Here is a 49,079-nt window from a genome sequence, read left to right on the forward strand (position 1 = left end):
TTTCACAACACGAGCTGACGACAGCCATGCAGCACCTGTCTCAGAGTTCCCGAAGGCACTAAGCTATCTCTAGCGAATTCTCTGGATGTCAAGAGTAGGTAAGGTTCTTCGCGTTGCATCGAATTAAACCACATGCTCCACCGCTTGTGCGGGCCCCCGTCAATTCATTTGAGTTTTAACCTTGCGGCCGTACTCCCCAGGCGGTCTACTTAATGCGTTAGCTTGGGAGCCCAGTGCTCAAGGCACCAAACTCCGAGTAGACATCGTTTACGGCGTGGACTACCAGGGTATCTAATCCTGTTTGCTCCCCACGCTTTCGTACATGAGCGTCAGTCTTTGTCCAGGGGGCCGCCTTCGCCACCGGTATTCCTTCAGATCTCTACGCATTTCACCGCTACACCTGAAATTCTACCCCCCTCTACAAGACTCTAGTTCACCAGTTCCAAATGCAATTCCCAGGTTGAGCCCGGGGATTTCACATCTGGCTTAATGAACCGCCTGCGTACGCTTTACGCCCAGTAATTCCGATTAACGCTTGGACCCCTCGTATTACCGCGGCTGCTGGCACGAAGTTAGCCGGTCCTTCTTCTGTAGGTAACGTCACAGCAGTTGTTTATTAAACAACTGCCTTTCCTCCCTACTGAAAGTGCTTTACAACCCTAGGGCCTTCTTCACACACGCGGCATGGCTGCATCAGGGTTTCCCCCATTGTGCAATATTCCCCACTGCTGCCTCCCGTAGGAGTCTGGGCCGTGTCTCAGTCCCAGTGTGGCTGATCATCCTCTCAGAACAGCTAGGGATCGTCGCCTTGGTAAGCCATTACCTTACCAACTAGCTAATCCCACCTAGGTTCATCCAATCGCGAAAGGCCCGAAGGTCCCCTCCTTTCCCCCGTAGGGCGTATGCGGTATTAGCAGTCGTTTCCAACTGTTATCCCCCTCGACTGGGCAGATCCCTAGGCATTACTCACCCGTCCGCCGCTCGTCAGCATTGATAGCAAGCTATCAATCTGTTACCGCTCGACTTGCATGTGTTAGGCCTGCCGCCAGCGTTCAATCTGAGCCATGATCAAACTCTTCAATTAAAGTTTTTTGAAACATTCGAAAATGCTTCGGCTCAATGAATTCTGATTACATTATGCAGACTCGGAAGAATCTACATCCTGTTTGTTACATATTGCTATGAACACTCATCGTTACATTGATAATAATTTTGATTGCCACCTAAGTGACAATTTCGATTAACTCAACACCTGTGAGTGTCCACACAGATTTACTTGTTTGATTGTTAAAGAGCGTTGACCGTGTTGGTCAGGGATGCGTATTCTACGCTTTCCCTCGTTGGCGTCAAGTGTTTTTTCAAACTTCTTTTTGCCGTTGATTTGAGGTAGTTAAAACCGCTTCAAATCAAGCTGACTCAGTATTGGCTAGTGCCTGTTGCCGTGTCAGTGGATGCGCATTATAGGCAAATACTGAAACACCGCAAGGGCTTTTTGAAAGAAAATGACACAAATATGAATAACAGCCGCTTTTTCAAACGAAACGCATAAAAAAGGGACTAAGTAGTCCCTTTTTCTAGCTATATCGTTATTTACTCACCAAAGAATCTCGATTCTTGTTTGATTATAACATCCTTACCTTCGATGGTTGCGGCAACCACTAAGTTGATTTTAGTGACTGTTCGTTCTAGTTGACCAGGATCAACGGCAATACTAATTGGTAAGGTCAGTACTTCACCCGCTTTAATTGCTACTTGATTCGGTCCATTCCATTCATATGACTCTAAACCGTCCATTGAAAGTTGATATTCTTGTGCTAGCTCGGTTTTATTAAGCAGCTTCAAGGTATATGTATTTTCAACTAAACCATCATTAGTTATCCGGTAAAGTGCATTTCTGTCTCGAATAACATCCATACGTAATGGAGCAATAGTGGCGCTGGCATAAATGAAAACCAAGATCATTACAGTTAAGGCTACGCCGTAACCAATAAGTTTTGGTCTTACAATGGTCTCTTTGATATCTTCTAGTTTATTTTCGGTGGTATAACTAATTAAGCCTTTGTCATAGCCCATACGTTCCATTGTTGTGTCGCAAGCATCGATACAAGCACCACAGTTTATACATTCATATTGAAGGCCATTACGAATATCGATACCTGTTGGACAAACCTGAACACATAAGTCACAGTCGATACAGTCGCCTAAGCCCATTTCTTTAGGGTCAGCTTTACGAGATCTTGGCCCTCTTTTTTCACCGCGCTTAGTGTCATAACCCACTATATATGTGTTTTTATCAAACATCGCTGCTTGAAAACGAGCATACGGGCACATGTGAATACACATAATTTCACGCATCCAGCCTGCATTACCGTATGTGGCAAAGGTGAAAAAGACCACCCAGAAATAAATACTTAAATCAGCATTCAAAGTGAACACATCAATATAGACTTCACGACTTGGAACGAAATAGGATACAAATGTCATTGCTGTTAATAAGGAAATGAGGATCCAAGAGGTATGTTTAGCGGTCTTGCGCCATAACTTATTAAAACTCCATGGCATTTGATCTAGTTTGATTCGTTTATTACGTGCTCCTTCAAATTTTTCTTCGAACCAAATAAAAATAAACGTCCAAACGGTTTGCGGGCATGTGTAGCCACACCACACCCTACCAAGATAAGTCGTAACAAAGAACAAGCCAAATGCCGCAATAGTAAATAGCGCTGCCAACAAGGTTAAATCTTGTGGCCAAATAGTCAGCCCAAAGATATGAAACTTCTGCTCAGCTAAATTAAACCAAACAGCCTGTCTGTCACCCCAAGGTAGCCAAGGTAATATTAAAAAGAATGACATTGTTGCCCAACCAATACGCCTTCTTACTGTAGTCCATAAACCTGTTACGGCGCGCACATAAATACTATTACTTGGATTAAATCTGTCAGCCTTGCTGGCGTCAGGTTGATGAATCTTAATCCGTTTTTGTTTGGCGTAATCTTTAGGTGTAGATTCTTGGGTCATCTTAATGCCTTACTACTTATAAAAGGGGCAAAATAAGTGGCAGTTACCGAAAAACGTTATCGATTTTAAATAAAAAACGCTACCAACTGCTACACACTCGTGTATAGAGTGTTAATTGAGTATATTATACTCGTATAATTCATGGTTATTCACTTTAATTGGACTAAAAGATGAGAGGTTGGATCCTTATTGCACTGATTGGCGGTGTTATTTACTACTTTGCGACTGAAACAGATAAATTAGATGAACCAATTGCTGAAATTCAATCAGTACTAAATAGTGCTGATGAAAAGGTGACGTCAATGACTGGCACCAAAATAATTAGAAAGAGCGATAAAGTCATTGCTATGCCATCTGGTGTTCTTGAAAGACTAACATCAAAAGAGGCTATAGAATTTAAAGCTATTTTTACTGATAACAACACAGTTGCAGCTTTTGATAATGAGTATTGCGGTTTTGGTGCAAGACACCCTATTTTTGGCAAAGAGAACCTGCAATTAATCTGCGATAAAATATAAATTTAACTTTCCTGACATCTGTCAATTGACCTGAGATTTAATTCAGCCTAGCCTTTGGATATTCGATTGAAAAAGGCTAGTAAAATGACACAACAGGTTTCTGATATATTTGACCCAACACTTTGGGACACTGTAAGTGGCTTCGATTTTGAAGACATCACTTATCATCGCGCTAAAGACCAAGGTACGGTTCGTATTGCAATCAATCGTCCTGATTGTCTTAATTCTTTTCGCCCAAAAACCGTTGATGAGCTTTATACCGCTTTAGATCATGCTCGCCAATGGTCTGATATTGGCTGTGTATTGCTAACAGGTAATGGACCATCAGCCAAAGGCCAGTTTTCTTTCTGTGCTGGCGGTGATCAACGCATTCGTGGCAAAGACGGTTATAAATATGAAGGCGCTGAAGAAGGCAAACCTGATGTTGCACGTATGGGGCGCTTACATATATTAGAAGTGCAACGCTTAATTCGTTTTATGCCTAAGGTTGTTATTGCTGTTGTACCTGGTTGGGCTGTAGGTGGTGGGCACAGTTTACATGTAGTGTGTGATTTAACATTAGCATCGAAAGAGCATGCTGTATTCAAGCAAACCGATCCTGATGTAGGTAGTTTTGATTCGGGTTACGGTAGTGCTTATTTAGCCAAAATGATTGGCCAAAAACGCGCCCGTGAAATCTTCTTCCTTGGCTTTAACTATACGGCTGATGAAGCATTTGATATGGGTATGGTCAATCGCTCAATTCCTCATGCTGAACTAGAAACAGAAGCATTATCATGGGCAAAAGAGATCAACAGTAAATCACCAACAGCAATGCGTATGCTTAAATACGGCTTTAACTTGCCAGATGATGGGTTAGTTGGCCAACAGCTATTTGCAGGCGAAGCAACACGTCTTGCTTATGGTACAGACGAAGCTCAAGAAGGTCGTGATGCATTCCTTGAAAAGCGCGATCAAGATTTTTCTAAGTTTCCTTGGCACTATTAATTCTAATATCAGAATTAATACAGTAAGCAAAAGATGAAAACTTAATGCTTTAACTTAAATACTGCCTGCTTAGTCATTTCATAATGATAACCCTCTGCCTTAATTGGGAGGGTTTATGTTATCTAACAAACATTTGCACTTTCCCCCACCAGAACACCAATTTGTTCTATCTATAAATCATTAATAAATGAAAAAACATCTCATTTACAGGGATTTTTCACGTCATTAAAAGATGGTTTAAACACTAATCGAATAAACCTTTTGTTGTAATTGATAAAAAAAACTTTAAATAGTAATGAGAATTGTTATCATTAAATCAATTGAACAATATTAACTACAAGGGTTATCTCATGAAAAAGACCATCTCATTTGCTATTTTGCACTTCAGCGTTGCCTTTACTATCACTTACTTATTAACTGGCAGCATTGTTATTGGTGGGGCCGTCGCCTTGATTGAGCCAGCAGTAAACACTGTAGTATTTTATTTTCATGACAAAGTTTGGAACAAAATTGAGGCTAATGATTTAGCGAATGCAGCCACGGCATAGCCTCAATTTAAAGTGTAGTAAGTAGATTGCCACTATTTTGGTGGTGTTTCTTTCTCTAAGCCTAACTTATTTGCTAATGGCGCTATCGCACCGCCTTGAATAAAGATAGAGAACAATACAAAAAAGAACACCATATGGACTATATCGATAGCACCAGGTACACCTGCAGCAGCCGGTATAAGTGCAAACACAATAGGAGTCGCACCTTTTAAGCCAATCATTGATATAAATAGACGCTTTTTCCAGCTTGCTTTTACAAAAGGTAAATAGCACATCTGCACCGCTAGTGGTCTAGCTACAAATATCAGCAATAAACCTGGGATAATTGAAACCCAAAATACTGTCATTAATGTTTGTGGGAAAATCTGAAGCCCCAACACAATGAACATCAATGCCTGTGCTAGCCAAGACAAGCTATTAAAAAAGTGCAAGTTAACTTGTTGGCCACGTTTAATACCATTGCCTATCACCACACCTGCAATATAAGAAGCCAATAAGATATTACCACCTAATAAGTCTGCACCATAGGTAGCAATAATAAAGCTGGCTAAGACAAATACAGGGATCAAACCATACTCAGATAAACTAATTTTACTCAATAAAGTAACCGCAATTTTGCCGATTAAGAGTCCTGCAGCAACTGCGACAAATATCTGGGTGACTAAATCAAGACTAAGTGAAGAAAGTGATACCGATTGAGTTGATGATAATGCCATCTCAGTCAATACAATCACCATCAACATAGCAACAGGATCATTGGTTGCTGATTCAAACTCCAACACTGTATCGGTTTCTTCTTTTAACTTAAGCTTTTTTGATTCCAAAATTGAAAATACAGCTGCCGCATCAGTAGAGGACACCACTGCAGCAAAGAGTAAACAAATAATAAAATCAAAATCGAGTAGCAAATAGAGGATACCTGCAAATATCACTGTGGTAAAAATCACCCCAAACGAAGCTAATACACCTCCTTCTTTATAAGCGACTTTTATTTTTGCAGTCGAAGTATTCAAGCCACCGACAAAAACAATCACATTTAAGGCCAGCCCGCCTATCCATGCGGTTTTATCTAAGTTGTCATATACAAAGTTAAATTCACCATTACCCAATGACAGCCCTACACCCATAAAAATAAATAGTGATGGAATACCAAGAGTTCGAGATGGGTGATGTAATAGAATGCCAATAACAACCAGAATAGACATTCCAATCATGATCATCTCGGTTGTCATAAAGCCCGCCTTTAAGAAATTAAGTTAGAGTGTGTTGATGTTTTGCCTTTCAGGAATAAAAGACAAAGTTATAAGCTTTGTGAGTTTTATAACTAAATCGATAATTAAGCTCGACTGTAATAAAACTTTAATAAAATAATTAATGAGAATTAATTTGTGCACAATATAGCATTTATCGCGCCCTCAAACTTAAAATAGACTTAAAAAGCTATTAACACAAAACTTTATTTACGCCCCAGCGAGATCCAAAAAGCACCACCAACCAGCATAAGTAATGCCTTGCGCATGTTTAAGTTAATTTAAGAAAACCTGATAACTTTTTACTGAATTATAGTTAATAAAGATAAATGATTAACATTAAAATAACACTACAAAAACATAATCTTAGATACCACCTATCGAAAAGATAGCGACATTTTTCACTGTAACTTAACTGTCATATTGATCTGTCTTAATGCACTCGCTTCAAATTACAGCGCTGAATGAAGCACGCTAACTTCCAATATCCAAGACGGGTATTAAGTACAAATTTAAGTCCAAATAATAAGTGGAACTTGTGATGAAAAAAGTGATTGGTTTATTAACTGCTGTTGGTTTAATGACGGCACCTCTTGTTCAAGCTGGTACAGTTACAGTATCTGGTTCAACATCTGTTGCACACGTTATGGAAGTGCTAGCAGAGAATTATCAAAACACAGCGAAAAAGAACGTTGAAGTGCAAAGCACAGGTTCTTCTGCGGGTATTCGTGCTGCGAAAGACGGCACCAGCATGATTGGTATGTCTTCTCGTAACATTAAAGAAAATGAACTAAACGACAATACAAAAGAAATCGTTATTGCTCGTGACGGTATTGCTGCAGCAGTAAACAAAGCAAACCCTGTTCAAGACTTAACTCAAGAGCAAATTTCAAAAATCTACCGTGGTGAAATCAAAAACTGGAGCGAAGTTGGCGGCGAAGCACGTCCTATCGTTGTAGTAACTCGTGAAAACGGTTCTGGTACTCGTGGTGCTTTCGAAGAAATCATGGACCTACAACGTACAGTAAACGGCCATAAAGTAACGGCTATTACTCCTACTGCTCAAGTAGGTAACGGTAACGGCATGATCAAGACAATCGTTGCTAACAACCCATTTGCTATTGGTTATATTTCACTGGGTTCAGTTGATGATTCTTTAGTTGCTCTAAGTGTAGGTGGTGTTGAAGCTACTGATAAAAACATCGCAACTGGTGACTACCAAATCGCTCGTCCATTCATCGTATTAGTGAATGACCAGCCACATCCAAATGCACAAGGCTTCCTAGACTTCATCATGTCAAATGACGGTCAAAGCATTGTTGCTGAAGAAGGTTACATCCGCGTTCAGTAATTATTGAACTAAATATCTTAAGAGGAGCTTATGCTCCTCTTTTGTAATTTCTAAAAAAATTAAAACTACTTAATCATCAGTACGACCTCGAGGCATATGATGAATACAGCAACTAAAGTCCAACCACAAGGACTGCAACTTGCACCTAAAAACGCCATAGACATTAAAGAAATCTTCTTTCATGGCCTATTCCTATGTTGCGCTATGGTTGGCGTTCTATCTGTTTCCACCATTGGATGGTTTGTATTTAACGAAGGTTTACCTGCATTTAAAGAAGCAGGCGTTACTGAGTTTGTAACAGGTAAAGAATGGTTGCCACCAGCGTTATATGGCATACTCCCGATGATTGTCGCCTCAATCATCTCTACTGCTGGCGCCGTTATGATTGGTGTTCCAATCGCAATTCTTACTGCGGTATTCCTCGCAGAAATTGCTCCAAAATGGTTAGCAGATCTCGTTAGACCCGCTGTTGAACTACTCGCTGGTATTCCATCTGTTGTTTACGGCTTTTTCGGGTTGGTGATTATTGTCCCAGCTATCGAAACCCTATTTAATATTCCTGCTGGTAACACGCTATTAGCAGGGATCATTGTATTAGCAATCATGATTTTGCCAACCGTCATTACTATTTCAGAAACCTCAATCAGAGCCTTACCTTCTGTTTATAAAGAAGGTGCATTAGCACTTGGGGCATCGCATGTTTACAGTATTTTTAAAGTATTAATTCCTGCTGCTAAAAGCGGCATTTTAACGGGTGTAGCACTTGGTGTTGCACGTGCGATTGGTGAAACCATGGCCATTATTATGGTAATGGGCAACGCTCCAGCAATGCCTGGCTCTATTTTAGAACCAGCAAGAACACTAACAGCAAACATCGCAATGGAAATGTCATACGCAACTGGCATCCATTCGAGTGCATTGTATGCAACAGGTATCGTGTTATTAGCTTTTATTGTGCTACTTAACGGTTCACTGCTATATCTAAATCGCAAGAGAGCGTACTAATCATGTCTAAGTTTACTCAATCAAACTCGACGATTTCGACACTAACAGGCTCAAAATCATTACTGTCGAGAGAGAACCAAGATAAATTACTTCATGGTGCTATTTGGGCTGCAGCAGGCGTAACCATTTTATTCCTGTTATGGGTTGTGTGGCATATCCTTTCAAATGGTTTAAGTCATGTAAGCTGGGAGTTTATTACTGGGGCTTATACCCGAATTGGTGAAGCATCGGGCATTTGGGCAATGATTGTCTCAACGGTGTACATGGTATTGCTTTCACTCGCTTTCGCCGCACCAATTGGGATTATGACTGCGATATACCTTACTGAATATGCAAAACCTGGCAGTAAATTTGTACAGGTTATCCGTTTTTGTACTGAATCATTAGCGGGTATTCCATCAATTGTTTACGGCTTATTTGGTATGACATTCTTTGTTACTACCTTAGGTTTAGGATTCTCAATCCTCTCAGGTGCGTTGACATTAGCAATGCTGATTTTACCAGTGATTATTCGTACCACTGAAGAAGCGTTAATGGCAGTTCCTATGAGCTACCGTGAAGGCGGTTATGCATTAGGTAGCAGTAAAATTTACACCATTTGGCGCTTGATTTTACCAAGTGCTTTACCAGGCATTGTTACGTCAGTCATTTTAAGTACTGGCCGAGTAATTGGAGAGTCAGCACCGGTATTTTTAACTGCCGGTATGGTGACTCAAATACCTGACTCTGTAATGGACTCAGGCCGAACATTGACTGTTCATTTATATAAGTTAACTCAAGAGTTATTTACTCAGCATGAGTGGGATCAAGCTTATGCGACTGCAACCATCTTGATTGTACTCGTATTAATGCTGAACTTAGCGACCAAAGTGATTGCAGGTCGATTAAATAAATAAATCTAATCACTATTTACTTAAACGCCTTAAACAATAGGCAATAAATAGTTATTACATCATGAGATATGTGCACAAAGCACGCTGTACTCATAAAACGAACAGTAAATAACACGTAAAAAGTCGTGTTATATAAAGGCCAGATAATGAACAAATTACAAGTAAACAACTTAGACTTATTCTACGGCGAGAACCACGCGTTAAAAGATATCTCAATTAATATTCCGTCTCGTCAGGTAACGGCACTAATTGGGCCATCTGGTTGTGGTAAGTCAACCCTACTAAGAACCCTAAACCGAATGAACGATTTAGTTGCAGGGGTGAAAATTACCGGTACCGTGGCATTTGAAGGTGAAGATATTTATGCCGACGTAGATGTTAAACAGCTTAGAATGCGCGTTGGTATGGTTTTTCAAAAGCCAAACCCTTTCCCAATGAGTATTTATGAAAACATCGCATTTGGCCTTAAAGCCCAAGGCGTTAAAGATAAAGCCGTATTAGATAAAGTTGTTGAAGACTCATTACGTGGTGCAGCGTTATGGGAAGAAGTGAAAGATCGCTTAAACACTCCAGCATTTGGTCTTTCTGGCGGTCAGCAACAACGTTTATGTATTGCCCGCGCTATTGCGATGGAGCCAGAAGTTATCTTAATGGACGAGCCCACCAGTGCACTTGATCCTATCGCAACCCATAAGATTGAAGAGTTAATGGATGAATTACGTAAAAAGTTCACCATTGTTATCGTGACTCACTCAATGAACCAAGCAAAGCGCATCTCGGATAGAACAGCTTTCTTCTGGATGGGTGAATTAGTAGAGCAAGGTGAAACGCACCAAGTATTTAATAACCCACAAGACTCTCGTACTCAGGGTTATGTTAGTGGAGAGTTTGGTTAATACGATGGTGTTAAATTATCACTAAATAGTTAGAAATAAAAAAGCCTTCAATATGATATTGAAGGCTTTTTTATTTAATCAAACAAATTGTTTCATCAACCAAAAACTAAAACGTCAATGACATGCTAACTGGCTTTTAACCTTGATATAAAGACACGCCAATTTTTAAGGCTGATAGTTCAAGGACACTTAAAGTGAAATACATATTCCTCATCATTATGTTGCTAGTTTCTGCTTTGACCACAGCTGAGGAACTTATTGACGAATCTCATCAAGTTATCAGTTTAGGTGGTGGGTTAGGAGTATCTCGCTGGGCTGAAGCACATGGGTTTGATGAAGAAATATTAAACTTAAAACATCATTATGAAGTCGCTTACCGTTATCAATTCAATCCTAGCTGGGGAAGCGAAATAGGCTACATGTATCAAAAAATAACTGGCTCTTTTATTTTATCCCCGTTAACCAGTGCATACGTAGATAAAGTATCTAGCTTTCGTCTTGCGGTTGTATACTCGCAGCCATTATCACAACGATCTTCTTTCTTATTTAAACTAGGTGTTGCCCAATATAATGTCATTGCAAATTTAAGATATGATGATGAGCATGTGGATACTGATAATGAAGGTATTGGAGCATTAACATCCTTAGGTTGGCGATATAATTTTGCATCAAATTACGAGTTTTCTTTGGTTTATACCTATCAAAAGTTTGATACGAATACTGTAACCGCAAATTTTGGTTATCGGTTCTAGTCACTATCAACTCTACTGCGTTTGATTTACCATTTAATCCTCAACCATATTAGGAGTTATTTTGGCTAAACCCAACGCTAAAGGACCAACCCGCACCGTCGATATTTTTTGTGCTAAATGTAAAAACCAGCTATTTAAATACCGCAAGGGTGGAAAAGGGGCATTAGTTAAATGCTTCAAAGAACGCATTGTAGACGACTACACTAAAACCCCTTGTGTGTGTCCACAATGTGAAACACCTTTTGCTCGAGATACCTTAGTTCGCGGCACGCCTGCTTTTAAAATGATTGGCGGCAAAGTGACGATGAGATAGACAGTGAAGAAATAGTGAAGTGACTTAAGTGACACCACACTAAACCCTTGGTATTCACTCTGTTTAGTCTCCAGTAACGACTTAAACAGCTTTTATTCCCTCTTTAATAGATAAAAAAGACTAAAAACAATCAAGCTCTAGAGTTCAGTAACAATATGGGTACCGATATTTAGCTAACCTCTCTAAAAATGAATTCGACTTTGTATAGAAAAACTTAGTTTTACTTGAGGTAACCAAATGAAAAAATTACTCTCTGCAGCTATTGTTAGCTGTTTACTTATGGGCTCGGCGTCTGCAAATCAACAACTTTCAACTGAAGATGCGATTGGCATGGCGGGGTTAATGGTCTGCGATGTTTTTTATAGTGATATTGTTTCAGAAGAATCCAATACTAAGGCCGATATCATCAGAAAACTAATGGCAGTAAAATATAAAACAGGCATTGCAGATATGATGATGACGCAAAAAACAAGTGATGAATTAGATTTTTATATTTCACATTTCAATTCATCTGATGATAATCAAAAGAAAAGTTTATGCGCAGAGGCTATTCAATACTCTCAAGACAGCAGTGTTGCCAGTTTAGGAATGAGGTAATAACTCTATCACCTAAGTATTTACCTAAGTATTTACCTAAGTATTTACCTAAGTATTCACATATTATCGCGCAACCTAATCATGATGAACTTTCATCCCATGACTTGCTAGGGAGTGTCTAATTCCACTACACTTTTATGATTGAACTAGTGGAGTTTAACGTTGAATATACCCGATATTGGCTTTAACCATCAGCAATCAGATGAGGAAGAACTTGAGATAATTGATCTTGTATCATTATATCAAAGAGCCAATATCGACCACGACCCACGGCTCCCTCATAAAGTGAACTTCTTTATGCTCATTTATATTGAGCAAGGCGAAGGCGTTCACATGATTGATTTCAATGATTACCCTTTCTGTGCAGGCTCTGTCTTACTGGTTCAGCGAGAACAGGTTCATGCATTTGATTTTTCTACTAAGCCGCAAGGTAAAGTGCTTATTTTCACACAGGCATTTTTAGATCAAGTCCATGCCAATATGCGCTTACCTAAATACACCCCAACACACCTTAACCAACAGCACTCACCACTATTAAAACTTGATAAACAAACTTACCAGCGAACCCGTTTATTGCTTGAGCAAATCACTATTGAGTTTAATCATCAACAAACTGATCCTCTCATCGTTATGTATCTGTTCTCAACGCTGGCATTGATATTACATCGATTAAGGCCTGCAGCGAAACATGACAACATGTCATTAGAGCAAAATGTAAAACTTGCACGCTTTTTTGAGTTAATGCAGCAACACTTCCGGAAAACTCGAGATGCAAGCTGGTATGCCAACCAAGTTAATACCACTTATAAAACCTTAAATCACATTTGTAAGCTGGCAACAGGATTAACTGCTAAACAAATGATTGATGCTTTTACTGTTATAGAGATCAAACGACATATAGTCATCAGTAAAAAGCCTTCTCAGCAAGTTGCTTATGATTTTGGTTTTGACGATGCCAGCAATTTTGTTAAGTACTTTAAAAATCAAACTAATATCACACCAAGTCAGTTTTTAAAGCAGGTTGGATAATAATAAACATCCTGCTTTAGGTTCGATATTCACCATTTTTACACTCAAATACACTCTGCCAAGTGACTCCAGCGATCGCTAATATTGTTCTCAAGCAAATTGAGGACAACACAATGACAACACCTAATCTTGTTAAACATTCACTTTTAGCGGCCAGCCTTTTGAGCCTTATCGCATGCACATCAAATCAGGAAGTAATCACTATGACAGACTCAAGCGCACAAACATTATCTAATAAGCAAAAAGCAGTAGCGGTTATATCAAGTATCGAAACGGGCGAGCAAACAGCGATTGGTTACATCAATCCAGAAAAGTATATCCAACATAACTTAGCTGTTGCCGACGGATTAGCAGGGTTCGGGGCTGTACTGCAGCAACTCCCTAAAGGAAGTGCAAAAGCCAAAGTTAAACGTGCATTTCAAGATGGTGATTACACCTTCACTCACACAGAATATAACTTTTTTGGTCCTAAAGTAGGTTTTGATGTATTTCGCTTTGAAGAAGGTAAAATTGTTGAGCACTGGGATAACCTGCAAGCAATCGCCCCCGCTAATCCAAGTGGTAGAACGCAGCTCGACGGTGCGACTGAAGTAACCGATTTAGATAAAACTGATTCGAATAAAGCGATTGTTGCTGATTTTGTCACAACCATATTAATGAAAGGTGATATGAGCAAGATTAATCAATTTATTGATAATGATGACAATGCTTATATTCAACACAACCCAGCAATTGCAGACGGCCTTAGTGGCTTAGGTAAAGCGTTAGGTGAACTTGCTGCTGCGAATATGCCTATGGTGGTCAGTAAAAACCATAAAATACTCGGAGAAGGTAACTTTGTATTATCGATTAGTGAAGGAACCTTTATGAATCAGCATGTTGCTTTTTACGATTTATTTCGCTTAGATAACGGCAAAATAGTTGAACACTGGGACACCATTGAAACCATTCCCGCTCAAACAGAATGGCAAAACAGTAACGGTAAATTCGGCTTTTAATATTCAGCTTAATCACCGATAAAACAACAATGCCGAACTTATTTCGTAAAAGAAGTAAGTTCGGCATACTTATGTTCAAGCAGAATGAACTCGGTTAATCGATATGACTAACTGCCTCTAAAGTCAGTTTAATCATTTCATTTAACGTTTGTTGACGTTCTTCCGCTGTTAAGTGAAGACCTTGTCTAATATGATCGGTCACTGTCATCATAGCAAGTGCTCGAGCGCCATATTCTGTTGCGACGCCATAAAGACCTGCCGCTTCCATTTCAACACCTAAAATGCCGTATTTTTCCATCAAGTCATATCGGCTTTCATCTTCACAATAGAATAAATCTGAAGAATATAGATTACCTACGTGATAACTTGCACCTTGTTTTTCAGCAGCATCGGTCGCTAAACGCAGCAAACCAAAATCAGCAATCATGGCAAAGTCAGTATTAGCAAAGCGAGTGCGGTTTACAGTTGAGTCAGTACTCGCCCCCATTGCCATTACCACGTCCATTAATTTAATTTTGTCACTGACGGCACCACAAGAGCCGATACGAATAATATTTTCAACGCCATATTCAGTAATGAGCTCTTTAGCGTAGATAGAAATCGATGGGATGCCCATACCGGAGCCCATAACAGAGATAGTTTTACCATTATATTCGCCTGTGTAACCCAGCATATTACGTACATCTGTCACAAGTCTTGGGTTATCTAAAAAGTTTTCTGCAATGTATTTTGCACGTAACGGATCGCCAGGCATTAATACTGTTTTAGCGAAAGCGCCCTCTGGGGCATTAATGTGTGGGGTCATGCTCTTACTCCAATGTTGCCAACTAAGACCTTAGCTGGCATAAAAATATTAGTGTCTAGTTAGCTAAACTAAATAATAAGCCTGCAATGGTTCCGCTCATTAAGTTAGCTAATGCTGCAGCAATCAATGCTTTCATACCAATTTCACTTAAATCATGGCGGCGCTCAGGGCACAGAGCGGCCAGTCCACCAATCACCATGGCTAATGAGCCAAGGTTAGCGAAACCACATAAAGCAAAACTGATGATAATTTGAGTTTTAGGTGACAAATTTTCAGCGACTTTTAAGAAATCAATATAAGCAACAAACTCATTGATCACCATTTTCTGGCCAATAAACGAGGCAGCTTGAGTCGCCTCACTCCACGGCACTCCCATTAACCAAGCTAATGGTGCTAAAAAATAACCTAAGATTGCTTGCATGGTGATATCACCATGACCAAACCAACCACCAACACCACCAATTAAGCCATTAACCATGGCTATTAAGCCAACAAAGGCAATTAGCAGAGCTGATACCGCAAGCACTTGTTGCATCCCCATAGCTGCGCCGCTTGCTGCTGCATCCAATACATTGGTAGGCTTGTCTTCTTGCTCATCCATGACTTGCTTAATATCATTGCGTGGCGTTTCTGTTTCAGGCCACATTAACTTAGCAAAGAGTAATCCAGCTGGAGCCGTCATAAAGGCTGCGGTGAGAACGTATTTAATGTCCACGCCCATTTGTATGTAACCAATCATAGTGCCACCAGCAACAGAAGCTAAGCCACCTGTCATCACAGCAAACAACTCTGAACGGGTCATATGTTTAACAAACGGTCTCACCATTGATGGCGCTTCAATAGGGCCGACAAAAATATTGGCGGTTGCTGATAATGATTCAGCACGGCTAGTGCCTAATAATTTAGAAAGTCCACCACCAATAACGCCGATAATCAGTTGCATAATGCCGAGGTAATACAGCACAGCAATCAAGGCACTAATAAACACCACAACAAACAGAACGTTAATAACAAAGATAAAACCAACACTGAATTTAGCTAAATCACCAAATACAAACGCTAAACCTTCATTACCATAGTTGATCACATGCATTACTGCGCTAGATGCGCCATCCAACATGCTTTGCCCTATCGGTAAATACATGACAAATGCACCGAATGCGATTTGAAATGCAAGCGCTCCAAGTACCGTTCTTGGCTTAATTGCACTGCGTTTTTCTGACAATAAAATAGCTAAACCAATCAAGGCACACATGCCTAGTAAACTGATGAAAACTTCCATACATTTTTGACTCGTGAAACGATTTGATACATGCAGTTTATCGAGCAAATAAACGGACTCAAGCCTTGTTTCTTGTCAGAAATAACTATTTTAGTAAAAGATAAGAAAGTGGAGAAAATGCCGAAATAGCACCTAAAAAACCAAAACAAATACAGCATTTAATAAATATGAAAAACACATAAAAACCACAAAACAAACATTTCCAAATCAATCCATAAGATGTGTAAACATTCACTTTTCCCCCAGTAGATAGGCAATTTTCAATTAAACAAATTTTCGGTCTATTGATTGTGTTATTGGCATATCAATTCTGAAATTAAACTACTTTAAATTGAGTAAAATTAGCGCATTTTGGCGCTTAAGAAATACAAATAAAAAAACTCCACATAAGTAAGACTTACGTGGAGGTTTAAAGGCTGCACTAATCACAGTTATGATGCGTGAGTTTTATTTTAACTGTGCACGAGTGTTTTGCTAACAAGCCAAAATATTATTCTACCGTGACTGATTTCGCTAAGTTACGTGGCTGATCCACATCAGTGCCTTTAATTAATGCCACATGATATGACAATAACTGTAATGGAATGGTGTAGATAAGCGGCGCCATAAACTCATCGCAATGTGGAACCGGAATCACCTTCATGGTGTCATCAGATTCGAACTCTGCATCTTTATCAGCAAAGACGTACATTAAGCCACCACGGGCACGGACTTCTTCAACATTTGATTTAAGCTTTTCAAGCAATTCATTATTTGGCGCGACAACAATAACCGGCATATCGGCATCAATCAGTGCTAATGGGCCGTGCTTTAACTCACCCGATGCATAAGCTTCAGCATGAATGTAAGAAATTTCTTTTAACTTAAGCGCACCTTCCATCGCGATTGGATATTGATCACCACGACCTAAAAATAAAGCATGGTGCTTGTCAGCAAAGTCTTCTGCAAGTTCAGCAATCGCATCATCTAAACTTAACGCTTGCTCTACTTTAGCAGGCATAGATTGTAAGCTTTGAGTGATCTCAGCTTCCATCTCTTCAGTCATGCCGTTATGACGACCAATTGCAGTGGTTAGCATTAATAAACCAGCAAGTTGTACTGTAAAGGCTTTCGTCGATGCCACACCAATTTCAACACCGGCTTTCATCATATAAGCCATATCAGACTCACGAACTAATGAAGAACCCGGCGCATTACAGATAGTTAAGGTCGCTTTATAGCCCATCTCTTTTGCTAAACGCATCGCTGCTAAGGTATCTGCAGTCTCACCAGACTGAGAGATAGTCACTAACAGGCTGTTAGGGAACATATGTGATTTGCGGTAACGGAACTCAGACGCAATTTCAACATTACACGATACGCCAGCCCAGTCTTCTAACCAATAACGGGCTGCCATACCAGCATGATAACTGGTACCACATGCTATAATTTGCACGTGCTTTATGTCTTTTAAAAATTCTGCTGCATTGTCACCAAATGCTGAATCTAACACTTTACCAGCAGCAATTCGGCCTTCAAGCGTATGGGCAATTGCTGTTGGTTGCTCATAAATTTCTTTAAGCATGTAATGACGATACTCGCCTTTATCGCCTGCATCATGAGTCACTTCAGATTCTTTTACCTCACGCTCAACCGGATTACCATCAACATCAAAAATACTGACTTCACGACGGGTAATTTCAGCGACATCACCTTCTTCTAAAAAGGCAAATGAACGTGTTACAGGTAATAGTGCTAACTGATCAGAAGCAACAAAGTTCTCGCCTAAACCATAACCGACAACCAATGGGCTACCACTGCGAGCAACGACCATACGTTCGCTATCACGACGATCAACAACAACTGTTCCGTAAGCGCCTTCAAGCTGTTTTACTGTGGTCTGTACTGCAGCAAGTAACGTGTCATGGTTTTTTAATTCATGGTGGACTAAATGACAAATCACTTCTGTGTCAGTATCTGACGCGAAGGTATAACCTAAGCCTTTTAACATATCACGCAGTTTATTGTGGTTTTCAATAATACCGTTGTGCACGACCGCGATATCACCTTCCGATAAATGAGGGTGTGCATTACGTTCACTCGGTTCGCCGTGAGTTGCCCAGCGAGTATGGGCAATACCTGTTCCACCAGCTAACGGAGAAGTTGCTAGTGCATCATCTAGTTCTTGTACCTTACCGACTCGACGAGTACGTCCTAATTCACCTTGATTGATGATGGCAACACCAGCGGAATCATAACCTCGATACTCAAGACGCTTTAAGCCTTCTACTAAAATTTCTGCCACATCCCTTTGCGCTACTGCACCTACAATTCCACACATAATTTAATACCTAATTTATAAAACTAATTTATAAAACTAATTTATTTGTTTTTATATGGCGCTAATAAGACTTTAACGCCATATTGAGTAATTTTGTTGACCATATCCGCAGGTAATCGGTCATCAGTCACTAAAACACTGATGTTTTCCCAAGCAAGCTCGAGGTTAGGAATTCTGCGACCAAACTTATCAGATTCAAGCATCACAATAACCTCTCGTGATACTTCTGCCATCACTTTACTGAGACCAGTTAATTCATTAAACGTAGTTGTTCCACGCTCAAGGTCAATACCATCAGCACCAATGAAGAGTTGATCAAAGTTATAAGAGCGCAGTACTTGTTCGGCAATTTGTCCTTGGAAAGACTCAGAATGCGGGTCCCAAGTACCACCGGTCATCAATAAAGTCGGTTCATTTTCTAATTCATGAATAGCATTCGCTAATTGCAGGGAATTAGTCATGACTAATAAGCCCCGCAAATTATCAAGCTGCTGAATAAGACCTGATGTTGTACTGCCACTATCAATAATAATGCGATTATGATCTTTAATAAGTTGCGCGGCCTTTTTAGCAATCGACAACTTATTTGGGGCAATTTTAGCGCTGAACGGTTGAGTAGCTTCATCAGGTACAGCAACAGCGCCTCCATAGCGGCGTAATAACAGCCCAGCTTCCTCTAAAGTAGCTAAATCCTTTCGAATAGTGACTTCAGAAGTTTCAAAACGTAACGAAAGATCATCGACGCTTACCTCACCTTGCTGAGATAAAATACTGATAATATTATTTCTACGCTGCTGAGTGTTACGTTTATTCATATTAACCATAAGTTTCGTTTCGAAAGATAATTATAATCAATCGAAACTTTATTGACAATATTTCAAACAATTAATATCCAGTTTCGTTAGGCATAAAAAAACGGCCTGCTTTAACAGACCGTTTATAAATTTGATTAATAGACTGATTTTATGTCAGTTTTTAAAGCTCAATTTTATGATTTAGGCTTTTTGACTGGTCTTGCCCAACCACTAATGTGACGCTGCTTAACACGAGTAATAACTAACTCACCCTCGCCGACATCTTTAGCAATCGTAGAGCCTGCACCTAATGTGGCGCCTTTCCCAATAGTCACAGGAGCAATAAGTTGCGAGTCGCTTCCAACGAAAACATTATCTTCAATCGTCGTAACAAACTTATTTGCGCCATCATAATTACAGGTGATCGTACCCGCGCCGATGTTTACACCACTGCCGATTTGAGCATCACCCAAATAAGCTAAATGACCCGCTTTTGAGCCAACACCTAAAACCGCTTTTTTCATTTCAACAAAGTTACCAATATGGGCATCTTCTTTGAGTTCAGCACCTGTGCGTAAACGAGCAAATGGCCCAGCACTAGCAGCTTTACCTAGCTTGGCGCCTTCGACTATTGAGTAAGGTTTAATTTCAGCATTATCAGCAATCTCACAGTCAATTAAAATGGCTCCAGCACCAATCGTCACGTTATTACCTAGAGTAACCTTACCTTGAAAAATGACATTAATGTCAATCATCACATCCATACCCACGCTGACGTCACCACGGATATCAAGTCGAGCAGGATCACGAAGGTTTGCACCTTCTAGCATTAATTTCTCAGCCGCTCTTGCCTGGTATGCTCTTTCAAGTTGTGCAAGTTGAATGCGATTATTCGCCCCTTCAACTTCTACAGCTGACTCAGGTTGAGCTGTATCTATCGCTACACCATCTTCTTTTGCCATGGCGACAATATCCGTTAGATAGTATTCACCTTGAGCATTAGCATTTGATAAGCGACCTAACCAAGATTTAAGTTGTTTACCTGGAACCGCCATAATGCCGGTGTTTACTTCTTGAATTTGTAGTTGTTCAGCATTGGCATCTTTTTGCTCAACAATACCGACGACGTTGCCATCTTCACGAACAATACGACCATAACCTGTAGGGTTATCCAAATTAACCGTCAGAATTGCCATACCATTTTGCGGACGAGCAGCTAATAATTTTTCAAGTGTAGATTGTTGAATTAACGGTACATCTCCATAAAGGATAAGAACGGTATCGTCATCATTAATATTTGGATTTGCTTGCGCCACAGCATGACCTGTACCTAACTGTTCCGCTTGTAGTACCCAATTGACAGATTGCTCGCCTAATGCGCTTTGTAATTTATCAGCGCCATAACCATAAACAAGCTGAATAGCTTCGCTACCTAATGAGTTTGCCGTATCTATAACGTGCTGCACCATGCTTTTATGCGCAATAGGATGAAGAACTTTTGGTAAGTCAGAACGCATCCGTGTTCCTTTACCAGCGGCTAGAATAACTACATTTAATGACATCAGGTTTCCTTGAACTACTATTCACTATAATTGTGGTTATTTTAACGCAGTTTTATTGCAGCTGGAAACTAAGATATTTGAATGAAGGCGGACAGAGGTTGTTATATATGAATTTTGAAGATCATTTGTTTCAAAACTAAATATCAGACACAAAAAAGGCGACCCTAGGGTCGCCTTTTTAAAACAATAACCTTTATCTGGCAATGTTCTTTTTGATGGTTTCAACAACACGAAGTTGAGCTAAAGATTTAGCTAATTCGATTGTTGCAGCTTCATAATCGAAGTCAGCACCTGCGTTAGCGATATTCGCTTCAGCACGTTGCTTAGCTTCAAGTGCAGCTTGCTCATCAATATCATTGGCACGCATAGCGACGTCAGCAAGAACAGAAATTGAATCAGGTTGTACTTCCAGGATACCACCTGAAAGATACATAACTTCTTCACTACCATCTTGCTTAATCATGCGCGCCATGCCAGGTTTGATCTTAGTTAGCAAAGGAGCATGGTTAGGCATAATACCTAACTCACCTTCGGTACCGCTCACTTCTAAGAAGCTCACTTCACCGCTGTACATGCTGTTCTCTGCACTTACTATATCAAGTTTGACTGTCATGGCTGCCATCAAGATCTCCTAAAATACTAAGCTAATGCTCAGTTATTTCTTTTTGTTAGCTTTCTCGACAGCTTCGTCGATTGAACCAACCATGTAGAACGCTTGCTCTGGAATGTGATCGAACTCACCACTCAAGATGCCCTTGAAGCCACGGATAGTGTCTTTAAGAGAAACGTACTTACCAGGAGAACCTGTAAAGACTTCTGCTACGAAGAAAGGTTGAGATAAGTATTTCTCAATCTTACGTGCGCGGAATACAGTTGTTTTATCTTCATCAGATAATTCATCCATACCCAAGATAGCAATAATGTCTTTCAGCTCTTTGTAGCGTTGAAGTACAGTTTGTACGCCGCTTGCTACATCGTAATGCTCTTGACCAACTACTAATGGATCTAATTGACGTGAAGTCGAATCCAATGGGTCAACCGCTGGGTAAATACCTAGCGAAGCAATGTTACGAGACAGTACAACAGTCGCATCTAAGTGAGCGAAGGTTGTTGCTGGTGACGGATCGGTTAAGTCATCCGCAGGTACATATACCGCTTGTACAGAGGTAATAGAACCAGACTTAGTTGAAGTAATACGTTCTTGTAGAACACCCATTTCTTCAGCTAGTGTTGGTTGGTAACCTACTGCAGAAGGCATACGACCTAACAGTGCAGATACTTCAGTACCGGCCAAGGTGTAACGGTAGATGTTATCAACGAATAACAGTACGTCACGACCTTCGTCACGGAATTTTTCAGCCATTGTCAAACCTGACAATGCTACACGTAAACGGTTTCCTGGAGGCTCGTTCATTTGACCATATACCATGGCTACTTTGTCGAGAACGCCAGAATCTTTCATTTCGTAGTAGAAGTCGTTACCCTCACGAGTACGCTCACCAACACCAGCGAATACAGAAAGACCTGAGTGTGCTTTTGCGATGTTGTTGATTAATTCCATCATGTTGACGGTTTTACCAACACCAGCACCACCAAACAAACCAACTTTACCACCTTTAGCGAAAGGACATACAAGGTCAATAACCTTGATACCAGTCTCTAAAAGTTCTGTTGAGCTTGACTGATCTTCGTATGAAGGAGCTTCACGGTGAATTTCATAACGCTCTTCTTCACCAATGTCGCCACATTCATCGATAGGCTCACCCAATACGTTCATGATACGGCCAAGGGTTGCAACCCCAACCGGAACAGAAATTGGTGAACCTGAGTTTACGACCTCTAGACCACGACGCAGACCATCAGAAGAACCCATAGCGATGGCACGAACAACACCACCACCTAGTTGCTGCTGAACTTCCAGCACCAAACCATTACAAGTTCCTTCACCTGTGATCTTCAGAGCGTCATATACCTGAGGTACAGAATCTTGTGGAAACTCTACGTCCACAACCGCGCCAATTACTTGGACAACAGTACCTGTGCTCATGATTAATCCTCTAAACTTGATTTCGTTACCTAACCTAAACCGCTGCAGCGCCTGAAACAATCTCCGACAATTCCTGCGTAATCGCGGCTTGTCGTGCCTTGTTGTAAACTAACTGCAAATCGCTGATCAAATCGCCTGCGTTGTCGGTTGCTGCCTTCATAGCTACCATACGGGCAGCTTGTTCAGACGCAATATTCTCAACAACACCTTGGTAAACTTGAGACTCAACATAACGTGTCAGTAAAACTTCCAAAATATCTTTTGGATCTGGCTCGTAAATATAATCCCAAGGATACTTAGCTACTTCTTCTTCCGATTTAGGCAAAGGTAGCAGCTGCTCGATCACAGGAGTCTGGGTCATTGTATTAACGAATTTGTTAAATACAATAAACAGACGGTCCAATTTACCTTCGTTGTAAGCTTGTAGCATAACTCTCACGGTACCGATTAAATCGGCTAACTTAGGCGCATCGCCTAAACCTGAGGCATGGGCAGAGATATCTCCACCAAAGCTTTTGAAAAACTGAACACTACGTGCGCCAATAGGACAAAATTCAACATCTGCCCCTTGTTCTTTCCAGTTTTTCACGTCTGATACAACCTTTTTGAAAAGGTTGACGTTCAGACCACCACAAAGGCCACGGTCGGTTGACACAACAATGTAACCAACCCGCTTGGCATCTCGAACTTCCAAATAAGGATGTTTATATTCAAGAGTACCTTGCGCTACGTGACCGATCACCTTACGCATATGCTCTGCATACGGGCGGCTAGATGCCATACGTTCCTGCGCTTTGCGCATTTTGCTGGCAGCAACCATTTCCATAGCAGAAGTGATCTTTTGAGTGTTTTTAACACTCGCGATCTTGGTTTTAATCTCTTTAGCGCCGGCCATTTCTACTCTCCAATCTGGGACCGAAGGTGCCCAAAGACACCTCGATAATTATTACCAGGTTTGGGTTTCAATGAACTTGTCCATGCCCGCTTTTAATTGACTTTCAATGTCTGCGTTGTAATCGCCAGAAGCATTAATAGTATTAACAAGCTCAGCATGTTCGCTGTTCATGAATGAAAGCAGAGCAGCTTCGAAGCTACCGATTTTACTTAATTCAACACTCTTCAAGTAGCCTTTTTCAGCTGCGAAGATTGAGATAGCTTGGGCAGCAATGCTCATAGGAGCATATTGCTTTTGCTTCATAAGTTCGGTAACACGCTCACCATGCTCAAGTTGAGCACGAGTTGCATCATCTAAGTCAGATGCAAATTGTGAGAACGCAGCAAGCTCTCGATACTGTGCTAACGCGGTACGAATACCACCAGACAGTTTCTTAATGATCTTAGTCTGAGCCGCACCACCAACACGAGATACTGAAATACCTGGGTTAACAGCAGGACGTAAGCCTGAGTTAAATAAGTCAGTTTCAAGGAAGATTTGACCATCAGTAATAGAAATTACGTTAGTCGGTACGAATGCAGATACATCACCTGCTTGGGTTTCAATAATAGGCAACGCAGTTAAAGAACCGGTTGTACCTTTTACTTCACCGTTAGTGAATTTCTCTACATAGATTTCGTTTACACGTGAAGCACGTTCTAATAAACGAGAATGTAGATAGAATACATCACCTGGGTATGCTTCACGTCCTGGTGGACGCTTCAATAGTAGAGAGATCTGACGGTAAGCAACTGCTTGCTTAGATAGATCATCATATACGATTAAAGAATCTTCACCGCGGTCACGGAAGTATTCACCCATTGAACAACCAGAGTATGGTGCTAAGTATTGTAATGCTGCAGCTTCAGAAGCTGTTGCAACTACAACAATAGTGTTAGCTAATGCACCGTGCTCTTCAAGCTTACGTACAACGTTAGCGATTGTAGAAGCTTTTTGCCCTACCGCTACGTATACACATTTAATGCCTGAATCTTTCTGGTTGATAATTGCATCGATAGCCATCGCTGTTTTACCAGTCTGACGGTCACCAATGATCAATTCACGTTGACCACGACCAATAGGGATCATGGCATCAACGGCTTTATAACCAGTTTGGATTGGTTGATCTACAGACTGACGTTCAATAACACCAGGAGCGATAACTTCAATAGGAGAGTAACCATCGTTGTCGATTGGTCCTTTTCCATCAATTGGCTCACCAAGGGTGTTAACAACGCGGCCTAATAAACCACGACCTACTGGTACTTCAAGAATACGACCAGTAGTCTTAACTTTTGCGCCTTCTGCTAAATTAGCATAAGGACCCATTACTACGGCACCGACAGAATCACGTTCTAAGTTCAACGCGATTGCAAAACGGCCACCAGGCAGTTCGATCATTTCACCTTGCATTACATCGGCAAGGCCGTGAATGCGAATGATGCCGTCACTTACTGCAACGATTGTACCTTCGTTGCGAGCTTCACTAACGACGTCGAACTGCTCGATCCGCTGCTTAATCAGATCGCTGATTTCAGTGGAATTCAGTTGCATGCTCAAACTCCCAATTACGATTGTAGCTTATCAGACAAGCGCGATAGATTACCGCTAACCGAGCCATCAATGACTAAGTCGCCTGATTTAATAATTACACCGCCAATAAGCGATGCATCTACACTACAATTCAGCTTAACTTTGCGTGCGAGACGTTTCTCAAGAGAAACACTAATTTGCTCTTCCTGCTCAGAACTTAGCTCAGTTGCTGAAACAACAGTTGCTTCAACTTCTTTTGCCCATTCATTGCGGTACTCAGCAAAAAGTAGAGAGACTGTTGGCAGTATCTCTAAACGACCGTTTTCAGCCATAACCTTAATAAGGTTTTGACCCTGCGCATTGACCTGCTCACCACATACTTCAATAAATAGTGAGGCAAGTTTAGCACTAGCCAATGAACCACCAAGCAACGGTTGAATTGATTCGTTTTCACTAACCAATGCCGCGAAGTTCAGCATTTCTGCCCAATCTTCAATTGCTTTATGTTCAACAGCAAAATCAAAAGCTGCCTTTGCATAAGGACGAGCAATGGTGCTTATTTCAGCCATAACTCCGATTCCTTAATTAAATTTCAGCAACAAGTTTATTAACTATGTCACTGTGAGCTTCTGGATCAATCGAACGTTGAAGAATTTTCTCTGCACCTGTTACGGCAAGAGTAGCAACTTGCTTACGCAAGTCATCTTTAACGCGATTACGTTCGTTTTCAATTTCAGCTTGACCTTGAGCAATGATTTTCGCACGCTCTGTATCAGCTTCAATTTTCGCTTCTTCAACTATTTGAGCTTTGCGCTTATTAGCTTGCTCAATAATTTCATTAGCAGTCGCCTTCGCTTCTTTTAGTTGCTCATTAGCTTTCGCTTGAGCCAACTCTAGATCTTTTGCAGCACGTCCTGCATCAGCTAGCCCATCGGCAATTTTCTTCTGGCGTTCTTCGATAGCGTTCATCAATGGCGGCCATACAAACTTCATGCAAAACCACACGAAGAGTGCAAAAGAAATCGCTTGGCCTAGCAGGGTAGCGTTAATACTCATAACGACAACTCCTTCTAAGGGGGGCGATTAGCCAGCTAATTGACCTAAGAATGGGTTAGCGAATACGAAGAATAATGCAACACCAACTGCAATCATTGAGATCGCATCAAGTAGACCAGCTACGATGAACATCTTAGTTTGTAATGCTGGAGCAAGTTCTGGTTGACGAGCTGAAGCTTCTAAGAATTTACCACCTAAGATAGCAAAACCAATACCAGTACCTAGCGCTGCTAAGCCAATCATGATCGCAACAGCTATTGCTGTAAAGCTAATTACAGTTTCCATTTTATCTCCGATAAATAACTAATTTTATTAAATTAATGTTCTTCATGTGCCATGCTTAGATATACAATCGTAAGCATCATGAAGATAAACGCCTGCAGCACAATAACCAAAATATGGAAAATAGCCCAAGGCACTGATAATGCAAACTGAGCCCACCAAGGCATCAGTGCTATCAGAATAAAGATCAACTCACCTGCATACAGGTTACCAAACAGACGAAGTGATAATGAAATCGGCTTCGCAATCAAAGTCACTGTTTCCAAAACTAAGTTTACTGGAATCAAAGACCAATGATTGAAAGGTTGTAAGGTCATTTCTTTTGTGAAACCACCAAATCCTTTTACTTTAATACTGTAAAAAACAATCAACGCGAACACGCTCAAGGCTAGACCAAGAGTTACGTTTAAGTCGGTTGTTGGTACAATTTTAAGGTAAGGAACACCTAAAAATCTGTTTGCGGCTTCAGGTACAAAGTCAACTGGAATTAAGTCCATTAAATTCATCAGGAAAACCCAGACAAAGATAGTCAGACCTAATGGTGCGATAACAGCGTTACGCCCATGAAATGAGTCTTTAACGATTTTATCTACACCTTCCACGCACATTTCAACGAAACATTGAAATTTACCTGGAACGCCAGTTGTTGCTTTTTGTCCTACTTTGAAGAATGCCCACAAAAATAGAACCCCAAGACCTACTGAAAACAAAAGTGAGTCAATGTGCCAAGTCCAAAACCCGGCATCTTGACATGCATAGTTAAAAGCAATTCCGCCATCGGCAGAACACATTTTCGCATTAGTCAGGTGATGCTGGATATACTCGGAAGCAGTTAATGCTTCACCAGTTGTCGCCATGATTAATCTCACTTAATTTTGCTTGAAGTATAAAGGGGCTGTCCAAGGTATTAGTAATGCCAACAAATAACAGCTAAATAACGGCAAAAATGGCGTTTTTAGCATGCCAAATGCGATGGCAAATAACACAATGGTTAGCAGCAACTTTACCGCTTCCCCCAAGAAAAACATCCAAACGACTTTTCCTGACGCTTTAGCTCCCGCATGAGAGAAAGCAAGGGTTGCGAATACAAAATTAGGGAGTACAGCAATAAGACCACCTGCTAAAGCAGATAAGCCATACTGAGCTCCCCACAGAGCGAAAAAGAAAATTGAAGTTCCCCCAGCTACCGCCGCCTGCAACAACACTATTCGATAGGCTGACCACCGGCCACGACGCGCTAAAACCTTACTCAATTTTGAATCTCCGCATTAGTACTTATTTTTCCACTGGGCCATTAATGTGATCATTAACAACTCAGACAGGAAAAAAAGCATGCAAAGTATACCTTTTCACACCTTGTTTGCAACTTTGATGAGAGGTTAAACAGTGATATTAGGCGTGATTTGGCTCTAAATTTCTAAAAAGTCAAAATTACGCCTTGTTACAAAGTTACTATTGAAATGACTTTGTTGGGGGATTTAGTGAATTTTGCTAAGTATTCCATCCAATTCAGCAAGATCTTGGTAGTTTATTACAATTTTACCTTTACCTTTACTGCCATGATTTATCGCCACTTTAGCACCTAACTTTTCAATTAACTGTTGCTCTAAGCGGGTTACATCATGATCTTTAGTTGGTTTTTCGGCTTCTTTAGTCGGATTTAGAGCTTTATTCACTAATCGTTCAGTTTCGCGAACTGTCATTTCTTTAGAAGCGACCAATCGAGCTAAATTAGTTTGCTCTTCACCTTCAATAGCAAGTAAAGCACGAGCATGACCCATGTCTATATCACCATATTCTAATAAACGTTTAACAGGCTCATTTAAACTATTTAAACGTAATAAGTTAGAAACACTTGCTCTAGATTTACCGACAGCATCGGCGGTTTGTTGATGTGTTAATTCAAATTCTTCTAGTAATCGCTGTAATGCTATAGCTTCTTCCATAGCGTTTAAGTCTTCACGTTGAATATTTTCAATTAAAGCGATGGCAACTGCTGATTCGTCCGGGACCTGTTTAACAATACATGGGACTTTGTCTAATTGAGCTATTTGCGATGCTCTCCAGCGGCGTTCACCTGCAATAATTTCATATTTTTCGGCATCAATTTTACGCACAACAATAGGTTGAATAACACCTTGTGATTTAATTGACTCCGCTAACTCTTCTAACGCTTCAGGTGACATGTCTTTACGCGGTTGATACTTACCTGACTGCAGTAAATCTAAATCGAGCATCAATAAGCCATCTTCCTTTGGCGCTTGGATTACTTCAGCTTCTGTTTGAGTCAGCTCAGTTTTTCGGCTAGCAGCGTTGCTATTACTTAACAAAGCATCCAAGCCCTTACCTAAACCGCGTTTTTTTAACGTCATTTTATTCCCTTACGCTTACTTAGATTCTGTTTGTTGCTCTGCGCGGCGAATGATTTCACCCGCTAAAGCTAAATAGGCTTTGGCACCAGCACTAGATTTATCGTAATACATTGCAGGAGCCCCAAAACTTGGCGCTTCAGCTAATCGAATATTGCGCGGGATCACTGTGCGGTAAACTTTTTCGCCAAAATGTTGTTTTAATTGATCAGATACATCATTTGATAATCTATTACGAGGATCATACATTGTTCGTAAGATCCCTTCGATGCTCAAGTTAGGATTAACCATAGCGCCTAACTTAGTTATGGTATCAATCAGTGCTGTCAAGCCTTCTAAGGCATAGTATTCACATTGCATTGGCACTAACACTGAGTCAGCAGCCGACATGGCATTAACTGTCAGCATGTTCAGTGATGGCGGGCAATCAATAAAGATAAAATCATAATCATCTTTTACTTCTGCCAATGCATTTTTTAATCTAATTTCTCTGGCGAAAAACTCCATGAGTTTAATTTCAGCTGCGGTAACATCACCATTTCCTGCAATCAGATCATATTTGCCCGTCGTATCTTTAATGACTATTTCGGCAAAAGATTTTTCTTCGACAAGTAATTCGTAAGCGGTATTTTCAACTTCGTATTTATCAACACCACTCCCCATAGTGGCATTACCCTGTGGATCAAGATCGATTAACAGCACTTTGCGTTTTGTGGCCGCAAGCGAGGCTGCTAAATTAACACAAGTTGTTGTTTTTCCTACGCCACCTTTTTGGTTGGCTACGGCAATGATTTTACCCACGTGTTCACCCTAAGGACATATTTACGATGTCCGATAATATTTATTTTATTGCCAGCGTTATGATTTCTTCACTAGCTTTAACAGATGTCTTTGTTCATCTAACTTTGGCACTGTCAATGTGATGGTTTCTACTACATCAAATTCAGTTGGAATACTGGTTAATTCAGTTTCACTGAGTTGGCCTTTTAACGCATAAAATTGACCATTATCAGCAGGTAAGTGATGACACCAAGTCAACATATCTTCAATTGAGGCAAATGCACGGCTAATTACACCATCAAATTTTTGCTCAGGTTCATAAGCCTCAACACGGCTTTCAACTGAAGTAATGTTATTGATCTTTAATTCAAACTGAACCTGCTTTTGAAAACGGATCCGCTTTCCTAAACTGTCTAGAAGTACAAATTCTTTGTCAGGATTTAAAATAGCTAATGGGATCCCAGGTAAGCCTGGTCCAGTCCCAACATCAATGAATCTTTGTCCCTTAAGATAAGGAGAAACCACTAAACTGTCCATAACATGACGGATTAACATCTGTTCAGGATCTCTGACTGATGTCAGGTTATAGGCTTTATTCCATTTATTTAGCATGGTAACAAACCCAACCAATTGTTGCTGTTGAGTTTCTGTCGCTGAAATATTGGTTTCAGCTAGATATGTTTTAAGTTGATCGGCTAGCACGCTAAGTGACCTCTAAATCAAAGGGAATCATAAATCATCGGGTATTATGAATGGCAGAAATGACTAAGGGAAGCCTCAAAGCTTCCCTTATTGGTCAAAACACAACTTTTTACTGCGATTTATGCGCTTTTACGCAATAAACCACGTTTTTTAAGGTGAACCAACAAAATTGAAATAGCAGCTGGGGTCATTCCAGAGATCCGTGAAGCTTGACCAATGGTTTCTGGTTTATGCTCATTCATCTTAGCAATGACTTCATTAGATAAACCCGCCACCTCTTGATAATCGAGATCTAAAGGTAAACTTGTCGTTTCATGACGAATGGCTTTATCGATCTCGCCTTGCTGTCTTTGAATATAGCCAGAATATTTTACTTGAATTTGTACTTGCTCTGCAGCACGTGCATCTTCAATTGCAGGGCCAAAACCTTCTAAGCTCATGAGCTTCTTGTAATCCATTTCTGGACGGCGTAATAGATCTTCAAATGAAGCTTCACGAGAAATGGGTGTATTCAATACAGGATTCAATACGTCTAACAGTGGAGAATTGTTGTGAACCCAATTACTGCGCAGGCGCTGCAGTTCAGTTTCAATAGATTCTCTTTTCTCGCTAAATTTTTGCCAGCGATCGTCATCAACCAAACCAAGTTCACGACCTTTTTCTGTTAAACGCAAATCAGCATTATCTTCACGAAGTAGTAAACGATATTCTGCGCGACTGGTAAACATTCTGTATGGCTCTTTTGTGCCTAAAGTTGATAAATCATCAACTAACACACCAATGTATGCTTGATCGCGTCTCGGACACCAAACCTCTTTACCTTGAACTTGTAAAGATGCGTTCATGCCAGCTAATAAGCCTTGGGCTCCCGCCTCTTCATAACCTGTTGTACCATTGATTTGTCCAGCAAAGAACAAACCATCAATATTTTTAGTTTCTAATGAATTTTTAAGGTCTCTTGGATCAAAATAATCATATTCAATGGCATAACCAGGACGAATGATCTCTGCGTTTTCCATACCTTGAATTGATCTGACTAAATTTAACTGAACATCAAAAGGTAAACTAGTTGAGATCCCATTTGGATAGATCTCATTGGTGGTTAGTCCTTCTGGTTCAATAAAGATTTGATGTGAATTTTTGTCTGCAAAACGATTAATTTTATCTTCGATCGATGGACAATATCTTGGACCAATACCTTCAATAACTCCTGAATACATTGGGCTACGATCAAGTCCACCACGAATAATATCGTGAGTTTTTTCATTGGTATGAGTGATAAAACAAGAGACTTGCTCTGGGTGTTGCTCAACATCACCAATAAATGACATGACTGGTAACGGATCATCACCTTTTTGCTCTTGCATTTTATCAAAATCAATCGTGTTGGCATCGATTCTCGGTGGTGTCCCCGTTTTAAGACGCCCAACACGGATTGGTAATTCTTTTAACCGATTTGCTAGTGCAATTGCTGGTGGATCACCAGCACGGCCACCGCTGTAATTTTCTAATCCAATATGGATTTTACCACTGAGGAAGGTACCCGTTGTTAATACAACACTTGGAGACTCAAATGCTAATCCCATTTGAGTCACTACACCAATAACTCTATTATTTTCAACAACTAAGTCATCTACAGCTTGTTGGAAAATTCGTAGGTTAGGTTGATGCTGGAGAATTTGCTGAATTTTTTGACGGTAAAGCGCTCGGTCAGCTTGAGCACGAGTGGCTCTTACTGCTGGGCCTTTGCTTGAGTTTAAGGTTCTAAATTGAATACCTGCGAAGTCAGTGGCTGTTGCCATTGCACCACCCAAAGCATCAATTTCTTTAACTAAATGGCCTTTACCAATTCCGCCTATGGCTGGGTTACAAGACATTTGTCCGAGGGTATCAATATTGTGAGTCAGTAAGAGGGTTTTAGATCCCATTCTTGCTGCTGCAAGTGCCGCTTCAGTTCCGGCATGACCACCACCAACAACAATAACATCAAACCGTTCATGAAAATGCATTTTGTAACCTTGGGTAAAAGTAATTTTTCTAATTTACAGTTAAATCTGAATTTAGATCGAAAGAGTGTTTCAGCCGAGTATTTTAGCACTTGCTTTGCCTTTCGGGAATGATCAATTTTCTCATTTTGATCAGACACGCTTCGCTTAATAGATCTTAAGATCTTTAAATAGATCTTTTTATTACTGTTACTATTAGGATCGAGGTTTTCTGTGGAAAAGCCTATTTTTCTTTTATAATCATAAGTTAATGTTAAAACGATCCTGTGATCTAACTGCGATCAGTTTCAATATAACTTGGGGATAGATCGGCTAGTTATCCACAGGGGTGATCTTTAACAAGATCAGGTGTGGATCAATACAAAGTTATGATCGGATAAAATAATAGCTTATCCACATAGTTATCTTTCTAATTAACTTATTGTGGATAAGATTAGATCATATTGTGGGTATAAATGAAGATATTAACCAAATTTTACTAAGTAATAATTGTTTGCCATTCAGATAACCAAGCTAAAGCAGCGTCTTCAGGCACAGGATCCATTTGTACATCAATCTGGATCTTATTCACAATCGGTTGTGCATTCAAAAGATCTAGTTGAAAAATTATTTTTTCAGGGCCTTGGCAAAAAGTATCGTAACTTGAGTCACCAATGGCACATAAAGCATATTTCACTGAGTTAAGATCGTCTTTAGTTGCGATCAGTTGCTGATAAAATGGTTCAATATTGTCTGGAAGATCACCTGCTCCGTGTGTAGAACACACGATTAACCACAGTGAATTTAGATCTAAATCTGCTAGATCTGGTGTTAAATGTATCTGGATTTGATGACCTAAATCGGTCAGTTGAGCTGCCATATCATCAGCAACATATTCGGTTCCGCCTTGTGTCGTACCGACTAATATCTCTACTTTTGCCATGCTATTACCTTAATTTTGGCCACTATTAGCCATAGTTTAAGTCATAGTTTACGCAGATTTGTCATTGCACAAAGCGGTTTTTGTCCGTATTTTCAAAGATAACTTTTAACAAACCTGTAACTTACTTATGTCTCTTGTTTCTATTACGGCTGAAATTGCTGATTTAGCATGGGGACCACACATGTTGGTTCTTTTAGTCGGTGGTGGCCTATTTTTCCTTATTTATTCTAGGTTTATCCCATTTCGTTATATCGGTCATGCTATCAATATTGTGCGTGGAAAATACCCTGATAAAGGCGCTGAAGGTCATATTACTCATGCCGGTGCACTATCCAGTGCGATGGCTGGAACCGTTGGTATGGGCAATATTGGCAGTGTTGCTGTGGCTATAATGGTGGGTGGTCCTGGCGCCATTTTTTGGATGTGGATCAGTGCCATCGTCGGAATGGCAACCAAATTCTTTACCTGTACTTTAGCTATTATGTATCGAGGTAAAGATGAAAATGGTGATGTGCAAGGTGGCCCTATGTACATTATTACTCAAGGGTTATCTAAAAAGTGGCACTTTTTAGCTGTTTTCTTTTGTGTTGTAGGTCTAGTGGGTAACTTTCCATTATTTAACTCCAATCAACTGGTACAGATTATTCGTGAATGGCTAATTGTAAAACCAGGATATTTTCCAGCTAATGAATCTACTTTTTGGATCGATTTATCACTAGGTATCGTTGTTATGCTGATTGTTGCTAGCGTTATTTTAGGCGGGATCAAACGTATTGCATCTGTGGCATCAAAGGTGGTGCCATTGATGATCCTCATTTATATGAGCTGTGCTTTTTATGTTATTGCGACTCATATAACTGAAATACCTTATTATTTTGAATTAATTTTTACTGAGGCTTTTTCATTAAACTCTGTTGGGGGCGGCATATTAGGTACGATGCTAATTGGTATTCGCCGCGCAGCTTTTTCAAATGAAGCGGGTATTGGTACCGAAGTGATGGCTCATGGTAGTGCGAGAACCAATGAGCCTGTTAAAGAAGGCCTTGTCGCTATGCTTGGTCCTGCCATTGACACTTTGTTAGTGTGTACTGCAACTGCAATGATCATCTTAATTTCTGGGGTTTGGCAAACAGGTGAAGCACTAGGTGTAAATTTATCCGCTCAAGCGTTTGAAATGACAATGCCAGGATTAGGGCCTTATTTATTGATATTGTGTGTGGTGTTTTTCAGTATCAGTACTATTTTTACTCAAGCATTTTATGGTGGCCAGTGCTTTGCTTTTTTATTTGGTCGTCAAAGGTTACGCTTATATCAGTATTTTTTCTTGTGTGCGATTTTATTTGCAGCAACGGCAAGCATTCAAGAAATCGTTAATATTATTGATGCGGCATATGCCTTAATGGCTATTCCGACAATGACGTCTGCTATTCTACTTGCGCCAAAGGTGAGGGCAGAATCTAAACGTTACTTTGCTAAACTTGCCAATAAGTCACTGACTACAAATCATCATTAATGAATAGAAATTCATAAAATGTCAGCTAACATTTAGCTGGCATTTTTTATTGATGCTAAGTGTTAATTCCAACTCAATAGTAGTTTACTGAGTAGTTTATCTAACTGTTTTATCTCATCTTCTGACAAAATTGCTAATTTTTTTCGTTCATTTTTATGAAGCTCAACGATGATAGCGTCAACCAGTTCTTTTCCCATTGGTGATAACTTAACCAGCTTGCTACGCTTGTCGTCAGGATTATCAAGTCTTTCTATTAGCTCAGCTTGCTTCATTCTGTTTAGGACTTTTGTTAAACCGCCTGAACTGAATAGTAGGGAATGATAAAGGGTGGTTGGTGACAAACAATAAGGTTCGCCACTTCTTCTCAAGGTTGCCAGAATACCGAAGTCTGCACCTTGTATTTGGTAATGACCTAATAGCTCTTCGAGATCTGTTCTGATGTGATGATGAGCTCTGAGCAATTTAAGAATCGACGGAGAAATATGGTCGTATGCTTCAGGCCAATTAATTTTTGTTGATTGTAAAATGCTATCGACACTTTCCTGTTTTGGCAAAATCTATTCATTTAATCAGTGGGTGTTGCAAGTAATATATCTTGCTAGAAAGGTAAAATCTAGCTAGTATCTTTCTGGAAAGATACTTTAGAGGTGTAAATGCAACAATCCATATCTAAAAGCTTAATTCTGTTACTTGCTGCTGTTTTTGCGATGACTCCATACGCTATCGATAGTTATCTGCCAGCGATTCCAATCATTGCAACTGATTTCAATGTCGATACTTCTTTGATTGCGATTACCGTCAGCATGTATGTTTTCGGGATGGCAATTGGTCAGTTAGTCGGCGGACCACTATCTGATAAATTTGGCCGTCAGCCAATCATGTCATTAGGTTTACTGGTGTTTGGTGTATGCAGTCTAGTGTTAGCTTTAGTCGATTCTCTGGCGTTTTTTTGGCTTTGGCGTTGCTTGCAATCGATTGGCGGCGGCATGGCTGTTGTCGTTGTACCTGCCACTATTCGTGATAATGCTGAAGGAAAAGAAGCGGCGAAAGTATTCTCACTTGTGATGCTAATTATGATGATAGCCCCTTCTATTGCACCCGCTATTGGTACCTTAATCATGAAAATATCCAGCTGGCACTGGATTTTCTTATCATCTGCTATTTTCGCATTCCTTGTGGCAATCTGTGCATTTTTTGTTATGCCAAAGCATATAAAGGCTAGTGATACCATGCCTAGTACTAGCTTTAAAAGTGTTCTTAAGTTCAAACCTGCACGGGGATATTTAATTGCACAAGTGTTTTCTTATGCGCTATTAATCACGTTTATTACCAATGCACCTTTTGCTTATTTAGTTAAGTTTGGTGTTAGCGAAACGCTCTTTTCAGGGCTATTTATTGCTAATGTTGTGGGAATTGTGATTATCAATCGTTTAAATGCCTATTTGCTTAATCGTTATGACGCAGAGCAAATGCTGTTGGCATTTTTAGGGCTAAAAGTGTTCGGTGGACTTGTTTTGTTCAGCTCAATTTTGATTATGCCAAATAATCTATGGTTTGCTGTTTCTGGCTTTGTTATCTGTATGGCGGCGACAGGTGGGACAATATCTAATGCAAGCGTTGGCTTTTTAAAGCACTTTGGTAAAAGTGCTGGTACTGCTTCTGCGTTAATGGGAGCTATGCAGTTTTTCATAGGTGCAATTATTAGTGGAATAACAGCATTACTGTTGAAAGATGCTTTATGGCCCATGGTGCTGATTATGTTTGGATGTTCGGTGGTTGCACTTTTAGCGACATTAAAGGCTAATGCACTTAACAGAAAAATGACTGAGACAAAGATGAGTTATTGCGTTAATTAGTCTTTCTATGAAGTTATTTTCTTCATTATCTATTTACGTTAATGCCTATATAAAAGCCTCAATGTTATTCACATTGAGGCTTTTTACAATCTTTATAAGGTTGCTATTTCTATTTTGAAAGTCTAACTATGTTTCACATGAAACAATGATCTATTTTTTAGGCAAAGGCTCATTGATCATTTTCGTTATAGCTTTCTACTTATAAATACTTTGCATGGAACCTTAAATGGTCTTCGATAAAACTACTAATAAAATAGTAGCTATGATCGTAGCCTTCTTGCATACGCAAGGTTAAAGGGTATTCCTGTTCTTTAGCAACATCGATTAAGGCTTGTGGTTTTAACTGCTCAGTTAAGAAGCTGTCATCGCTACCTTGGTCCACCAGCATAGGAACAGCGGCTTGAGTAAGCTTCATTAATTCCGTACTGTCATATTCAAGCCAATCTTGTTTATCTGTACCTAGATAACCATTAAAAGCCTTTTGTCCCCAAGGGCAATTAATAGGATTACAAATCGGACTGAATGCTGAGATTGACTGATAACGCTGCGGATTTTTAAGACCGATACTGATAGCACCATGACCGCCCATTGAGTGACCACTTATGCTGCGCTGCTGAGAAACAGGAAAGTGTTGTTCAATGAGTTCTGGCAACTCGTTCACAACGTAGTCATACATTTGATAATGGGTATTAAAAGGGGCTTGAGTCGCATTGACATAAAAACCTGCGCCTAGACCAAAATCATAAGCACCTTCGCTGTCGTCTGCGACATTCTCACCACGTGGGCTAGTATCAGGAGCGACAATTGCGATACCCAGTTCCGCTGCTATACGTTGAATACCTGATTTTTGCATAACATTTTCATCTGTACAGGTTAAACCTGATAACCAATAAAGCACAGGCACTTTTTGTGATGCTGCTTGAGGTGGTAAATAAATAGCAAAACGCATACTGCAATTAACGGTGGTTGAAATGTGGGTGTATTGCTTTAACCAGCCGCCAAATGCTTTATTACTGCTGATATTTTCAATGGTCATTCGAGATCCTATAAGCGGCATGCTATTGAATTAGAATTTGATTTATACCTTGTCCATAACTTTAACGATGGACAAGGTTTAAAATTGATCTGAAGAAAAGTTTACTTATCGAAATGAATGACTGTACGGATACTCTCACCGTTATGCATGAGATCGAAAGCATCGTTGATCCCTTCAAGTCCCATGGTATGAGTAATGAAATGATCTAATTTAAATTCACCATTTAAGTATTGTTCTACAATACCTGGTAATTCACTACGACCTTTAACACCACCAAAAGCGCTACCTTTCCAAACTCGGCCTGTCACTAATTGGAATGGACGAGTTGAGATTTCTTGTCCTGCACCAGCAACACCAATGACCACTGACTCGCCCCAGCCTTTATGACAACATTCTAGCGCGCTGCGCATGACATTAACGTTACCAATACACTCGAATGAGAAATCAACACCGCCATCAGTTAACTCAACAATGACATCTTGAATTGGTTTGTCGTAGTTTTTAGGGTTAATGCAATCTGTCGCACCAAGTTTAGTGGCTAGCTCAAATTTAGATTCATTTAAGTCAATACCGATAATGCGTGATGCACCAGCCATGGTTGCGCCAATTATGGCCGATAAACCAATGCCACCTAAACCAAAAATAGCCACCGTATCGCCTTTTTGAACTTTAGCGGTATTCAGCACAGCACCCATACCGGTTGTGACACCACAACCTAATAAACAGACTTCTTCTAATGGGGCATCTTTATTCACTTTTGCAAGCGAGATCTCAGGTAATACGGTGTACTCGGAGAATGTTGAACAACCCATATAATGGAAAATTGGCTCACCATCTTTATAAAAGCGAGTAGTACCATCAGGCATTAAGCCTTTACCTTGGGTCTCACGTACTGCGCTACATAGGTTGGTTTTACCTGATGTACAGAACTTACATTTGCCACATTCTGCGGTGTAAAGAGGAATAACATGGTCACCGACTTTAACGCTGGTGACTCCTTCACCGACCATTTCAACAATCCCGCCACCTTCATGACCCAGAATTGCCGGGAAAACACCTTCTGGATCATCACCTGATAGGGTAAATGCGTCAGTATGACAAACACCCGAAGCGATAATCTTTACCATCACTTCTCCCGCTTTCGGGTACATAACATCAACTTCTTCAACGGATAAAGGTTGACCTGGTCCCCACGCTACAGCGGCTTTTGATTTAATAAATTGAGCTGACATTATGTTTGTCCTTATTGAAGATGGGTTATAAATTTTATCTACTCAGTGTAGATCATTATTCTATTGTATTTATTTTCTGTCAGTTGATAATAAGCTTAAATAGTAAATGACTTTTACGAGAGAGTAATAATGCTGCCATGGGAAGGAGTTTATGAATTTGTCGCAGTGGCTGAAACTGACAGTTTTACCTCGGCGGGAAAGCGTTTGTCTATTTCAACCGCGCAAGTTAGTCGCCAAATTAGTCAGATTGAAAATCGATTAAATACTAAACTTTTTTATCGCACTACTCGAAAAGTGTCACTTACTGAAGAAGGCCAAGTGTTTTATCGCCATTGCAGACAAGTGATTGATGGCCTTGAAGAGGCTGAGCGTGCCATTAGTAGTTTGCAAAATAAACCTCAGGGGCTAATTAAACTGACAGCACCTGTGACTTATGGTGAGAAGTTTATTATGCCGGTTGTGACTGACTATATGCAGCAATACCCTGATGTCGAAGTAATTTGTGAATTAACAAACAGGCAACTAGATTTAGTTGAGGGTGGTTATGATTTAGCTATTCGATTAGGCCGATTACCAGACTCTAGTATGATGGCAAAGCGACTAACCAGTCGTGAGCAATTTGTGTGTGCTGCACCTGAGTATATTAATCGTTTTGGTGCGCCATATTCTTTATCGGAACTCAGTCAGCATAATTGTTTAATTGGTTCTCAATCACATTGGCACTTTAATGAATCAGGTAAAAACAGAAGTATTAAAGTGCAGGGTAATTTGCAATGCAGTAGCGGCATTAGTTTGCTTGATGCGGCATTAAAAGGTTTGGGGATTGTGCAATTACCTGGTTACTACGTTAAGCAAGCAATTAGCGAGAATAAACTAAAGGTGTTATTGGCCTCTTTCCAGCAAGAAAAAGAAGGTATTTGGGCTTTGTATCCGCAAAACCGTCACTTATCACCAAAAGTCAGATTATTGGTCGATAAATTAACAGAGTGTCTTTCTCAAAAGTAACTTAAGCCGTTCATTTAATTTTTTAGATAGCCAGCGTTTTGGAATTGATTCCAAATCGTTAGCATACGGCTATATTTGATTAAAATATGCGCTATGGTTCATTTCTGTAAATATACCTATTTAGATATAATTAAACCTTGGTAGATTCCCTTTTTGGAATTGATTCCATCTTTATGATGAAGGAGTCAATTTAAACAAAGGGTGATGACCTATGAGTAATGTAGATCTGTTAGGACGCCGTAAATTTATCGCAGGGTTAGGTGCAGCAGCAGGTGCTGCAATGGTAGCTCCAGCGATGGCTGTTTCTGAAAAAGCGGACGGTGTTAAGTGGGATAAAGAAGTTGAGATCGTTATTATTGGTTCTGGTTTTGCTGGCTTAGCTGCAGGGATTGAGGCAACAAAACTAGGTGCAAAAGATGTACATATTTTTGAAAAAATGTCTTACTTTGGTGGTAATTCAGCGATTAATGGTGGCTTATTTGCTGCGCCAGGAACGCCAATGCAATCTAAAGAAGGCGTAAAAGATTCTGTTGATCGCATGGTCGCTGATCAAATGGCTGCTGGACGTGGTATTGCCGATGAAGCACTACTTCGCCATGTTGCTGAGCATGCAATGGAAGCATTACAAATGACTTTTGATGCGGGCTCTGAGTACCATCCATACTTGCAACAGCTTGGTGGTCACTCTGTTGCACGTACTTATCAAACAACCGTGAGTTGTGGTGCAGGTATCACTCAACCGTTATTACATAAGTGTCGTGAATTGGGGGTTCATACTCATAACCGTTCTAAGTTTGAAGGTTTCTTGATTGGTGATAACGGCGAAGTACTTGGCGTTAAAATGCGAGACAACTACCACTTTGATGAAGACCAGCCAGGTAAAGTTATTAATATTCGCGCTAAACGTGGTGTGATTATGGCGACAGGTGGTTTTGCTCAAAACGTTAATCTTCGTATGGCGCAAGATCCAACGTTAACCTCTGAAGTAGGTTGTACCAATGCTCCTGGTGCTACAGGCGAAGGCATGTATGAAATGTTCCGCTTAGGTGCCGTACCTGTTCATTTAGCGCATATTCAATCTGGCCCTTGGGCATCACCTGATGAAGGTGGTTTTGGTTACGTGTCTAACTACTCAATTTACAATTTCCCACATTCAATTGCGATTAACCGTTTAACGGGTAAACGCTTTATGAACGAAATTGCTGACCGTAAAACTCGTGCTGATGCCGAGCTTGCATGTCGTGATGAACAAGGAAATGCGCTACCTCCAATCTTAATCACCAGTTATAAGGATTCTAAAAAGCATCCTAATACTAAGAAAGTCATTAAGTACAATGTGGGTTGGAAGTTTGATTCTATTGAAGAACTTGCTTCTCATTTTAAAGTGCCAACTAAAGCACTTAAAACGCAAATTGAAGAATATAACCAGTACGTTAAGTCAGGTGAAGATACTCAATTTGGCAAGAATATGACCAAGGCTAAAGACAAGTATATTGAAGCACCGTTTACCGTTGTTCGTTTATGGCCAAAAGTGCATTACTGCCAAGGTGGTGTGCAAATTACAACTAAAGCAGAAGTAAAAGACAGCTTTACTGGTAATCCTATTGCTGGTTTATATGCCGCAGGTGAAGTGTGTGGTGGTATTCATGGTGTCAGTCGTTTAGGTAGTTGTTCTATTCCTGAATGTATGGTCATGGGAATGACAGCCGCCCGCAGCATGATGAAAGTTTAGTCCCAAAACACAAGAGGAATTATTGATGAACACATTAAAGATGATGCTTGCATTGGGATTACTTTGCTTAAGTAGTGCGACAGTTCAAGCCGTAGAAATTAGAGATCACCATCAGGAAGTTATCGGAAAAGATTGTAAGGCATGTCATGACAATGGCATCAAGCAATTTCCATCTGATCAAGCTTGTCAGCAATGTCACGATGTTGATGAATTAGCTGAAACAACAGCACGTAGTGAAGAAGACAAGTGGCAGAATCCGCACAATAACTTACATTACGGTAAAGAGTTACCTTGTCAGGAATGTCATGGTGAGCATAAAGCTAAAGAGCCTATCTGTAGCGATTGCCATACGTTCAAATACGACAAACATAAAAAGTAAATACGATATTTTAAGTCAGTATTAAAAGTGGCTTAATGCATTGGTTGTTTGTTTTCCCCTTTCAATTAATAGCGTAGTCACTTTTTGATAAGCCTCTAACTTAATAGTTAGGGGCTTTTTTTATCGATTGAATATAGACATATGATCAAAACTACGCGTAATTTCTATCAGCTATAGAAAAGTAAAAAGCCAACTTACTTAAGTTGGCTTTTAGTCTGATGCACAATAGATAATTAGCTATCAGCAACTTCTGCTAAGTTTTCAACATTGGCTTTAATTAACGAGATCAGTTGTTGAGTTGCATCTGTTTGGGTATCTGGGTTCAGATAAAGCGCTTCATTAAAGACAGGTAAAATGGGAAGTCCATGTTCAACCGGATCTAATATCTGCATTTTATCGCTAATACGAAATTCAGCGACTGGTGCGATGGTTAGATCATTTTCAACCGCCATGCACAAGGCTTGCGGTGAAGGAGTTGATAGCAGCACATTGATCGAGCGCATAGTCAGTTGATGATTAGCAAATACTTGGGCACGAATAGGGCAGTTTTCTGGATATAATGCCATTGGAATCACGCTACGTTTGTGAGCATTACCATTTTTGGCAGCAACCCAATGAAAGCGTCGTTCAAATAACAATTCCCCATTTGCTGGTGTTTGCCAATGAGTCGCTACAATGACATCAAATTCGCCTTGTTGTAAGCGCTTATATAAATTACCGCTAACGTCAGTATCAATCACCAGCTCTATGCGGGTAAATTCACGAATAAATTCTAATAAACAGCTGCTCAAGTAACGTTTTATATAATCAGTTGGGACACCAAGTCGAATGATTTCTCGATTTTGGCAATCCTTTAAGTCATCTAAAGCCTTTGAGTTTAGTTGCATCATTTTATAGGCATAGTTAAGCAAAGTTACACCTGAGTCGGTAAGTGTAACACCTTTGTTATCGCGGATTAATAATGGCTGCCCAACACTTTCTTCAAGCTTTTTAATTTGCAGACTTAATGCTGATTGAGTCCGGCAAATCTGTTCTGCAGCTTTTGAAAGGTTGCCATTTTCGGCTACCGCGATGAAGCTTTCTAGTAATTCAATTTTTAACATTGGCTTTAGATAATCTGGCTATTGAGATTGATCATAGTGGTATCAGTATTACTTAATATCGAGAACGTAAAAAGCTTGTTATTGTGTGAATGTGAACTGATAACATATTTTTCAATCAAAGTAAGGGATACATCATGAGTACTTGGCAGCAAAGAGGAGAATACCTAGTTGAAGTATCTCAGCGTTGTTTAAAAGGACGTAAAACATTTGATTTATGTCGTTCTCATTTAGTTCAAGCTAGCCAGATATCTAAAGGGACTATTTATAACCATTTCCCTAGCGAGGTTGATTTAATGGTAGCGGTGGCAATTAATGACTTAAATCGTTGGAATGCTCAGGCTGAACTTGATGAACAACATTATCAAGACCCGCTTATTCAGTTTTTAGCTCATCAATGTTGGCGTTTACACGATACCTTAGTTAATAAAACCTTCGTCATTGAAAGAGTCATGCCTAATTCTGATGTTTTATCTCAAGCGAGTGAGGTATATCAGTTAGCTTATCAGCAAAGTTACGATGCTTACTCTGTATGGTTTCATAGCATGATTGCAAAAATAGGGAAGGTTGAAGGATTTAATCGCGATGAATTAGTGCTTAGCTATTTACGTGGTGCAATGATTAATTGTGATGATGCCGATAAAGACGGTAATGATGTCCAGTTATATTACCAGTACTGCTATGCCATTGTTCAGTTGTTAGGGCACTCAGATAAAAGGTTACCTGCGATTACTAAATTTAAAGAATGGTTAAGTAGCATGCCGCAACAGCAATCGGCGGCATAATAAACTTAATTACTTTGTTGAAAGGTTATTGTGCTAAAAAGGCCATGACTTTCGCCTTTGGCATACCTGTAATTTTTTGAATTTTATCAAAAGTCACAGCTTGCTGAGGTTGGTGTAGTTTAATTGTTTCAAGCTGGTGGAGCCATAAATGACCCGTCATCGTGGCATCGGCTAACGCACGGTGAAAAACACCATTATTGGGGAGTTGGTGGTAATCAACCAAGGTTCCGAGCTTATGGTTTGGCGCATCTTGACTTATTCTGCGAGACAGCAATAAAGAGCAAGCAAACTGACCTGAGTATTGGTGATTAATTCGCTGAAACTCGGCATCTAAAAATTTCTTATCAAAGCTGGCGTTATGGGCTACAAGGTTGAAGTCTCCAATAAAATCAGCAAACCGCGCCATGACAGTTTCGCAGTTATCGGCTGTTTGCAGCATTTGATTGCTAATACCTGTGTAGTTTTCAATAAAACTATTTACCCGACATCCTGGGTTCATTAATTCTTGAAACGATTCAACCACTTCACCATCAACCAGTTTAACTGCACCAATTTCAATGGCTCTATCAGCGTTATCAGGTGATAAGCCGGTGGTTTCGAAATCGAGTACGATGACGGTATTTGCTAAACTCATAAGGGCTATTTACCAATACAAAAAGAACTAAAGATTTTACCGAGGAGATCATCTGAGGTGAACTTACCGGTAATTTCTGACAATGCCATCTGAGCCATTCGTAGCTCTTCTGCGAGTAATTCCCCAGCCAAATACACTTCCAGTTGTTCTTTACCCAGTTGTAAGTGGCTTGCGGCTAAGTCTAATGCTTCTAAATGGCGACGACGGGCGATAAAACCACCCTCAAGGTTGCTTTGATAACCCATGAGGGTCTTAAGGTGTTGTTTAAGTTCTTCAACGCCTAAGCCTGTTTTAGCTGAAATGCGATAAACGTTATAACCGTGCTCATCTGTGGTCATAACAGGCTCGCCGGTTAAATCGGCTTTGTTACGAACAACGGTGACTCCAAGTCTTGATGGCAGGCGGTCTATAAAGTCAGGCCAAATATCATGTGGATTAACGTCGGTAGTCGTGGTGCCATCAACCATGAATAACACCCGGTCTGCAGTTGCTATCTCATCCCATGCACGCTCAATCCCAATTTTTTCAACCGTATCAGCTGTATCACGTAAACCAGCGGTATCAATAATATGCAGTGGCATGCCATCTAAATGGATATGCTCGCGCAAAACATCACGAGTCGTGCCAGCTATTTCAGTCACAATAGCGGATTCTTTACCTGCTAACGCATTCAATAAACTAGATTTACCCGCGTTAGGGCGACCTGCAATGACAACTTTCATGCCTTCGCGAATAATCGAACCCTGTTTAGCACTGGCTTGCACAGAATCGAGTTTGTCGATGATGTTATAAAGCGAGTTAGCAATTTTACCGTCTGATAAAAAATCGACTTCTTCATCTGGAAAATCAATCGCTGCTTCGACGTATAAACGCAAGTTAGTCACTTGCTCAACGAGTTGATGTACTTCATCCGAGAACTCACCTTGGAGCGAGTTTAACGCGCTTTTAGCGGCTTGCTCGCTGGTGGCATCAATTAAGTCAGCTATGGCTTCTGCTTGGGTTAAATCAAGCTTGTCGTTCATAAAGGCCTGCTCACTAAACTCACCCGGTTTAGCTATACGAAGCCCATCGACTTCCATAACACGCTTTATTAGCATATCTAATACGATTTGGCCGCCGTGACCTTGTAGTTCCAATACATCTTCACCAGTAAAGGAGTTAGGTCCTTTAAAGAACAAGGCTATCCCTTGGTCAATGACTTCACCAGTCACACTTTTAAAGTCACAGTAGTCGGCATAACGGGTTTTAGGTAAATGGCCTAAAACGCTTTGTGCGACTTCAGTTGCTTTATCACCTGATACACGAATGATACCGACGCCGCCACGACCTGGTGCGGTTGCTTGTGCCACGATAGTGTCTGTCATTGAAGAAAACCTTGTTGAAAATAGTAAAGGAAAAGGCGGCTTAATAGCCGCCTTTAAAGATTATATCAGTTCGAGCTATGACTTATTTTAAGCCTTTTTTCTCTAAACCGGCATAAATAATCTTTTGTTGTGTGATTGCCACTAAGTTACCAACTAACCAGTAAAGAACTAGTCCTGATGGGAACCATAGGAAGAACACAGTAAAGATAACTGGCATCCACTGCATCATCTTAACTTGCATAGGATCCATGGTTGGTGCCATAGGCTGCATTTTCTGCATTAACCACATAGACACACCCATTAGTAACGGTAGTACGTAGTAAGGATCTTGAACCGATAAATCGTCAATCCAAAGCATGAATGGTGCATGACGCAATTCATAACTTTCTAGTAGTACCCAGTATAATGCGATGAAAATAGGCATTTGCAGCAAGATAGGAAGACAGCCACCCATAGGGTTAACTTTTTCTTTCTTGTACAGCTCCATCATAGCTTGACCCATCTTTTGACGGTCATCACCGAAACGTTCTTTCAGTTCAGCAAGTTTAGGTTGTAGGTTACGCATTTTCGCCATTGAGGTGTATTGCGCTTTAGTCAGTGGATATAAAAGACCACGAACAGATAACGTAATTAAGATAATAGCCATACCCCAGTTAGTTACAATTGACTGGAAGAACATCAGTAACTTGTAAATAGGGATTGCTAGCCACCAAAGGAAACCATAATCAACTACAAGGTTTAAGGTTTCAGAAATACTAGAAAGTGCTTTTTGGTCTTTAGGACCTACGAAGAACTGAGCACTAATAGTTTGCTGGGTACCTGGAGCAATATCATGCACCGCACCGCGGAAACCAATGTTGGCTTGTCCACCAGCACTCATGCTGGTGAAAATAGTGTTCGAATCATTTGCTGGTGGTACCCAAGCCGACACATAGTAATGTTGAAGCATTGCTGCCCAACCGCCTAGTGTTTGTTGGTTTAAGTTACTTTTAGCAATATCTTCAAAATCATACTTTTCGTAACGAACATTCTGAGTAGAGAATGCGGCACCACGGTAAGTCGGCATCATCATACTGCTTTCAGATGCTTGAACGGTTTGCTTAATCTGACCGTACATTTGCATTTGAAGCGGCGCTGCTGTGGTGTTGTTTACATTGTAATCAACGGTCACATCAAACTGGCCACGAGTGAAAGTAAATACTTTGGTATAGCTTGCGCCATTTGCATCTACATAGCTTAATGGTACAGATAAAGTGTCTTGGCCAGCTGCTAATTCATATAGTTCTGATTCAGCAGAAAAATGAGCACGACCGTGAGTACTGCTATCAATACCATCACGTCCGATTAAGCCACTTTGAGAAATATAATTGAATGCACCGTTTTGCTCTAAAAGAACAAAAGCTTCATCGCTATCGATTTCAACTTTATGGTCAACAAGTGCAGCATAAACAATATCACCACCTACTGGGTCGATTTTGATGTTTAGCTGATCAGTGTTAACTGTAATCAGATTTTGAGTCGCCGGTAATTGAACAGGCATGCTTGAATCAGCATCGGGTACATCGCCAATATTTGACGAAGGTACGTTATTCGTTTGAACAACCGATTGTGTTGCTGTCGGTTGTGGTGCTTTATCGTCTTGCCATGCTTGCCAAAGTAAAAAACTGACAAACAGTAGTGCGATAAGCATTAAATTGCGTTGAGATTCCATAGCCTATTTGTTACACCTGTCATTTTTAGGGGGGACGGGATCACTTCCGCCGGGATGTAAAGGGTGACATTTTAGTATGCGTTTCGCTGCAAGCCAACAACCTTTCGCAGTTCCATGCGTTTTTATTGCATCAATCGCATAATAAGAGCACGTTGGGTTGAATCTACAGCGAGGTCCCAGCATGGGGCTGATAAGAAGTTGGTAACCACGAATAGCCTTAGTGGCTAGCCATTGTAACGGCGACTGAGTTTGCGCCATAACTTCTCTGTTAACTTATGTAGTTCTGCATTTTCCATATCGACCACACCATTTCGAACCAAGACAACAATATCAAGATTTGGAATGTCGTGCTGACTTAAACGGAAATTTGTTCTGATTATTCGCTTAATACGATTACGATCACTGGCGTTTTTAACAAAACGTTTTGCAACTGTTAATCCAATACGAGGATGTTGTTCTGAATTAGGTATAGCGAGCAGAGTTATTTCAGCAGAAGATGCTTTGATGGGATTTGAAAATACAGATTTGAATTGCGCGGGAGTTAACAGACGTAACTCCCGCGTAAAAGCATAGCTAGTCACTATGAATATCTACCGATTAAGCAGATAAACGAGCGCGACCTTTTGCACGACGACGTGCAATCACTTTACGGCCGCCTACAGTGGCCATACGTGCGCGGAAGCCGTGAGAACGCTTACGCTTCAGGTTGCTTGGTTGAAAAGTACGTTTACTCATTTTGGCAATCCGTATATTTAGTAGTTAATAAACCTTACATTCTTAAAATAAGAGGCAAGGGCAAAAAAGAGGCCGAATTGTAATCACTTTAATCACTACCGTCAACAAGGAAAGTAGCTATATGCACAATTTTTACCTAATTACTTTTTCATTAAACTCCAATAATTCACCACAGGATGTGGATAACTCTGTGAATCAACACTACATGTAGTGGATCAAAGGCTGTTTAACGAGATCAAAGTACGGCTATTATAGATCAAGAGTGATCGGTTAATAAAGCAGGATCTGCGAACTAATGCGATTAATTGGATCGTTTTTGATCTTTAAAGATCACAGATATCCACATACAATGATCAGGCTGGGGATAAAAATTTTTTTATCGATAGCGATCATTGAGATCTAACGATAGAATACCCCTCCTTCAACAAACGATATTAAGGAATATTAA

The 49,079-nt window shown here is 40.3% G+C and carries 49 protein-coding genes and 1 rRNA gene (1 of these 50 cut by a window edge); 18 read left to right on the forward strand and 32 right to left on the reverse strand.

Annotated elements, in window-relative coordinates; translation table 11 throughout:
• Together QPX86_RS20415 and ccoG are read right to left on the reverse strand one after the other, a co-directional pair.
• Positions 1-1,084, reverse strand: a 16S ribosomal RNA gene (locus QPX86_RS20415) (it extends 461 nt beyond the left edge of the window).
• 506 nt (positions 1,085-1,590) lie between these two features.
• On the reverse strand, positions 1,591-3,018 hold the full coding sequence (gene ccoG / locus QPX86_RS20420) for a cytochrome c oxidase accessory protein CcoG (RefSeq protein WP_285163769.1): 1,428 nt from the start codon (positions 3,016-3,018) through the stop codon (positions 1,591-1,593).
• Between the two features lie 170 nt (positions 3,019-3,188).
• Between ccoG and QPX86_RS20425 the strand changes: the two genes are divergently transcribed.
• From QPX86_RS20425 to QPX86_RS20435, 3 genes are all read left to right on the forward strand, one after another.
• On the forward strand, positions 3,189-3,536 hold the full coding sequence (locus QPX86_RS20425; RefSeq protein WP_220754426.1) for a hypothetical protein: 348 nt from the start codon (positions 3,189-3,191) through the stop codon (positions 3,534-3,536).
• 84 nt (positions 3,537-3,620) lie between these two features.
• Positions 3,621-4,523 (forward strand): 1,4-dihydroxy-2-naphthoyl-CoA synthase, encoded by a 903-nt coding sequence (locus tag QPX86_RS20430; protein ID WP_285163770.1) that lies wholly within the window; start codon positions 3,621-3,623, stop codon positions 4,521-4,523.
• 350 nt (positions 4,524-4,873) lie between these two features.
• On the forward strand, positions 4,874-5,071 hold the full coding sequence (locus QPX86_RS20435; protein ID WP_220754424.1) for a DUF2061 domain-containing protein: 198 nt from the start codon (positions 4,874-4,876) through the stop codon (positions 5,069-5,071).
• A gap of 32 nt (positions 5,072-5,103) precedes the next feature.
• Here QPX86_RS20435 and QPX86_RS20440 read toward each other — a convergent pair whose 3' ends face one another.
• Positions 5,104-6,303, reverse strand: coding sequence for a potassium/proton antiporter (locus tag QPX86_RS20440; protein WP_220754423.1), 1,200 nt, complete (start codon positions 6,301-6,303; stop codon positions 5,104-5,106).
• Positions 6,304-6,862: 559 nt separating this feature from the next.
• Between QPX86_RS20440 and QPX86_RS20445 the strand changes: the two genes are divergently transcribed.
• The 9 genes from QPX86_RS20445 (at position 6,863) to QPX86_RS20485 (ending at position 14,155) form a co-directional block, all read left to right on the forward strand.
• Complete coding sequence (locus tag QPX86_RS20445) at positions 6,863-7,672, forward strand: phosphate ABC transporter substrate-binding protein (RefSeq protein ID WP_220754422.1); 810 nt, start codon at positions 6,863-6,865, stop codon at positions 7,670-7,672.
• Positions 7,673-7,771: 99 nt separating this feature from the next.
• Positions 7,772-8,677 carry a phosphate ABC transporter permease subunit PstC gene (pstC, locus tag QPX86_RS20450; RefSeq protein ID WP_220754421.1) on the forward strand — a complete coding sequence of 302 codons (906 nt, stop codon included), beginning with the start codon at positions 7,772-7,774 and terminating at the stop codon, positions 8,675-8,677.
• A 2-nt stretch (positions 8,678-8,679) separates the two neighbouring features.
• Positions 8,680-9,573 carry a phosphate ABC transporter permease PstA gene (pstA, locus tag QPX86_RS20455; RefSeq protein WP_285163771.1) on the forward strand — a complete coding sequence of 298 codons (894 nt, stop codon included), beginning with the start codon at positions 8,680-8,682 and terminating at the stop codon, positions 9,571-9,573.
• A gap of 143 nt (positions 9,574-9,716) precedes the next feature.
• Positions 9,717-10,466 carry a phosphate ABC transporter ATP-binding protein PstB gene (gene pstB / locus QPX86_RS20460; protein ID WP_220754419.1) on the forward strand — a complete coding sequence of 250 codons (750 nt, stop codon included), beginning with the start codon at positions 9,717-9,719 and terminating at the stop codon, positions 10,464-10,466.
• 194 nt (positions 10,467-10,660) lie between these two features.
• On the forward strand, positions 10,661-11,218 hold the full coding sequence (locus QPX86_RS20465; RefSeq protein WP_285163772.1) for an outer membrane beta-barrel protein: 558 nt from the start codon (positions 10,661-10,663) through the stop codon (positions 11,216-11,218).
• Between the two features lie 61 nt (positions 11,219-11,279).
• Positions 11,280-11,531 carry a hypothetical protein gene (locus QPX86_RS20470; protein WP_220754417.1) on the forward strand — a complete coding sequence of 84 codons (252 nt, stop codon included), beginning with the start codon at positions 11,280-11,282 and terminating at the stop codon, positions 11,529-11,531.
• 237 nt (positions 11,532-11,768) lie between these two features.
• Positions 11,769-12,128, forward strand: a complete 360-nt coding sequence (locus QPX86_RS20475) for a hypothetical protein (protein WP_220754416.1) — start codon at positions 11,769-11,771, stop codon at positions 12,126-12,128.
• A gap of 162 nt (positions 12,129-12,290) precedes the next feature.
• On the forward strand, positions 12,291-13,157 hold the full coding sequence (locus tag QPX86_RS20480) for an AraC family transcriptional regulator (protein ID WP_285163773.1): 867 nt from the start codon (positions 12,291-12,293) through the stop codon (positions 13,155-13,157).
• Between the two features lie 203 nt (positions 13,158-13,360).
• The gene (locus tag QPX86_RS20485) at positions 13,361-14,155 is read left to right on the forward strand and encodes a nuclear transport factor 2 family protein (protein WP_407696612.1); all 795 of its coding nucleotides are present in this window, start codon (positions 13,361-13,363) and stop codon (positions 14,153-14,155) included.
• A 94-nt stretch (positions 14,156-14,249) separates the two neighbouring features.
• On the opposite strand, the gene deoD is transcribed toward QPX86_RS20485, so the two are convergent.
• The 19 genes from deoD to mioC form a co-directional block, all read right to left on the reverse strand.
• A complete protein-coding gene (deoD, locus tag QPX86_RS20490) occupies positions 14,250-14,960 on the reverse strand; it encodes a purine-nucleoside phosphorylase (RefSeq protein WP_055025445.1) in 711 nt (236 codons plus the stop codon).
• A 55-nt stretch (positions 14,961-15,015) separates the two neighbouring features.
• The gene (locus tag QPX86_RS20495) at positions 15,016-16,242 is read right to left on the reverse strand and encodes a NupC/NupG family nucleoside CNT transporter (protein ID WP_285163775.1); all 1,227 of its coding nucleotides are present in this window, start codon (positions 16,240-16,242) and stop codon (positions 15,016-15,018) included.
• Positions 16,243-16,732: 490 nt separating this feature from the next.
• Positions 16,733-18,562 carry a glutamine--fructose-6-phosphate transaminase (isomerizing) gene (glmS, locus tag QPX86_RS20500; RefSeq protein WP_285163776.1) on the reverse strand — a complete coding sequence of 610 codons (1,830 nt, stop codon included), beginning with the start codon at positions 18,560-18,562 and terminating at the stop codon, positions 16,733-16,735.
• Between the two features lie 41 nt (positions 18,563-18,603).
• Entirely contained in the window at positions 18,604-19,377 is a 774-nt protein-coding gene (locus tag QPX86_RS20505; RefSeq protein ID WP_220754411.1) for a DeoR/GlpR family DNA-binding transcription regulator, read from the reverse strand.
• A gap of 173 nt (positions 19,378-19,550) precedes the next feature.
• The gene (gene glmU, locus QPX86_RS20510; protein ID WP_220754410.1) at positions 19,551-20,918 is read right to left on the reverse strand and encodes a bifunctional UDP-N-acetylglucosamine diphosphorylase/glucosamine-1-phosphate N-acetyltransferase GlmU; all 1,368 of its coding nucleotides are present in this window, start codon (positions 20,916-20,918) and stop codon (positions 19,551-19,553) included.
• A 193-nt stretch (positions 20,919-21,111) separates the two neighbouring features.
• On the reverse strand, positions 21,112-21,540 hold the full coding sequence (locus tag QPX86_RS20515) for a F0F1 ATP synthase subunit epsilon (protein ID WP_220754409.1): 429 nt from the start codon (positions 21,538-21,540) through the stop codon (positions 21,112-21,114).
• Positions 21,541-21,573: 33 nt separating this feature from the next.
• Positions 21,574-22,965 (reverse strand): F0F1 ATP synthase subunit beta, encoded by a 1,392-nt coding sequence (gene atpD / locus QPX86_RS20520; protein ID WP_102529139.1) that lies wholly within the window; start codon positions 22,963-22,965, stop codon positions 21,574-21,576.
• A 34-nt stretch (positions 22,966-22,999) separates the two neighbouring features.
• Positions 23,000-23,860 (reverse strand): F0F1 ATP synthase subunit gamma, encoded by an 861-nt coding sequence (gene atpG, locus QPX86_RS20525; protein ID WP_220754408.1) that lies wholly within the window; start codon positions 23,858-23,860, stop codon positions 23,000-23,002.
• 51 nt (positions 23,861-23,911) lie between these two features.
• Positions 23,912-25,453, reverse strand: a complete 1,542-nt coding sequence (atpA, locus tag QPX86_RS20530; RefSeq protein WP_220754407.1) for a F0F1 ATP synthase subunit alpha — start codon at positions 25,451-25,453, stop codon at positions 23,912-23,914.
• 14 nt (positions 25,454-25,467) lie between these two features.
• Complete coding sequence (gene atpH / locus QPX86_RS20535; protein ID WP_220754406.1) at positions 25,468-26,001, reverse strand: F0F1 ATP synthase subunit delta; 534 nt, start codon at positions 25,999-26,001, stop codon at positions 25,468-25,470.
• Positions 26,002-26,017: 16 nt separating this feature from the next.
• Positions 26,018-26,488, reverse strand: a complete 471-nt coding sequence (atpF, locus tag QPX86_RS20540) for a F0F1 ATP synthase subunit B (RefSeq protein WP_055025454.1) — start codon at positions 26,486-26,488, stop codon at positions 26,018-26,020.
• A gap of 27 nt (positions 26,489-26,515) precedes the next feature.
• On the reverse strand, positions 26,516-26,773 hold the full coding sequence (gene atpE, locus QPX86_RS20545; RefSeq protein ID WP_012157432.1) for a F0F1 ATP synthase subunit C: 258 nt from the start codon (positions 26,771-26,773) through the stop codon (positions 26,516-26,518).
• Between the two features lie 32 nt (positions 26,774-26,805).
• The gene (gene atpB, locus QPX86_RS20550) at positions 26,806-27,627 is read right to left on the reverse strand and encodes a F0F1 ATP synthase subunit A (RefSeq protein ID WP_220754405.1); all 822 of its coding nucleotides are present in this window, start codon (positions 27,625-27,627) and stop codon (positions 26,806-26,808) included.
• A 12-nt stretch (positions 27,628-27,639) separates the two neighbouring features.
• A complete protein-coding gene (locus tag QPX86_RS20555) occupies positions 27,640-28,023 on the reverse strand; it encodes an ATP synthase subunit I (RefSeq protein WP_102529134.1) in 384 nt (127 codons plus the stop codon).
• A gap of 225 nt (positions 28,024-28,248) precedes the next feature.
• Positions 28,249-29,142 carry a ParB/RepB/Spo0J family partition protein gene (locus tag QPX86_RS20560; RefSeq protein ID WP_285163777.1) on the reverse strand — a complete coding sequence of 298 codons (894 nt, stop codon included), beginning with the start codon at positions 29,140-29,142 and terminating at the stop codon, positions 28,249-28,251.
• A 15-nt stretch (positions 29,143-29,157) separates the two neighbouring features.
• Positions 29,158-29,940 carry a ParA family protein gene (locus QPX86_RS20565; protein ID WP_220754403.1) on the reverse strand — a complete coding sequence of 261 codons (783 nt, stop codon included), beginning with the start codon at positions 29,938-29,940 and terminating at the stop codon, positions 29,158-29,160.
• Positions 29,941-29,997: 57 nt separating this feature from the next.
• A complete protein-coding gene (gene rsmG, locus QPX86_RS20570; protein ID WP_220754402.1) occupies positions 29,998-30,621 on the reverse strand; it encodes a 16S rRNA (guanine(527)-N(7))-methyltransferase RsmG in 624 nt (207 codons plus the stop codon).
• 119 nt (positions 30,622-30,740) lie between these two features.
• Entirely contained in the window at positions 30,741-32,630 is a 1,890-nt protein-coding gene (mnmG, locus tag QPX86_RS20575) for a tRNA uridine-5-carboxymethylaminomethyl(34) synthesis enzyme MnmG (protein WP_285163778.1), read from the reverse strand.
• Positions 32,631-33,105: 475 nt separating this feature from the next.
• Positions 33,106-33,549, reverse strand: a complete 444-nt coding sequence (gene mioC / locus QPX86_RS20580; protein WP_285163779.1) for an FMN-binding protein MioC — start codon at positions 33,547-33,549, stop codon at positions 33,106-33,108.
• Positions 33,550-33,676: 127 nt separating this feature from the next.
• On the opposite strand from mioC, the gene QPX86_RS20585 reads away from it, so the two are divergent.
• Complete coding sequence (locus tag QPX86_RS20585; protein ID WP_285163780.1) at positions 33,677-35,062, forward strand: alanine/glycine:cation symporter family protein; 1,386 nt, start codon at positions 33,677-33,679, stop codon at positions 35,060-35,062.
• A gap of 62 nt (positions 35,063-35,124) precedes the next feature.
• On the opposite strand, the gene QPX86_RS20590 is transcribed toward QPX86_RS20585, so the two are convergent.
• Positions 35,125-35,616 carry a MarR family winged helix-turn-helix transcriptional regulator gene (locus QPX86_RS20590; protein WP_220754398.1) on the reverse strand — a complete coding sequence of 164 codons (492 nt, stop codon included), beginning with the start codon at positions 35,614-35,616 and terminating at the stop codon, positions 35,125-35,127.
• Positions 35,617-35,715: 99 nt separating this feature from the next.
• On the opposite strand from QPX86_RS20590, the gene QPX86_RS20595 reads away from it, so the two are divergent.
• A complete protein-coding gene (locus QPX86_RS20595; protein ID WP_285163781.1) occupies positions 35,716-36,918 on the forward strand; it encodes a multidrug effflux MFS transporter in 1,203 nt (400 codons plus the stop codon).
• A gap of 199 nt (positions 36,919-37,117) precedes the next feature.
• On the opposite strand, the gene fghA is transcribed toward QPX86_RS20595, so the two are convergent.
• Entirely contained in the window at positions 37,118-37,954 is an 837-nt protein-coding gene (fghA, locus tag QPX86_RS20600) for an S-formylglutathione hydrolase (RefSeq protein WP_285163782.1), read from the reverse strand.
• Positions 37,955-38,055: 101 nt separating this feature from the next.
• Entirely contained in the window at positions 38,056-39,186 is a 1,131-nt protein-coding gene (locus QPX86_RS20605) for an S-(hydroxymethyl)glutathione dehydrogenase/class III alcohol dehydrogenase (protein WP_220754396.1), read from the reverse strand.
• 129 nt (positions 39,187-39,315) lie between these two features.
• Between QPX86_RS20605 and QPX86_RS20610 the strand changes: the two genes are divergently transcribed.
• From QPX86_RS20610 to QPX86_RS20620, 3 genes are all read left to right on the forward strand, one after another.
• The gene (locus tag QPX86_RS20610) at positions 39,316-40,191 is read left to right on the forward strand and encodes a LysR substrate-binding domain-containing protein (RefSeq protein ID WP_220754395.1); all 876 of its coding nucleotides are present in this window, start codon (positions 39,316-39,318) and stop codon (positions 40,189-40,191) included.
• A 211-nt stretch (positions 40,192-40,402) separates the two neighbouring features.
• Positions 40,403-41,923 (forward strand): flavocytochrome c, encoded by a 1,521-nt coding sequence (locus QPX86_RS20615; protein ID WP_220754394.1) that lies wholly within the window; start codon positions 40,403-40,405, stop codon positions 41,921-41,923.
• 25 nt (positions 41,924-41,948) lie between these two features.
• Positions 41,949-42,302, forward strand: a complete 354-nt coding sequence (locus tag QPX86_RS20620) for a cytochrome c3 family protein (RefSeq protein WP_220754393.1) — start codon at positions 41,949-41,951, stop codon at positions 42,300-42,302.
• 233 nt (positions 42,303-42,535) lie between these two features.
• On the opposite strand, the gene QPX86_RS20625 is transcribed toward QPX86_RS20620, so the two are convergent.
• Positions 42,536-43,405 (reverse strand): LysR family transcriptional regulator, encoded by an 870-nt coding sequence (locus tag QPX86_RS20625; RefSeq protein WP_220754392.1) that lies wholly within the window; start codon positions 43,403-43,405, stop codon positions 42,536-42,538.
• 134 nt (positions 43,406-43,539) lie between these two features.
• Between QPX86_RS20625 and QPX86_RS20630 the strand changes: the two genes are divergently transcribed.
• Entirely contained in the window at positions 43,540-44,187 is a 648-nt protein-coding gene (locus QPX86_RS20630; RefSeq protein ID WP_220754391.1) for a TetR/AcrR family transcriptional regulator, read from the forward strand.
• A 25-nt stretch (positions 44,188-44,212) separates the two neighbouring features.
• On the opposite strand, the gene QPX86_RS20635 is transcribed toward QPX86_RS20630, so the two are convergent.
• The 6 genes from QPX86_RS20635 to rpmH form a co-directional block, all read right to left on the reverse strand.
• Entirely contained in the window at positions 44,213-44,821 is a 609-nt protein-coding gene (locus QPX86_RS20635) for a 3'-5' exonuclease (protein ID WP_220754390.1), read from the reverse strand.
• A gap of 5 nt (positions 44,822-44,826) precedes the next feature.
• Complete coding sequence (mnmE, locus tag QPX86_RS20640) at positions 44,827-46,185, reverse strand: tRNA uridine-5-carboxymethylaminomethyl(34) synthesis GTPase MnmE (RefSeq protein WP_220754389.1); 1,359 nt, start codon at positions 46,183-46,185, stop codon at positions 44,827-44,829.
• Positions 46,186-46,267: 82 nt separating this feature from the next.
• Positions 46,268-47,896, reverse strand: a complete 1,629-nt coding sequence (gene yidC, locus QPX86_RS20645; RefSeq protein WP_220754388.1) for a membrane protein insertase YidC — start codon at positions 47,894-47,896, stop codon at positions 46,268-46,270.
• A 3-nt stretch (positions 47,897-47,899) separates the two neighbouring features.
• Positions 47,900-48,154 carry a membrane protein insertion efficiency factor YidD gene (yidD, locus tag QPX86_RS20650; RefSeq protein WP_220754387.1) on the reverse strand — a complete coding sequence of 85 codons (255 nt, stop codon included), beginning with the start codon at positions 48,152-48,154 and terminating at the stop codon, positions 47,900-47,902.
• Positions 48,121-48,477: a ribonuclease P protein component gene (rnpA, locus tag QPX86_RS20655; protein WP_102529117.1), complete on the reverse strand. Its 357-nt coding sequence runs from the start codon at positions 48,475-48,477 to the stop codon at positions 48,121-48,123. Before rnpA ends, yidD begins: the two co-directional genes overlap by 34 nt.
• Positions 48,478-48,493: 16 nt before the next feature.
• On the reverse strand, positions 48,494-48,631 hold the full coding sequence (rpmH, locus tag QPX86_RS20660; RefSeq protein WP_011867659.1) for a 50S ribosomal protein L34: 138 nt from the start codon (positions 48,629-48,631) through the stop codon (positions 48,494-48,496).
• Between the last annotated feature and the right edge of the window lie 448 nt (positions 48,632-49,079).

The sequence above is a fragment of the Shewanella goraebulensis genome (genome assembly GCF_030252245.1).
GTDB classification, from domain to species: domain Bacteria; phylum Pseudomonadota; class Gammaproteobacteria; order Enterobacterales; family Shewanellaceae; genus Shewanella; species Shewanella goraebulensis.

Excerpts from the sequence above, each read along its gene's own strand:
- ccoG (WP_285163769.1), bottom strand. The coding sequence starts at position 3,018 with ATGACCCAAGAATCTACACCTAAAGATTACGCCAAACAAAAACGGATT.
- QPX86_RS20425 (WP_220754426.1), top strand. The coding sequence starts at position 3,189 with ATGAGAGGTTGGATCCTTATTGCACTGATTGGCGGTGTTATTTACTAC.
- QPX86_RS20430 (WP_285163770.1), top strand. The coding sequence starts at position 3,621 with ATGACACAACAGGTTTCTGATATATTTGACCCAACACTTTGGGACACT.
- QPX86_RS20435 (WP_220754424.1), top strand. The coding sequence starts at position 4,874 with ATGAAAAAGACCATCTCATTTGCTATTTTGCACTTCAGCGTTGCCTTT.
- QPX86_RS20440 (WP_220754423.1), bottom strand. The coding sequence starts at position 6,303 with ATGACAACCGAGATGATCATGATTGGAATGTCTATTCTGGTTGTTATT.
- QPX86_RS20445 (WP_220754422.1), top strand. The coding sequence starts at position 6,863 with ATGAAAAAAGTGATTGGTTTATTAACTGCTGTTGGTTTAATGACGGCA.
- pstC (WP_220754421.1), top strand. The coding sequence starts at position 7,772 with ATGAATACAGCAACTAAAGTCCAACCACAAGGACTGCAACTTGCACCT.
- pstA (WP_285163771.1), top strand. The coding sequence starts at position 8,680 with ATGTCTAAGTTTACTCAATCAAACTCGACGATTTCGACACTAACAGGC.
- pstB (WP_220754419.1), top strand. The coding sequence starts at position 9,717 with ATGAACAAATTACAAGTAAACAACTTAGACTTATTCTACGGCGAGAAC.
- QPX86_RS20475 (WP_220754416.1), top strand. The coding sequence starts at position 11,769 with ATGAAAAAATTACTCTCTGCAGCTATTGTTAGCTGTTTACTTATGGGC.
- QPX86_RS20485 (WP_407696612.1), top strand. The coding sequence starts at position 13,361 with ATGACAGACTCAAGCGCACAAACATTATCTAATAAGCAAAAAGCAGTA.
- deoD (WP_055025445.1), bottom strand. The coding sequence starts at position 14,960 with ATGACCCCACACATTAATGCCCCAGAGGGCGCTTTCGCTAAAACAGTA.
- QPX86_RS20495 (WP_285163775.1), bottom strand. The coding sequence starts at position 16,242 with ATGGAAGTTTTCATCAGTTTACTAGGCATGTGTGCCTTGATTGGTTTA.
- glmS (WP_285163776.1), bottom strand. The coding sequence starts at position 18,562 with ATGTGTGGAATTGTAGGTGCAGTAGCGCAAAGGGATGTGGCAGAAATT.
- QPX86_RS20505 (WP_220754411.1), bottom strand. The coding sequence starts at position 19,377 with ATGAATAAACGTAACACTCAGCAGCGTAGAAATAATATTATCAGTATT.
- glmU (WP_220754410.1), bottom strand. The coding sequence starts at position 20,918 with ATGTCATTAAATGTAGTTATTCTAGCCGCTGGTAAAGGAACACGGATG.
- QPX86_RS20515 (WP_220754409.1), bottom strand. The coding sequence starts at position 21,540 with ATGGCAGCCATGACAGTCAAACTTGATATAGTAAGTGCAGAGAACAGC.
- atpD (WP_102529139.1), bottom strand. The coding sequence starts at position 22,965 with ATGAGCACAGGTACTGTTGTCCAAGTAATTGGCGCGGTTGTGGACGTA.
- atpG (WP_220754408.1), bottom strand. The coding sequence starts at position 23,860 with ATGGCCGGCGCTAAAGAGATTAAAACCAAGATCGCGAGTGTTAAAAAC.
- atpA (WP_220754407.1), bottom strand. The coding sequence starts at position 25,453 with ATGCAACTGAATTCCACTGAAATCAGCGATCTGATTAAGCAGCGGATC.
- atpH (WP_220754406.1), bottom strand. The coding sequence starts at position 26,001 with ATGGCTGAAATAAGCACCATTGCTCGTCCTTATGCAAAGGCAGCTTTT.
- atpF (WP_055025454.1), bottom strand. The coding sequence starts at position 26,488 with ATGAGTATTAACGCTACCCTGCTAGGCCAAGCGATTTCTTTTGCACTC.
- atpE (WP_012157432.1), bottom strand. The coding sequence starts at position 26,773 with ATGGAAACTGTAATTAGCTTTACAGCAATAGCTGTTGCGATCATGATT.
- atpB (WP_220754405.1), bottom strand. The coding sequence starts at position 27,627 with ATGGCGACAACTGGTGAAGCATTAACTGCTTCCGAGTATATCCAGCAT.
- QPX86_RS20560 (WP_285163777.1), bottom strand. The coding sequence starts at position 29,142 with ATGACGTTAAAAAAACGCGGTTTAGGTAAGGGCTTGGATGCTTTGTTA.
- mnmG (WP_285163778.1), bottom strand. The coding sequence starts at position 32,630 with ATGCATTTTCATGAACGGTTTGATGTTATTGTTGTTGGTGGTGGTCAT.
- mioC (WP_285163779.1), bottom strand. The coding sequence starts at position 33,549 with ATGGCAAAAGTAGAGATATTAGTCGGTACGACACAAGGCGGAACCGAA.
- QPX86_RS20585 (WP_285163780.1), top strand. The coding sequence starts at position 33,677 with ATGTCTCTTGTTTCTATTACGGCTGAAATTGCTGATTTAGCATGGGGA.
- QPX86_RS20595 (WP_285163781.1), top strand. The coding sequence starts at position 35,716 with ATGCAACAATCCATATCTAAAAGCTTAATTCTGTTACTTGCTGCTGTT.
- fghA (WP_285163782.1), bottom strand. The coding sequence starts at position 37,954 with ATGACCATTGAAAATATCAGCAGTAATAAAGCATTTGGCGGCTGGTTA.
- QPX86_RS20605 (WP_220754396.1), bottom strand. The coding sequence starts at position 39,186 with ATGTCAGCTCAATTTATTAAATCAAAAGCCGCTGTAGCGTGGGGACCA.
- QPX86_RS20610 (WP_220754395.1), top strand. The coding sequence starts at position 39,316 with ATGCTGCCATGGGAAGGAGTTTATGAATTTGTCGCAGTGGCTGAAACT.
- QPX86_RS20615 (WP_220754394.1), top strand. The coding sequence starts at position 40,403 with ATGAGTAATGTAGATCTGTTAGGACGCCGTAAATTTATCGCAGGGTTA.
- QPX86_RS20620 (WP_220754393.1), top strand. The coding sequence starts at position 41,949 with ATGAACACATTAAAGATGATGCTTGCATTGGGATTACTTTGCTTAAGT.
- QPX86_RS20625 (WP_220754392.1), bottom strand. The coding sequence starts at position 43,405 with ATGTTAAAAATTGAATTACTAGAAAGCTTCATCGCGGTAGCCGAAAAT.
- QPX86_RS20630 (WP_220754391.1), top strand. The coding sequence starts at position 43,540 with ATGAGTACTTGGCAGCAAAGAGGAGAATACCTAGTTGAAGTATCTCAG.
- QPX86_RS20635 (WP_220754390.1), bottom strand. The coding sequence starts at position 44,821 with ATGAGTTTAGCAAATACCGTCATCGTACTCGATTTCGAAACCACCGGC.
- mnmE (WP_220754389.1), bottom strand. The coding sequence starts at position 46,185 with ATGACAGACACTATCGTGGCACAAGCAACCGCACCAGGTCGTGGCGGC.
- yidC (WP_220754388.1), bottom strand. The coding sequence starts at position 47,896 with ATGGAATCTCAACGCAATTTAATGCTTATCGCACTACTGTTTGTCAGT.
- yidD (WP_220754387.1), bottom strand. The coding sequence starts at position 48,154 with ATGGCGCAAACTCAGTCGCCGTTACAATGGCTAGCCACTAAGGCTATT.
- rpmH (WP_011867659.1), bottom strand. The coding sequence starts at position 48,631 with ATGAGTAAACGTACTTTTCAACCAAGCAACCTGAAGCGTAAGCGTTCT.